This window comes from Aerococcus viridans (genome assembly GCF_001543285.1).
Classification (GTDB): domain Bacteria; phylum Bacillota; class Bacilli; order Lactobacillales; family Aerococcaceae; genus Aerococcus; species Aerococcus viridans.
The window spans coordinates 1153429-1211099 of record NZ_CP014164.1; the positions used below are offsets into that span (position 1 = coordinate 1153429).

Annotated in this window: 53 protein-coding genes, 2 pseudogenes and 1 riboswitch (2 of these 56 only partly in view); of the genes and pseudogenes, 12 read left to right on the forward strand and 43 right to left on the reverse strand. The window is 39.1% G+C overall.

All coding sequences use genetic code 11. The features are described 5' to 3' along the window. On the reverse strand, window positions 1-543 hold the 5' portion of the coding sequence (locus tag AWM76_RS05545) for a thymidylate synthase (protein ID WP_003140872.1). The gene continues 411 nt to the left of window position 1, outside the view; only the first 543 of its 954 coding nucleotides appear in the window; its start codon is at window positions 541-543; its stop codon lies off the left edge, out of view. A 61-nt stretch (window positions 544-604) separates the two neighbouring features. Continuing rightward, window positions 605-2518 (reverse strand): ABC-F family ATP-binding cassette domain-containing protein, encoded by a 1914-nt coding sequence (locus AWM76_RS05550; protein ID WP_003140874.1) that lies wholly within the window; start codon window positions 2516-2518, stop codon window positions 605-607. Window positions 2519-2690: 172 nt separating this feature from the next. Here AWM76_RS05550 and AWM76_RS05555 point away from each other — a divergent pair, with 172 nt between their 5' ends. Further along, a complete protein-coding gene (locus AWM76_RS05555; protein ID WP_003140876.1) occupies window positions 2691-3050 on the forward strand; it encodes a hypothetical protein in 360 nt (119 codons plus the stop codon). Between the two features lie 107 nt (window positions 3051-3157). Beyond that, window positions 3158-3328 (forward strand): hypothetical protein, encoded by a 171-nt coding sequence (locus tag AWM76_RS10825; protein WP_003140877.1) that lies wholly within the window; start codon window positions 3158-3160, stop codon window positions 3326-3328. 761 nt (window positions 3329-4089) lie between these two features. On the opposite strand, the gene AWM76_RS05565 is transcribed toward AWM76_RS10825, so the two are convergent. From AWM76_RS05565 to AWM76_RS05580, 4 genes are all read right to left on the reverse strand, one after another. Then, the gene (locus tag AWM76_RS05565; protein ID WP_003140880.1) at window positions 4090-4311 is read right to left on the reverse strand and encodes a hypothetical protein; all 222 of its coding nucleotides are present in this window, start codon (window positions 4309-4311) and stop codon (window positions 4090-4092) included. Between the two features lie 78 nt (window positions 4312-4389). Next, a riboswitch (SAM riboswitch) is annotated at window positions 4390-4493 on the reverse strand. A 134-nt stretch (window positions 4494-4627) separates the two neighbouring features. After that, on the reverse strand, window positions 4628-4912 hold the full coding sequence (locus AWM76_RS05570) for a hypothetical protein (RefSeq protein WP_003140883.1): 285 nt from the start codon (window positions 4910-4912) through the stop codon (window positions 4628-4630). A 138-nt stretch (window positions 4913-5050) separates the two neighbouring features. After that, window positions 5051-5440, reverse strand: coding sequence for a type II toxin-antitoxin system death-on-curing family toxin (locus AWM76_RS05575; RefSeq protein WP_003140885.1), 390 nt, complete (start codon window positions 5438-5440; stop codon window positions 5051-5053). After that, window positions 5437-5670 (reverse strand): AbrB/MazE/SpoVT family DNA-binding domain-containing protein, encoded by a 234-nt coding sequence (locus AWM76_RS05580; protein ID WP_039934567.1) that lies wholly within the window; start codon window positions 5668-5670, stop codon window positions 5437-5439. The genes AWM76_RS05575 and AWM76_RS05580 overlap by 4 nt, the downstream gene beginning before the upstream one ends. A 233-nt stretch (window positions 5671-5903) precedes the next feature. Between AWM76_RS05580 and AWM76_RS05585 the strand changes: the two genes are divergently transcribed. Continuing rightward, window positions 5904-6551: an IS6 family transposase gene (locus tag AWM76_RS05585; protein WP_235585475.1), complete on the forward strand. Its 648-nt coding sequence runs from the start codon at window positions 5904-5906 to the stop codon at window positions 6549-6551. A 117-nt stretch (window positions 6552-6668) separates the two neighbouring features. Here AWM76_RS05585 and AWM76_RS05590 read toward each other — a convergent pair whose 3' ends face one another. Next, a complete protein-coding gene (locus AWM76_RS05590) occupies window positions 6669-7631 on the reverse strand; it encodes an NADP-dependent oxidoreductase (RefSeq protein ID WP_003143880.1) in 963 nt (320 codons plus the stop codon). A 24-nt stretch (window positions 7632-7655) separates the two neighbouring features. Further along, entirely contained in the window at window positions 7656-8069 is a 414-nt protein-coding gene (locus AWM76_RS05595; protein ID WP_039936072.1) for an Ohr family peroxiredoxin, read from the reverse strand. 120 nt (window positions 8070-8189) lie between these two features. Here AWM76_RS05595 and AWM76_RS05600 point away from each other — a divergent pair, with 120 nt between their 5' ends. Then, window positions 8190-8624 carry a MarR family winged helix-turn-helix transcriptional regulator gene (locus AWM76_RS05600; protein WP_003143882.1) on the forward strand — a complete coding sequence of 145 codons (435 nt, stop codon included), beginning with the start codon at window positions 8190-8192 and terminating at the stop codon, window positions 8622-8624. 235 nt (window positions 8625-8859) lie between these two features. On the opposite strand, the gene AWM76_RS10410 is transcribed toward AWM76_RS05600, so the two are convergent. From AWM76_RS10410 to lepA, 7 genes and pseudogenes are all read right to left on the reverse strand, one after another. Continuing rightward, window positions 8860-10304 (reverse strand): IS3 family transposase gene (locus tag AWM76_RS10410; RefSeq protein ID WP_420869276.1). Its coding sequence is split into 2 segments (ribosomal slippage): window positions 8860-9759 and window positions 9762-10304, totalling 1443 coding nucleotides; the frame shifts between segments, so codons are not numbered across the junction. A 130-nt stretch (window positions 10305-10434) separates the two neighbouring features. After that, window positions 10435-12321 (reverse strand): ATP-dependent zinc metalloprotease FtsH, encoded by a 1887-nt coding sequence (gene ftsH / locus AWM76_RS05615; RefSeq protein ID WP_106427269.1) that lies wholly within the window; start codon window positions 12319-12321, stop codon window positions 10435-10437. 195 nt (window positions 12322-12516) lie between these two features. Further along, window positions 12517-13038, reverse strand: a complete 522-nt coding sequence (dcd, locus tag AWM76_RS05620) for a dCTP deaminase (protein WP_003141559.1) — start codon at window positions 13036-13038, stop codon at window positions 12517-12519. A 200-nt stretch (window positions 13039-13238) separates the two neighbouring features. Continuing rightward, the gene (locus tag AWM76_RS05625; RefSeq protein ID WP_039934948.1) at window positions 13239-13442 is read right to left on the reverse strand and encodes a hypothetical protein; all 204 of its coding nucleotides are present in this window, start codon (window positions 13440-13442) and stop codon (window positions 13239-13241) included. Window positions 13443-13550: 108 nt separating this feature from the next. Further along, window positions 13551-14585 (reverse strand): zinc-binding dehydrogenase, encoded by a 1035-nt coding sequence (locus AWM76_RS05630; protein WP_003141562.1) that lies wholly within the window; start codon window positions 14583-14585, stop codon window positions 13551-13553. A gap of 67 nt (window positions 14586-14652) precedes the next feature. After that, window positions 14653-15468 (reverse strand): annotated as a pseudogene (locus AWM76_RS05635) (SDR family oxidoreductase). Window positions 15469-15736: 268 nt separating this feature from the next. Then, window positions 15737-17560 (reverse strand): translation elongation factor 4, encoded by a 1824-nt coding sequence (lepA, locus tag AWM76_RS05640; RefSeq protein ID WP_003141566.1) that lies wholly within the window; start codon window positions 17558-17560, stop codon window positions 15737-15739. A gap of 826 nt (window positions 17561-18386) precedes the next feature. On the opposite strand from lepA, the gene AWM76_RS10965 reads away from it, so the two are divergent. Together AWM76_RS10965 and AWM76_RS05650 are read left to right on the forward strand one after the other, a co-directional pair. Next, window positions 18387-18770 carry a helix-turn-helix domain-containing protein gene (locus AWM76_RS10965; RefSeq protein ID WP_172545084.1) on the forward strand — a complete coding sequence of 128 codons (384 nt, stop codon included), beginning with the start codon at window positions 18387-18389 and terminating at the stop codon, window positions 18768-18770. Further along, window positions 18728-19561, forward strand: a pseudogene (locus AWM76_RS05650) (IS3 family transposase); the annotation flags it as partial. The gene AWM76_RS10965 and the pseudogene AWM76_RS05650, both read left to right, overlap by 43 nt. A 108-nt stretch (window positions 19562-19669) precedes the next feature. Here AWM76_RS05650 and dnaJ read toward each other — a convergent pair. From dnaJ to AWM76_RS05720, 15 genes are all read right to left on the reverse strand, one after another. Next, window positions 19670-20848 (reverse strand): molecular chaperone DnaJ, encoded by a 1179-nt coding sequence (gene dnaJ, locus AWM76_RS05655; RefSeq protein ID WP_003141313.1) that lies wholly within the window; start codon window positions 20846-20848, stop codon window positions 19670-19672. A 90-nt stretch (window positions 20849-20938) separates the two neighbouring features. Further along, window positions 20939-22765 (reverse strand): molecular chaperone DnaK, encoded by a 1827-nt coding sequence (gene dnaK, locus AWM76_RS05660; protein ID WP_003141312.1) that lies wholly within the window; start codon window positions 22763-22765, stop codon window positions 20939-20941. Between the two features lie 78 nt (window positions 22766-22843). Then, window positions 22844-23431, reverse strand: coding sequence for a nucleotide exchange factor GrpE (gene grpE, locus AWM76_RS05665; RefSeq protein WP_003141311.1), 588 nt, complete (start codon window positions 23429-23431; stop codon window positions 22844-22846). A gap of 12 nt (window positions 23432-23443) precedes the next feature. Further along, window positions 23444-24496, reverse strand: coding sequence for a heat-inducible transcriptional repressor HrcA (gene hrcA / locus AWM76_RS05670; RefSeq protein WP_003141310.1), 1053 nt, complete (start codon window positions 24494-24496; stop codon window positions 23444-23446). 248 nt (window positions 24497-24744) lie between these two features. Next, window positions 24745-25932, reverse strand: a complete 1188-nt coding sequence (locus AWM76_RS05675; RefSeq protein WP_003141309.1) for a M20 metallopeptidase family protein — start codon at window positions 25930-25932, stop codon at window positions 24745-24747. A 216-nt stretch (window positions 25933-26148) separates the two neighbouring features. Beyond that, window positions 26149-27096: a riboflavin biosynthesis protein RibF gene (gene ribF, locus AWM76_RS05680; RefSeq protein WP_003141308.1), complete on the reverse strand. Its 948-nt coding sequence runs from the start codon at window positions 27094-27096 to the stop codon at window positions 26149-26151. 17 nt (window positions 27097-27113) lie between these two features. After that, the gene (gene truB, locus AWM76_RS05685) at window positions 27114-28025 is read right to left on the reverse strand and encodes a tRNA pseudouridine(55) synthase TruB (RefSeq protein ID WP_003141307.1); all 912 of its coding nucleotides are present in this window, start codon (window positions 28023-28025) and stop codon (window positions 27114-27116) included. A gap of 250 nt (window positions 28026-28275) precedes the next feature. After that, window positions 28276-28467: a DNA-directed RNA polymerase subunit beta gene (locus tag AWM76_RS10415; protein WP_003141306.1), complete on the reverse strand. Its 192-nt coding sequence runs from the start codon at window positions 28465-28467 to the stop codon at window positions 28276-28278. A 15-nt stretch (window positions 28468-28482) separates the two neighbouring features. Next, the gene (gene murA, locus AWM76_RS05690; RefSeq protein ID WP_003141305.1) at window positions 28483-29787 is read right to left on the reverse strand and encodes a UDP-N-acetylglucosamine 1-carboxyvinyltransferase; all 1305 of its coding nucleotides are present in this window, start codon (window positions 29785-29787) and stop codon (window positions 28483-28485) included. Window positions 29788-29883: 96 nt separating this feature from the next. Then, window positions 29884-30519: a uracil phosphoribosyltransferase gene (gene upp, locus AWM76_RS05695; RefSeq protein ID WP_003141304.1), complete on the reverse strand. Its 636-nt coding sequence runs from the start codon at window positions 30517-30519 to the stop codon at window positions 29884-29886. 120 nt (window positions 30520-30639) lie between these two features. Beyond that, complete coding sequence (gene glyA / locus AWM76_RS05700) at window positions 30640-31860, reverse strand: serine hydroxymethyltransferase (RefSeq protein ID WP_003141303.1); 1221 nt, start codon at window positions 31858-31860, stop codon at window positions 30640-30642. A 71-nt stretch (window positions 31861-31931) separates the two neighbouring features. Beyond that, complete coding sequence (locus AWM76_RS05705; protein ID WP_003141302.1) at window positions 31932-32957, reverse strand: L-threonylcarbamoyladenylate synthase; 1026 nt, start codon at window positions 32955-32957, stop codon at window positions 31932-31934. A gap of 36 nt (window positions 32958-32993) precedes the next feature. Next, window positions 32994-33872, reverse strand: a complete 879-nt coding sequence (prmC, locus tag AWM76_RS05710; RefSeq protein WP_003141301.1) for a peptide chain release factor N(5)-glutamine methyltransferase — start codon at window positions 33870-33872, stop codon at window positions 32994-32996. Further along, the gene (prfA, locus tag AWM76_RS05715; protein WP_003141300.1) at window positions 33865-34938 is read right to left on the reverse strand and encodes a peptide chain release factor 1; all 1074 of its coding nucleotides are present in this window, start codon (window positions 34936-34938) and stop codon (window positions 33865-33867) included. The genes prmC and prfA overlap by 8 nt, the downstream gene beginning before the upstream one ends. A 100-nt stretch (window positions 34939-35038) precedes the next feature. Beyond that, window positions 35039-35659, reverse strand: coding sequence for a thymidine kinase (locus AWM76_RS05720; RefSeq protein WP_003141298.1), 621 nt, complete (start codon window positions 35657-35659; stop codon window positions 35039-35041). Window positions 35660-35887: 228 nt separating this feature from the next. Here AWM76_RS05720 and AWM76_RS05725 point away from each other — a divergent pair, with 228 nt between their 5' ends. Genes AWM76_RS05725 through AWM76_RS05735 form a run of 3 tightly spaced genes read left to right on the forward strand, consistent with a single transcriptional unit; the run spans window position 35888 to window position 38551 of the window. Next, entirely contained in the window at window positions 35888-37240 is a 1353-nt protein-coding gene (locus tag AWM76_RS05725; protein ID WP_050774098.1) for a Mur ligase family protein, read from the forward strand. Then, window positions 37240-37923 (forward strand): type 1 glutamine amidotransferase, encoded by a 684-nt coding sequence (locus AWM76_RS05730; RefSeq protein WP_003141296.1) that lies wholly within the window; start codon window positions 37240-37242, stop codon window positions 37921-37923. The genes AWM76_RS05725 and AWM76_RS05730 overlap by 1 nt, the downstream gene beginning before the upstream one ends. A gap of 40 nt (window positions 37924-37963) precedes the next feature. Continuing rightward, complete coding sequence (locus AWM76_RS05735; RefSeq protein WP_003141295.1) at window positions 37964-38551, forward strand: SOS response-associated peptidase family protein; 588 nt, start codon at window positions 37964-37966, stop codon at window positions 38549-38551. Between the two features lie 75 nt (window positions 38552-38626). On the opposite strand, the gene AWM76_RS05740 is transcribed toward AWM76_RS05735, so the two are convergent. From AWM76_RS05740 to AWM76_RS05750, 3 genes are all read right to left on the reverse strand, one after another. Next, the gene (locus AWM76_RS05740) at window positions 38627-40468 is read right to left on the reverse strand and encodes an ABC transporter ATP-binding protein (RefSeq protein WP_003141294.1); all 1842 of its coding nucleotides are present in this window, start codon (window positions 40466-40468) and stop codon (window positions 38627-38629) included. Continuing rightward, the gene (locus AWM76_RS05745; protein ID WP_003141293.1) at window positions 40468-42183 is read right to left on the reverse strand and encodes an ABC transporter ATP-binding protein; all 1716 of its coding nucleotides are present in this window, start codon (window positions 42181-42183) and stop codon (window positions 40468-40470) included. The genes AWM76_RS05740 and AWM76_RS05745 overlap by 1 nt, the downstream gene beginning before the upstream one ends. A 94-nt stretch (window positions 42184-42277) precedes the next feature. Next, a complete protein-coding gene (locus AWM76_RS05750) occupies window positions 42278-43513 on the reverse strand; it encodes an AI-2E family transporter (protein WP_106427264.1) in 1236 nt (411 codons plus the stop codon). Between the two features lie 149 nt (window positions 43514-43662). On the opposite strand from AWM76_RS05750, the gene AWM76_RS05755 reads away from it, so the two are divergent. Both AWM76_RS05755 and AWM76_RS05760 read left to right on the forward strand, forming a co-directional pair. Next, the gene (locus AWM76_RS05755) at window positions 43663-44685 is read left to right on the forward strand and encodes a lactonase family protein (protein ID WP_106427263.1); all 1023 of its coding nucleotides are present in this window, start codon (window positions 43663-43665) and stop codon (window positions 44683-44685) included. A gap of 16 nt (window positions 44686-44701) precedes the next feature. Continuing rightward, complete coding sequence (locus tag AWM76_RS05760; RefSeq protein WP_003141288.1) at window positions 44702-45325, forward strand: flavin reductase family protein; 624 nt, start codon at window positions 44702-44704, stop codon at window positions 45323-45325. 76 nt (window positions 45326-45401) lie between these two features. Here AWM76_RS05760 and AWM76_RS05765 read toward each other — a convergent pair whose 3' ends face one another. From AWM76_RS05765 to AWM76_RS05785, 5 genes are all read right to left on the reverse strand, one after another. Next, window positions 45402-46358, reverse strand: coding sequence for an ABC transporter permease (locus AWM76_RS05765; RefSeq protein WP_003141287.1), 957 nt, complete (start codon window positions 46356-46358; stop codon window positions 45402-45404). After that, complete coding sequence (locus AWM76_RS05770; RefSeq protein ID WP_003141285.1) at window positions 46358-47437, reverse strand: ABC transporter permease; 1080 nt, start codon at window positions 47435-47437, stop codon at window positions 46358-46360. Before AWM76_RS05770 ends, AWM76_RS05765 begins: the two co-directional genes overlap by 1 nt. Further along, complete coding sequence (locus AWM76_RS05775; protein WP_003141284.1) at window positions 47424-49019, reverse strand: ABC transporter ATP-binding protein; 1596 nt, start codon at window positions 49017-49019, stop codon at window positions 47424-47426. The genes AWM76_RS05770 and AWM76_RS05775 overlap by 14 nt, the downstream gene beginning before the upstream one ends. A gap of 89 nt (window positions 49020-49108) precedes the next feature. Continuing rightward, window positions 49109-50170, reverse strand: coding sequence for a BMP family lipoprotein (locus AWM76_RS05780; protein ID WP_003141283.1), 1062 nt, complete (start codon window positions 50168-50170; stop codon window positions 49109-49111). Window positions 50171-50482: 312 nt separating this feature from the next. After that, entirely contained in the window at window positions 50483-51007 is a 525-nt protein-coding gene (locus tag AWM76_RS05785; protein ID WP_003141281.1) for a PTS sugar transporter subunit IIA, read from the reverse strand. Window positions 51008-51212: 205 nt separating this feature from the next. Between AWM76_RS05785 and AWM76_RS05790 the strand changes: the two genes are divergently transcribed. Then, on the forward strand, window positions 51213-52043 hold the full coding sequence (locus tag AWM76_RS05790; RefSeq protein ID WP_003141280.1) for an undecaprenyl-diphosphate phosphatase: 831 nt from the start codon (window positions 51213-51215) through the stop codon (window positions 52041-52043). A 65-nt stretch (window positions 52044-52108) separates the two neighbouring features. Here the strand turns inward: AWM76_RS05790 and AWM76_RS05795 are convergent, their stop codons facing one another. From AWM76_RS05795 to glgB, 5 genes are all read right to left on the reverse strand, one after another. Next, window positions 52109-53464 (reverse strand): aspartate kinase, encoded by a 1356-nt coding sequence (locus AWM76_RS05795; protein ID WP_003141278.1) that lies wholly within the window; start codon window positions 53462-53464, stop codon window positions 52109-52111. Between the two features lie 183 nt (window positions 53465-53647). Then, window positions 53648-55084 (reverse strand): glycogen synthase GlgA, encoded by a 1437-nt coding sequence (gene glgA / locus AWM76_RS05800; RefSeq protein ID WP_003141277.1) that lies wholly within the window; start codon window positions 55082-55084, stop codon window positions 53648-53650. Between the two features lie 34 nt (window positions 55085-55118). After that, entirely contained in the window at window positions 55119-56318 is a 1200-nt protein-coding gene (gene glgD, locus AWM76_RS05805; RefSeq protein ID WP_003141275.1) for a glucose-1-phosphate adenylyltransferase subunit GlgD, read from the reverse strand. A gap of 1 nt (window position 56319) precedes the next feature. Then, the gene (locus AWM76_RS05810; RefSeq protein WP_039934740.1) at window positions 56320-57447 is read right to left on the reverse strand and encodes a glucose-1-phosphate adenylyltransferase; all 1128 of its coding nucleotides are present in this window, start codon (window positions 57445-57447) and stop codon (window positions 56320-56322) included. A gap of 104 nt (window positions 57448-57551) precedes the next feature. Next, window positions 57552-57671 carry the final stretch of a 1,4-alpha-glucan branching protein GlgB gene (glgB, locus tag AWM76_RS05815; RefSeq protein WP_050774099.1) on the reverse strand. 1776 nt of this gene lie beyond the right edge of the window, so the window shows 120 of its 1896 coding nt (coding positions 1777-1896); its start codon lies off the right edge, out of view; it ends in the stop codon at window positions 57552-57554.

The window sequence follows — 57671 nt, forward strand, 5'->3', positions numbered from 1 at the left end:
TATCCGCCGTGAATCTGGGTTATGTTTCAATTGGTCGATAATATTAGCGATTTGATCAATGGAATCACCCTCACGTGTCTCCCAATGACGCCATTGTTTACCATAAACATTCCCTAATTCACCAAACTCTCTAGCGAAATCATCATCTTCTAAGACGCGTTGGCAAAATGCTTGTTTAACTTCTTGGTAGACCTTTTTAAATTCTGGGTCGGCGTCAGCTCGTAAACCGAAATCCGTCATATCTGGTCCTTGATAAGCATCTGATTCAACCCAGCGTTTAAAGGCCCATTCATCCCAGATATGGTTGTTATTTTCTAATAAATAGCGGATATTGGTATCCCCTTTTAAAAACCATAACAGTTCACTCTTGATTAAACCAAAAGGGACTTTTTTAGTCGTTAATAAGGGAAATCCTTCGCTTAAATCAAAACGCATTTGGTAACCAAAAACTGATCTGGTTCCTACACCCGTACGGTCGCTTTTATCTTGTCCGTTATCTAAAATGTGTTGTAAAAAATCTAAGTATTGCTTTGCCAAAATCATTGCCCCCTAATTTAATTTGCATCGACTTCTTGCTTTTTATGTCATCATAAAAAATCTCATACTAATTCTCTAATGTAGATAGGTGCTCCCAGTAAGTCATTTTTTCAAGCAAATCATTTTCTTTGCTATCTTTCTCTAATTGCAATTCAGAAAGTTTGCCGTAATCATTTCCGTTTTCGTTCATTGCCTGGTCAATAGCCTCAATAGCCATTTCCAATTGCTCAATTTCACTCTCAATAACGGCCCAATCCTTCTTCTCTTGCCATGACATCCGCTTAGCTTTTGGCACCTCTTCTGTCACTGGCTCAGCAGCTTGCTTATTTTGTTCATTTTGACTAACCACTTTATGCGATTGACTGGATTGATTTTTCGCTTCTTTCATTGCGTCTCTATAGTCATGGTAGTTGCCGTAGAATAATTGTACTGTATTATCCAAGCTATCCACAATAATAAGTTTCTCAACCACCTTGTCTAGGAAATACCGATCATGAGAAACGGTAATCACAGTTCCATGGAAGGTCTCTAGGTAGTCTTCTAAGACAGATAAGGTATCAATATCTAAATCGTTTGTCGGTTCGTCCAAAAGTAAGACATTGGGTCTAGTCATCAATATCTTCAATAGGTACAGTCGTTTTCTTTCCCCACCTGATAGCGTGCCAATTAACATGCCATGCGATTCACGGGGGAACAAGAATTGCTCTAGCATTTGTGCGGCAGATGCTTGGGTCCCGTCATCATAAACGTACTCAGAAGCGATTTCCTGCACGTAGTTGATCACCCGCTTGTCTTCTGGTAGGTCAGTAGGGATTTGTTGGAAGTAGGCGATACGGACCGTTTCACCCGTTTTTACTTCACCTGAAAGTGGTGCCTGAATGCCAGCAATCGTATTTAGGAATGTCGTTTTACCAGCCCCGTTATCCCCAATTATCCCGACACGTTCTTTATTCTGTAATAATAGATTGATATTGGTAATTAAAGGCTTATTTGGGTAACCTACCGTTAGGTTATCGAATTCAAGGACTTTATTACCCAATCGTTGAGTATCCAAGTCCACTGTTAATTCGCTATCGTCTGTTGTTTGACTGACTTTTTCTTTCAGGTTTTCAAAACGGTGAATACGGGCTTGTTGTTTCGTAGTTCTAGCTTTTGCTCCTTTACGCATCCAAGCCAATTCACTCTTATACAATTTCTTCTGTTTCGCCATGGTTGCTGCTTCTATTTCATGCTCAGACTGCAATTTTTCCAAATAAATTTGGTAATTACCCTCGTATTGCTTCAAGTCACCCCGGTCCAAAGCAAAGATATGTGTCGTGATTTGGTCTAAGAAGTACCGGTCATGGGTTACAACTAGGACTGATTTCTTGTAATTAGCAATGTAGTTTTCTAACCATTCCACCATGTCAAAATCCAAGTGGTTGGTAGGCTCGTCCATCAGTAACAAATCCGGTTCTTCAATCAAAACTTTAGCCAAACCGACCCGTTTCCGTTGGCCCCCAGACAAGACTTTCACTTCTTGGGTTAGGTCATGAATACCTAATTTAGATAAGATCGTTTGGATTGTCGTATCCAAAGTCCAAGCGTTTTGCGCATTCATTTCTTGCTCAATCTGCTGAAATTTCTTTTGTAATTGGCTATTTTCTGGATCTAATTGCAAGTCCAAGGTAATTTCTTCATACCGACCAACTAATTGGACGATGGGACTTTCAGAGTGATAAACGGCCTCAAAAATCGTTTGGCTTTCATCTAGCTCTGGATCTTGAGTGACAATGCCCACTGTAAAATCTTTTGGATGTTCGATCTGCCCTTGATCTAGGCTAGATTTCCCCGCAATAATATTTAATAAGGTGGTCTTACCTGAACCATTGGCCCCAACCAAACCAACGTGCTGCCCTTCTCTAATTAAAAAGGAAACATCATTCAATAGTTGTTTCATACCATATGTTTTCGACCAATTTAACGCTTTATAATCTTTCATATATAACCTAGTCCTCTCCGTTCATTCTGTTTTATTTTACCATATAACAGAGGCTATTCAGAATGCTTTAGCAATTCTTATCTTTAAGGCTGACAAATAATGACTATCATTTTCCAAAATTACAATAATCCGGTATAATAAACCAACTAATTCCTATTGGAGGTGACCACTCATGAATAACAAACGTCGTGTCTATGTATACAACGGGTCCTCAGGTTTAGGCTGTCTCGGTCTGATTCTGGTCTTAGCCCTACTCATTTTCCTATTCATATTCTTCACGAAATTATTTATCCAACTCTTCCCGACATTATTATTGATTCTGTCAATCATCTTACTAGTCAGCAGTATCTATAACTTATGGCAATGGCGGAAAAAGGACAAGCATGCACAAGCTGGCGGCTTTATCGAAGTTGATGGCGTCATCGAACCCATCGAAGCGCCAGATAATCAAGCAAAAGACTACCATATACAAAGAATTTTCACATCAATTGCCGGTATCATCCTAGCCCTATTACTGATGAAATACCTATAGTATGGAGGCATTAGAATGCAAAATAAAGATATATCCACTAACACTGAAGAATACCAGTCCCAAATACAAGCGTAAAATTTAAAGAAACCATCCGAAAGATTACTTATGTGGTCGTTGCCCTGCTAGCCCTTGTTTTATTCGCTGGCTACTGGCTAGTCTGGTTTGGTTCTGCCGAATCACTTAAAAACTTCGCCCTCAATATGGGCTGGACCGGATTCTGTGTAAATAACATTGTCGCTGTTATTCAATGTAACTTACCCGGTTTAGTCATGTTCTAGCCTACGGACCCGTTGCTGACTTTGCCGCATTCGTGACCTTTCTTATCATCGGGTCCTTCCTATGCTTTTTGATCTTTAGGCATTACGGCGACCTATTCCTCCAAGCTTTTATTCCTGAGCGAGTTTACCAAAAATCTGTTCTGTCCTTCTCTAAACCACTACCTACATTCATCTATTTTGCAGGTGCTACAGGTTTGGGAAATGTCTTGATTAATTGGCTACCTACTATAATGTAGTTGAAATCTTTCAAAATAAACCTTAAAAAGGGGCTGGGACAAAAGGTCTCTCAAAAAAATACACTCCCAAAACTATGAACTTTTTCGTTCAGTAGTGGGAGTGTATTTTTCTATATCTTTATAAAAATAAACGAAAGTTGGACTACTTTTTTCGCAAAAGTAGTTTTGTCCCAGCCTCTAAATAGTTTTATTAGGAGGAAAACATGTCTACAGAAGAATTAAATAAACAACCTGATGGTGTCATTGTAAATAATCAATTAATTACAACTGATGAGATCATTGAGAGAACTAAAGTTTTTTTAGAGATAGAATAGCTGCAAACCATGTACTCTATCTTTCTCTGTTAACATTTCTTCAGACACTGGTAGCATAAATATATCTTCAATAGTTCTTATTAACTCATTATATTTATGGTAATCCTTATAAGCGTGGTACCCTACGAATACAAGCGCCAATTGTAAAATTAAGCTAGACAAATAAAAAAGAGAAACTGTTGTAAATAAGTACACTAGTTTCTCTTCGGTTTTATTCAATATAATTTCTTTTATCCTTAATATCTTCTAACATTTCAATAGTTTCTTCAATTTTAGGAAGAATTTCTTCGTACCAAGACAATCTTTTCCTACGGATTAAAACACCTACAGCGTGTGGCCTTGGATCAATTTCTTCCCAATAGGATTGTCGTTCCAATACGACTTTTTTAAGATCCACAAAATACTCTTTAACTTCAACTGCACTTACTTCCATTACAACAAAATCTCCTTTTATTATTTTGCAATAAAAAAAGCGCCACTTAGTAATTAAGAAGTGTTCGCCTGAATGTTTTACTTATTTTTCAAGTTTACACTTGTTGGATTTAGCACCGTTCCCTTAAGGTCGGTTGCTGAAGCATCATCGGGCCAATTCCCTCCACTTTCTCTTAATAAGTTTTGCTATTCTATTGTCAATATAAAATAGCAAAATTTCTTTAAAATGTCAATACTATGGTCGCTAAACTCGTAGTTACAGATTTCCTATTAAATTTCGTAGTTAGCTTATTTACCCTGTACAGCTATTTTATAACTCAAAGATAAAAAATTAATACTTTTCCAACTATAGGAGTTAAATTTATAATATTTGAATCTACCATAATTAAATTCTCCTTAAATCCGACAGTATTATAAAAAATGACAGGTATCTCAACTTTAATGACCGGTTGAATTGCTCTGTATAACGGATAGAGAGCGTATCCTTCTGAAATATCATAACGACTGTAAACTTTGCGATACTCATTCCCAGCTAACAAACAATCATCGAATAAGCCGTGGTTTATTTTTCGTCTTAAACCACGGTTAAAAATCTTTTTCATGTGGCTTCTGTTGTACTTATTTCTAGGAAATTTACGAAAACTCCTACTCCCATTAAGTCCCCCTTTCAAAGGTGCCTAATGGAGCTTCATTAGCCAGAACATAACAGTTCGCTCCTTTTTAATTGCTGTAATATTAATCTATTTTGAATGCACTTCGAGCCATGAAGAAATAGCTTCCCATGTAAGGTCTTTATCTGTAGCAATCGCTACCGTATAGTCTTCTATTTCTTTATTGCTAACGTTTAACGTCACACCGTTTAAACGTAAAAATGTATGAACCGCAACCAATGCGGTCCGCTTATTGGCATTGTAAAGACAGTGTTTCTGAACTAGTTTTTGGTACAATATGGCTGCTTTATCAAACAGAGTCGGATAAAGTTCTTTATCAAATACAGCCTGTTTCGGTAAAGCGACACACATATTCAAAGCGGTTGGCTCCTTTACGCCGATCTGCTCCTCAGGGCTGTAGCGTTGAATCTGCAGCGTATTAATCATAACTAATTCCCGTTCAGTTAAATAACGGATCATCGGCTAACGAGTCCTTCAAGTGCAACAGTGTAGTCATCCATCACTGCGTTAACCGTTGCTAAAAAATCGTCTTCTTTTTCGGCAGCTTTACGGATTTCAACGCGACCACCTTTGATAACATATTCAATGGGATCACCCACGTTTAAGTTGAGTTGCTGTAAGACATCGGGTGGGAGTGTCGTAATCACGCTGTGTCCCGATTTACGTGTACTTCTTTGAATCATTTTCATATTTATCACCTCATACATATAGTATATACGTATGTATTAAATGATCCAAGTATATACGTATGTATTTTAATAGCTTAATTCTGTTTGACTGGTTCTCTCACGCGTCTCTTTCATAAAATGATTTGTTCTGTTGCAAAGTTTTAAATCTACTATCAAATAAGGTAGCATAATAGAAAAAGATAGCAGGAGGAATGACGATGAATCATTTTAAAGGAAAGCAATTTCAGTAGGATGTGATTATTGTAGCCGTGGGCTACTATCTTCGTTATAACCTTAGCTATCGTGAAGTTCAAGAAATCTTATATGATTGTGGCATTAACGTTTCTCATACGACGATTTATCGTTGGGTGCAAGAATATGGCAAACTACTCTATCAAATTTGGAAAAAGAAAAATAAAAAATCCTTTTATTCATGGAAAATGGATGAAACGTACATCAAAATTAAAGGAAAATGGCATTATTTGTATCGAGCCATCGATGCAGATGGTTTAACCTTGGATATTTGGTTACGTAAAAAACGGGACACACAAGCAGCCTATGCTTTTCTTAAGCGGTTAGTGAAGCAGTTTGATGAACCGAAGGTTGTAGTCACAGATAAAGCCCCCTCTATTACAAGTGCCTTTAAGAAACTAAAAGAATACGGTGGCTTTTATCAAGGGACAGAACATCGTACCATTAAATACCTGAATAATTTGATTGAACAAGACCATCGTCCAGTAAAGAGACGCAATAAATTCTATCGAAGTTTACGCACTGCCTCTACCACGATTAAAGGCATGGAAGCCATTCGAGGATTATATAAGAAAACCCGAAAAGAAGGCACTCTCTTCGGGTTTTCGGTCTGTACTGAAATCAAGATATTATTGGGAATCCCAGCTTAAATCATAGATACCGTAAGGGATTTTATTCTTTATTTAAAACTTTGCAACAGAACCAAAAAAAGCAAGTAACATAGCAAGGAATTACTATGATACTTGCTATTCGTGATCATTTTTGACCTAATATGCATTTGATTCAGTTTCAGCAACTAGCACGATTTTTCCTACTGCATGGTGCGTTTCACTGAGTTCATGTGCAGCATAAATCCCCGCTTGGTTCAGCGGAAATTCAGCGCCAATCACGCTTTTTAGTTTCTTTTCAGCCATCAGCTTAACTAAGGATGCTAATTCTTCGCCATTTGGTTTCAGCCAGATAGCCTCAGCATGATTCCCTTTTTTTTGAATCCGTGGATCTTCGTCTATCGAAAGAATACTGATTAAACGTCCTTCAGGCTTCAGTACAGTGATGCTTTTTCGTTGTACCTCTCCTGCCATTGTGTCAAGAACCAAATCAATCTCACTTAAAGTAGTCTCAAAATCAGTCGTATGATAATCAATCACTTCATCAGCACCTAATTCTTTTAATAGCTGATGATTTTTCGGACTAGCCGTAGTAATTACATACGCGCCAGCTTCTTTCGCTAATTGAATCGCATATGTTCCCACGCCACCAGCTCCAGCATGAATGAGCACCTTTTGTCCTGCTTGAAGTTTCCCATGGGTAAATAGTGCTTGATAAGCGGTCAAACCAGCTAAAGGTAGTGCACCTGCATCTTTAAATGATACTTCTTCCGGTAATTTTGCTAGAAGATGATCATCAACAATTGTGTGCTCTGCATACGTACCAAACCGAGTCGTATCTGGTCTAGCGGCAACCCTATCACCAACTTTCCAGTCAGAAACCTGTGAACCTACCTCTTCAATGATACCTGCAACATCCCAGCCTAAAATAATCGGGAATTCCCATGGCATCATTTGTTGCAAATATCCTTCACGTAACTTCCAATCAAGTGGATTTACCGAAGTTGCTTTTACTTTAACCAACACTTGATGAGCGGATAACTCAGGTAACGTCACAGTTGCATCTGTCAGTTGTTCTTTCCCGCCGTATTGATTAATTACGACTGCTTTTGTCGTTGTCATCTTGCTTCATCCTTTCAAATAAAATTAGATTGCTTTTACTGATACTTCAATATTTCCACGAGTTGCACGAGAATAAGGGCATGTTTGGTGTGCGATTTCTAATAATTCTTGGCTTTTTTCTAAAGTAATTCCTTCAATGCGGCCTTCGATTTCAACACCTAATTGAACATCAGGTAATGCAGTTTGGCTCAAATTGTATAGTGAAACAGTTACTTCAATAGTTGATTCACCATCTACTTGTGCTTGTTTTTTCACATAATCCAAAGCACTGTTAAAACAAGCACTATATCCAGCTGCAAATAATTGTTCTGGGTTTGTCGCACCTGCTACTTTGTGTCCTGGAGCAACGATTGTCATTTCAAAAGAATTATCAGGAGAATGAACCTCACCGTTACGTCCGCCTGTATTAATCATTTTTGTTGAAAAAACTTTTTTCATATCTATTCCTACTTTCTGACATTTGTTTGGTTTTACCTTACTGAATACATTGTACACAATTTAATTGTATTTGAGAAATAATTTGTTTCTGTTAAAATAAAAAGAAAGGAGTTGCTTCAAATGAACGCAAATGACAATCCATTACAAAATGAATTATGTTTTCAACTTTATGTTGCTTCAAAAGAAAGCATTCGCATGTACAAACCTTTCTTAGATGAAGTCGACTTGACCTACACAGGCTTTATTACCTTAATGGCTATCGAGGACAACTTATCTGTAAAACAAATCGGTGAGCGGCTATTTCTAGACTCGGGCACGCTAAGCCCTTTATTAAAAAAGATGGAAAAACAAGGACTATTGCATCGCATACGAGCTAGCACCGACGAACGGCAATTGGTTATTCAGCTGACCGAGAAAGGAAAATCACTGCAAGAAAAACTTCCGTGCATTTCACGTGATGTCTACCAATCAATAACCAAATCAAGTGAATCTGGTGTATATGGCAATCTGATTTCACAATTAATTCAGCTAAACCAAAGCTTCCGTGAGGTTTAATCTACAAAAATGAAACTGAATTTGCTAGAATAAAAAATCCATAAACTCCATTAGTTTGCGATATAGTGGACCCAAAAAGTTAGACTAAATTTTATGAGAGTTGACCGATTGGTCAGCTCTTTCTTAATACATGCAATTTGGCTTAATTCCTGTTGTCGACAATACTTCTCATAAATTTCAATCTGTCAAGAGTAGTAGCGGAGCGACTCTTGATAGATTGAAACTTTGTGTGAAACTATGAAAAGACAATGGAATTAGTATATTGGCTGCGATACTGGACGGGGCTTAGCCATTCTAGTTTCTCTTTAATTCGTTCTTCATTATAATAGTTAATATAGTTGGTAATTGATTCGGCCAATTCTTCAAAACTATGATAAGTTTGACCATAATACATTTCTTGTTTGAGTATACTAAAGAAATTTTCCATTGGTGAATTGTCATAACAATTCCCTTTTCTAGACATACTTTGGAAGATATCATTATCTTTTAAAGTTTTTGAATACCGTTTCATTTGATAAGCCCAGCCTTGGTCTGAATGAAAAGTTCTTCTGAATATGCAATCATTTGTACGTTCTATAGCTGCCTTCAAAGCTTCCATCATACTTTCACCGTTAGGCCGTTTTGTTATTTGAAAACTGATGATTTCGCTATTGAATAAATCCATATAAGGATCTAAATAAAGTCTGCCTGTCTGAGTGTTGCCTAACTGGTCCATATAATAGTATTTGAATTCAGTTGTATCAGTCGTAATTTTTTGATGTGGAACTGATGTGTTAAAACGTCGTTTTAAACGATTTGATGCTACTTTCCCTACAGTTCCCTTATAAGACTTATACTTTCTGCTTTTGTGTGAGAAGGTAGTTACAAGAATGCCTAATTCACGCATTAAGCGTAATACTTTCTTCCGATTTATATGATAACCTAATTTTTTTAACTCGGGAGTCAGTCTTTTATACCCATAATCTTTATTTTTCTCTCTTAGTTTTAGTAATGCGTCTTTGTAAACCTTATCCTTGTCTGGGCGTTTAGATTGCTTCCTAATATAGTGATAAGTTGCCTTTGGAAAGCCAGTTACTCTCAAAATATCAACTAATTTGAATTTACTAATAGTATGGAGATTGTAGATTGCTGGAACTATTTGTTTCTTTGTTGCTGTTTCTCTGCTTCCTGCAATCTCCCTAATTCCTTTAAAAATTCATTCTCGATTCTCAAATCACGATTTTCGTTTTCAAGTTGTCTCAGACACTCAACGTTTACATCTTCTCTAGTTATATTCTTTGGATCCTGAAATACTTTCTTATCAGCTTTCTTCCGTTTACCCATTTTCGGTGGCCTACCTCTCTGTTCTGATAAGCCATCGGCGCCTTTCTTGAGGATAGTAGTACGCCAATTACAAATTAAACTAGGGTTATTCATCCCTAATGAATTGGCTACTTCTCGATAACTCATCTCTGTTGTTTCATATAATTTTACAGCACTAAGCTTAAAATCAACAGCGTAATGAGTTTGATTCTTACTACGTTTTAGTCCTTCGATTCCAAATTGTTGATAGCTATTAACCCATCTTCTTACAATAGAATCTTGTATATTATATTTCTTTGCTACCGCTAGGTAGCCACCATAGTTCCCCAGATAATGTTTTACAATTTCCAATTTAAATTCTAGTGAATATTTTGCCATAAAAATAAACCCCCAAAAGTTAGATTTTTGGTCTAACTTTTGGGGGCCTCTACACTTTATAAAAATAAACGAAAGTGGGACTACTTTTTTCGCAAAAGTAGTTTTGTCCCAGCCTCTTTTTTATTACTTGTTATTTATTTAAAATTTGCATGAATTGTTGACCGGTAATGGTTTCTTCTTGAATTAAGTATTCAGACAGCTCATCCAATTTTTCGCGGTTATTCATCAAGATTTCGCCGGCTTCTTGATGGGCACGTTTGATCAATTCAATGACTTCTTGATCTGCTTTTTCAGCGGTACCACCGGATACCTGACTCTGTGTATTGTCAGACAAGTAACGATTAGTGCGACTTTCTAATTGCATCATGCCGAAAGTATCCGACATCCCGTATTGAGTGACCATAGAACGGGCAATTTTCGTCATTTTTTCAATATCATTTGAAGCTCCGGTAGTGATTTCACCAAAGACCACTTCTTCAGCGGCACGTCCACCTGCAAGGGTCATCAATTGATTGTACAACTCTTGTTTGGTGTAAAGTGATTTCTCACCAGTTTCAACCTGCATGGTATACCCAAGGGCACCTGACGTACGCGGTATAATCGTAATCTTCTCAACTGGCGCTGAACCAGATTGTTGGGCCGCAACAAGGGCGTGACCAATTTCGTGGTAAGAAACGACGCGACGTTCTTCTGGTGATAAGATATCGTTCTTCTTGATTTGACCAGCCAAGACAACATCTACCGATTCATCTAAGTCAATTTGGCTAATTTCCTTGTGTTTGTTGCGAACGGCACGTAGCCCCGCTTCGTTAATGATGTTGGCAAGGTCGGCACCGGATGCCCCAGCAGTTGCACGTGCAATGTAACGGTAATCGATATTTTGACCCATCTTATATTCTTTAGCGTGGACACGAAGAATTTCTTCACGGCCTTTTAAGTCAGGCAATTCCATAGACACTTGACGGTCAAAACGGCCAGGACGTAACAAGGCTTTATCTAATGATTCAGGGCGGTTAGTTGCAGCTAGGATGATAACACCCTTGTCGCCTTCGAACCCATCCATTTCAGTAAGCAACTGGTTTAAAGTCTGCTCACGTTCGTCATTGGTTGAATAAGAATTGTCACGAGATTTACCAATAGTATCAATCTCATCAATGAATACGATACATGGCGCTTTATCGTTGGCTTGTTTAAAGAGGTCACGCACTTTAGCTGCCCCTCGTCCAACAAACATCTCAACAAATTCAGAACCTGCGATAGAGAAGAATGGGACACCAGCTTCACCAGCAACGGCTTTGGCCATCAAAGTTTTACCTGTCCCTGGAGGTCCTACTAGTAAGACACCACGCGGTGCTTGGGCACCAATTTCTTGGTATTTCTTCGGTTCCTTCAAGTAATCTACCACTTCAACTAAAGACTCTTTGGCTTCATCTTGACCAGCCACATCTTTAAAGTTTCGTGAATTATCTGATTTTACATACATTTTGGCATCTGACTTACCAAAGTTCATACCACCAAATCCACCACCAGATAGGTCGATTTTAGAATCGGAACCACCTGTCATCTTCCGCATTAATTTACCCATTAACCAGTAGATAACGGCAAATGGTAAAATAAAGGTTAATAAGAATGAGATGATCGGCGAAGTTGGTTGGTAGATTTCCGTTTGGTAGGTCACATTGTTCGATTCCAAACGGTTAACTAAATCAGGATCATCCACCTTACCAGTTGTATATACTTGCGTTTCGCCGTCCGTTTCAGCGGTCCAAGTTAAATCATATTGATTAATTTCAACACTTTCTACCTGGCCAGCATCTACTTGGCTCACAAATGAAGAATACGGCACTTCTTCCACCTGCATCCCAGTAATGGCTGGGAATAATAAATTCAAACCAAGGATTACCAATATAATCCACCAGAAGGCATTCATAAAGTTGAAATAACCACCACCATTAGGTGAGTTCCCAAAATTAAACCCTTTCTTCCGATTTTTATTCTGTTTTTTATTTTTGCTCATATATTCACTCCTACTCATTTTGTCAAAAATATATAAGTTATTTAGACCTGACATCCTTGTCAGATTCTACACTCCTTAACTACAAATATATTATAACGCATACAAAGTCAGGTTTGGTCAAAGCACACTTGCTTTCACAAAAAAAGCCATATTCATGGCTTTTCTTCATAGAATATTCATAATTACCTTAATATCTTATTGGATGAAATCTTGGTACAAGCGTGATTCTTGAATCCCTTGGTTGTTGGCATATTTTCCAGAAGAATATAAATTATATTCACCGTTAATTGTATGATAGTAAATCTGGCAAATTTCAACATTTGGATAGATGCGGATTGGCTGTAAACAGTGCATTTCTAAGGTCCAGTAACCAGAGAAACCAACATCCCCAAACCCAGCCGTCACATGGATATACAAACCTAAACGACCAATTGATGAACGGCCTTCAAGCATGGGTACATATTTATCCGTTTCAGTATATTCCACTGTACGGCCTAAATACAATTTGCCTGGTTCTAATAAATAACCTTCTTCAGGAATTTGAATCGATTTCAAGGTTGGTTTTTTCTTCATATCCAACACATCATCTTCGTAATAGGCCAATTCATTTGAAAGTCTCAAGTTATAAGAATTGGGATTAACCTGACTTTCATTAAATGGCGTTATTTTAATGCCAATTCCTTGCTCTTCAGCAATTTTCTTACCTGATAAAATCATATACTCACCCTTTGTTCACTATTTTATTTCATTATACCTTTAATTTGGCAAAAAGAAAGATGGTTTCGAGCTAGTGATTTTTGGAAATAGGACACATGCAAGTAAAAACCGGAAGCTATTCACTTCCGGCTAACAACATTTATTATTTTAAATAGGCTTTGATAGCATCTTTGAATAAAACGATTTTTCCTAAATAGTCTTCAACACATACATATTCGTTTAATTGATGGGTAATTTTTCTTCACCAACTGTACCAAGGACTCGGATGCTACAATTTGTTGGGTTTCAATATCATATCTTGCAAACAGGTCAGCTAGGTAATTAGCCACTTCTTTCTCATTGGCATTGACCAATTTAATTTTCACAATATCTTGCAAGAGTTGAATTCGTTGTTCTTTTTCCAAAATCAAACTCCCTAAGTTTTTATCACATCTATCATATGAATCTAATCCTTGTCAAAGACTATTCAGACCGTATACAGGTGAATCATTTAGGGGGAAATGGTAATTTAGTTATTCAGAAATAACGAGTAAAGATTTAATGGCACGGCGTTCGTCCATTGCTGCATAAGCTTCTTGCACGTCATCTAAATCAAAGGACATGTTGAATACCTTACCTGGATTGATGCGCCCATCAAGAACGGCATCTAATAAGACTGCACGGTCATGGGTTGTCACAGCTGCACGGCCACCACGAAGGCCGATGTTTTTCCAGAATAATTTATTGGTATCTAATTCATCGATATGTGGCACACCAACCCGGCCAACGACGGCACCTGGACGCGCCAATTGGACGGCAGTTTCAACGGCTAATTGTGAACCGACACACTCTAAAACAGCGTCAGCACCTTCGCCAGTCAATTCCATGATTCGGTTGATCCCTTCGTCTCCACGCTCAGAAACAATGTCAGTTGCCCCAAATTCAAGGGCTAAATCTTGGCGATCTTTGTGACGACTCATGATAATGATGCGTTCAGCTCCTAATAATTTAGCCCCGATAACACCACACAAACCAACTGCCCCGTCACCCACAACGACTACTGTATCGCCAGCTTTCACTTCAGCAGTGACAGCGGCATGATAACCGGTAGCCATAACGTCTGCCAAGGTGGTAAATGACTTCAACATATCTGCAGAATAGTCACTAGGTTGGCCAGGAATTTTCACAAGCCCCCAGTCTCCTGATACATAACGTAGGTATTCAGCTTGGAAACCTAAGGCGCCACCTGTAAAAGTCGTGCAATCGCCGTCAAATCCTGCCTTACATGCAGCGCAGTGTCCGCAACCATTGGTAAATGGTACGATAACAAAGTCACCTACTTGGACATTTTTAACTGCTGCCCCAACTTCTTCGACAATTCCAATCGCTTCGTGGCCTGTTTGCGAGCCTGAAGCCTTGTCATTAATACCTCGGTACCACCATAAGTCGGATCCACAAACACATGCACGCACAACGCGGATAATGGCATCGTGTGGTGCTTGAATTTGCGGTCGGTCCATGTTAGTGACGCTCATATTTCCTGGTTCATTAAAAATTGCTGCTTTCATATTATTACGCCCTTTCTGATTTTAAAATATTCTTTATCAAAATGATTTCGTTTGGTTATTCGCTAAATCAACCGCCATAATAAAAAGTTGCTGTTACCCCGCCGTCAATCAAGAAATCTGATCCGGTAATAAAGGCACCATCACTGCTCATTAAGGTTGACGCTAGATTAGCCACTTCATCCGCCGTTCCTGGACGACCTGCTGGATTCTTCGCGAACATATCTTTATAGAAATCGCCGCGTGGGTCGTTAAATTAGTCAAGTGCTAAGGGTGTGACAATAATACCAGGTGAAATCTCATTAATACGGGCACCCTTTTTAACCCATTTAAGGGATTCAGCTATGACCCGTTTCTCATTTCCTCGTTTAGCCAATTGGTAGGCGTGTAGCGAGTCCTTGACTTTGTCAGTTTGCAACAAGTCTAAAGTCAACAATTGGTCTATTGGTGTTGTCGCTAGTAACCGGTCCTCTTCGGCGGTTAAGGCTGGCATCCTGTAGCCTGACTGACTAGAAATAGTGACGCCACTACCACCTGCTTTGATGACTTTACCCACTTCTTCTAACAACACAGCCGTCCCATACAAATCTACCTTGAGGATAGGTTCAATGGATGCTTGACTTGGGGACACCCCTGCTGCGTTAATCAACAGGTCAATTTCCCCGTAGGATTGCCCTTTTTCAATAAAAGTGACGATTGAATTCTTATCAGCAATATCAATTTCAGTGGCTACAGTATCAAATCCAGCCCCCTTCAAATTATCCGCAATCACGATGGCATTGTCAAAGTTTTTGTCACCAATTAGAATCTTATGGTTAATGCCGACACGACGGGCAATGGCCATCCCTATCTGACCAGCACCTACTAACAATAGTACATCTTTCACTTTAACCCTCCTAGCAAAACCGTGATCATTGCAATACGAGATGAGGAACTTTGATTCTTTCCTCATGTCTAGGACAACTATACACCTTAGAGTGCACTCTAAGGCAAGAGGTTATTAAAGTGATTTGAAAATAAAAAAGCATGCTAGCTAGCCAACACCCCTTCAACAAATGATACTTTAAAAATCAAAAATGATAAAAAAGAGACTAATGACATTTATCGTCATTAGTCCCAAAGTGATTGGTATCATAAATATACCATTTTAAATTTTATTCTTCGCCCATATCTAAGATGGCTAAGAAGGCTTCTTGCGGTACTTCGACTGAACCTATAGCCTTCATACGTTTCTTACCTTCTTTTTGTTTCTTCAATAGTTTTTGACGACGGGTAACGTCACCACCATACAACTTAGCCGTAACGTCTTTACGTAAGGCTTTAATATTTGTACGGGCAATAATTTTATGGCCAATTGCTGCTTGAATTGGTACCTCAAATTGTTGCCTTGGGATAACGTCTTTCAACTTGCTAACTAAAGTACGACCGCGGCTTTCAGCGAAATCTCTATGTACAATAATTGACAAGGCATCGACAACGTCACCGTTTAATAAGACATCTAATTTCACTAAGTTAGATTTTTGGTAGCCACCTAATTCATAATCTAAAGAAGCGTAACCTTTAGTATTTGATTTCAATTGGTCAAAGAAGTCAAATACAATCTCAGATAATGGCAATTCATATTTAACATCAACACGAATATCATCCAAATAGTCCATAGTGATAAAGTTTCCACGTTTACGTTGGGCTAATTCCATTACGGCACCAACATATTCTTGCGGAACCATGATATTAGCTTTTACAATAGGTTCTTCAATAGATTCAACATAAGTCGGATCTGGCATTTCAGATGGGTTAGCCACCTCAACCATTGTGCCGTCTGTTTTATGAACATGGTAAATTACCGATGGTGTTGTCGCAATCAAGTCAATATTGAATTCACGTTCAATACGCTCTTGGATAACGTCCATATGTAACATACCTAAGAAACCACAGCGGTAACCAAAACCTAAAGCTTGAGAAGATTCCGCTTCGAATTCTAATGAAGCATCGTTTAATTGTAATTTTTCCAAGGCTTCACGCAAGTCAACATAGTCTGAAGAATCCACTGGATATAAACCACAATAGACCATTGGGTTCATTTGTTTGTATTCAGCTAATGGTTGGGTTGCAGGATTGGTCGCTAAAGTGATCGTATCCCCAACCCGTGTATCTTGGATAGTCTTAATAGAGGCAGTAATATAACCAACGTCCCCGGCCATCAAGTAGTCACGCGGAATTGGTTTTGGTGACATAATCCCAACTTCAGTAACATCAAACGTTTTCCCATTTGACATGATTTGAATTCGGTCACCATTACGGATAACACCATTTTCCACACGGACACTCAAAACAACCCCACGGTAGGCATCGTATACAGAATCAAAAATCAAAGCTTGTACAGGTGCTTCAATTTCACCAGTTGGTGCAGGTACTTTCTCAACGATTTGTTCTAATAACTCATTGATACCGATGTTGGCTTTAGCTGAAGCTAATACAGCATCAGAAGCGTCTAAACCAATCACGTCTTCAATTTCTTGTTTCACTTTTTCTGGATCAGCTGCCGGTAAGTCAATCTTATTGATGACTGGTACAATTTCTAAATCATTTTCAACAGCTAGGTATACGTTAGCAAGTGTTTGGGCTTCAATCCCTTGTGCTGCATCCACAACTAATACGGCCCCTTCACAGGCTGCCAAAGAACGTGAAACTTCGTATGAAAAGTCTACGTGTCCTGGTGTATCAATTAAATGGAAAATATAAGTTTCCCCATCGTTCGCTTTATATTCTAACTCGATGGCATTCAACTTAATCGTGATACCACGTTCTTGTTCAAGATCCATAGAATCTAACATTTGGTCATGCATCTCGCGATCAGAAACCGTCCCTGTATTTTGTAGGATGCGGTCCGCTAAAGTAGATTTACCATGATCAATGTGCGCGATGATGGAAAAATTTCTGATTTTTTCTTGTCTGTCTTTCATTTCTTGGATATTCATTTTCCATCCCCCTCTTATTTTCAGCAATTATCATTATAGCAAAATTACCCCACTACCACAACATTTTGCCCGCTTTAAGATCAACAAGTCCATCTGTAGTAATAAGTAAATGCTAGATTGAATTTTTCAGCTATTTTTCGAATAAAAATCAGTTGAAAAGTATGGCATCCTAGCCTTAATAAAGTTTCTGTACCAATTAATATAGTGAATGAATTCAAATTCATTTAAATGATGTTGATGAATTTCCGATGACCAATTGAAAGTAGCTAAGAAAGCCCTCACTATTAGCGACGATAGATTCTATCCACTGGCAATAGGAGGCCTCCTTCAGATTTTAAGCCCCAAAACTAAGCCCTCCTAAACGAATAACGAAAAAAAAGTAGCACCAGTCAGATTGATATGCTCCCCCTAAAGTAGACACTTAAAAAAGAAAAATTACTTTAGGGGGATTTTTATGCGTTCAAACAGTAAACATACAACTGAAGAAATCGAAAGATATATTTTGATGTATCTGAATGAAGGAATCAGTTTCAAAGAATTAAAAGAAGCCTATGGTTTATTAATTAATTGGACGTCCTTTTGGGATAAAGTCTTAAGATACCAAGAGCATGGAATTAGTGGGATTCAAGTTAAATCTAAGTACAATAAATATAGCAAAGAATTTAAGGACTTAGTTGTGAAAGAATATTTAGAAGATAGATTACCTATAGGTCAGCTAGCTGTTAAATATAATATCCCAAAAGTTGATACTGTCAGGAGCTGGATAAACAAGTATACTAAAGGGGAAGAAATGAGGAGCTATTCTCCAAAATCCGAGGTGTATACGATGACAGATAAAAAATCAACACAAGAAGAAAAAATCAAAATAGTCCAAGACTGCCTAGCTAATAGTTTATCTTATAAAAAAACTGCTGAGAAGTATCAGGTATCCTACAATAACGTGTATTCATGGGTTCAAAAATATAAGAAGCATGGTCCTGACGGACTAGTAGATGGACGAGGTCGCGGCAAACCAAACTCTGTTCAAACGGAAGAAGAAAGAATCCGGGCTGAAAATGCAGCTTTAAGAGCACGAAATGAGTATCTAGAAACGGAGAACGTAGCGTTAAAAAAGTTAGAAGAAGTGGAAAGAGAGTTGATGTCACGCAAACGAGGTATGAAGCGGAATACCAAACGATCAAGAAACTACAAAAAGAAGGATACAAAGTAATCCATCTCTGTGATGCTTTGGGTGTGAGCAGAGCGGGTTATTATAAGTGGTTGAAACGCAAGCCGACTGCGTCGGAAAAACGGCTTCGAAAGCTTGTTGAATTAATCCTTCAAGTCTATGAAAAGCATAAAGGTATTTATGGCTATCGTCGAATAACTATCTATCTGAACTACTTCATGAACGCTAAAGTAAACCATAAGTGTGTCTATCGTTTGATGAAATTACTGAACTTGAAAGCTGTTATCCGTCGGAAACGATATCGTTACAAGCCCCACAATCCTGCACATATCGCCGATAATGTCCTCAATAGAGAATTCCGAAAGGACTATCAATCGATGGAAGTCTTATTAACCGATGTGACTGAATTTAAGTATGGAGAGAACGCCAAAGCTTATCTTAGTGCCATATTGGATTATGGCGAAAATAAGATCGTAGCCTTTAAACTATCGAAACGTAATGATAATGCCTTAGTTCGTGATACAGTTCGCCAAATTGAAGACAAGATTATATCAACCCAAACGCTTATTCATAGCGATCGGGGATATCAATACACGTCATACGACTTTAATAATTTTGTGAAGAAACATCAACTCACCCACAGTATGTCTCGTGTGGGGAAATGCATTGATAACGGTCCAATGGAGAACTTTTGGGGAATTATTAAAGAAGAAATGTATCGGCTGAAGACTTATGTGAGCTTTGAAGAATTAGAGAATGATATTAAACAATATATTGGGTTTTATAACACTCAACGGGTGACGTTAAAAATGGGCTTAAGCATTCCGGCATAAAAAAAGCCATGGATGAAAAGTATCATACATGGCACAAAAATTTTGTTTATTTACCTGTCTACTTGACAGGGTGCAGTTCAGATCGACTAGTGCTACTTTTTTCATTTATTAAGAAAATGCGTCTTTCAATTTATCAAAGAAACCTCTGTCTTCTTCACTTACTTCGTCTTTTGAAGCTTTAGCGAAAGCTCTCAATGAAGCTTTTTGTTCTTCATTTAGATTCTTAGGTGTAACCACTTTAACAGTTACTATTTGGTCACCATTTGAATTACCATTTAATTTAGGTGCACCCTTACCGCGTAGACGGAATTTCGTACCTGTTTGTGTACCAGCTGGCACTTTCATCGATACTTTACCGTGAACAGTTGGGACTTGAATTTCAGCACCTAAAGCCGCTTGGGCGAAGTTAATTGGTAAGACATAGCGGATTTCTGCCCCTTCACGCTCGAATATTTCAGAAGGTTTCACATGGAAAACGATATACAAGCTTCCTGCTGGTCCATTATTTTTACCAGCATTTCCTTGCCCGCTTAGACGCATGCTTTGACCATCTTCAACACCGGCTGGTACGTTAACTTTCACTTTATGTGTTACAGTTTCACGTCCAGCACCGTGGCAGTGGTGGCAAGCTTGGTCGAATACTTTCCCTTTACCTGAACATTCATGACATACAGATTGAGAAACCACACGACCTAATGGTGTTTGTTGGTAAACTTTTTCAACACCAGAACCAGAACATGTTGGACAGGTATGCACTGCTGTACCTGGTTCAGCACCAGATCCTTCACATACTGTACAGTCTACTTCACGACGGTAAGAAATCGTTTCTTCCGTCCCGAAAATAGCTTCTTCAAATTCTAGGTCCATATTGTATTGTAAGTCATCACCTTGTTGCGGTGCATTAGGGTTAACCGTACGGCCGCCTCCACCGAAGCCACCACCGAAACCGCTGAAGCCTCCGCCGCCTCCACCAAAGAATTGCTCAAAGATGTCTTCAAAGCCAGAGCCGCCGTAAGATTGGTAACTACCACCACCAAATCCGCCGCCTCCACCGAAGCCACCGTCAGTAGCTGCGTGACCGTATTGGTCATAGGCTGCACGTTTTTGGTCATCACTTAAGACTTCGTATGCGTCAGAAATTTCTTTAAATTTGTCTTCCGCATCCGCTTCTTTGTTGATATCTGGATGATATTTTTTTGATAATTTTCGATAGGCTTTCTTTATTTCATCCTTACTTGCGGTCTTTGACACGCCAAGGACTTCATAGTAGTCTCTTTTTTCAGCCACACTGTACTCCCCCTTGAATCATGCGTTATGCAGTCCATCATAACATAAGAAACCCCGCCCTCATAGAAGACAGGGTTTGAAACTTATGGATTATTTATCGTCGTTAACTTCCTCGAAGTCAGCGTCTACATCGCCATCATTGTCTGAAGAGTCGTCTGCGCCTTCTTGACCTTCAGCTTCTTGCGCTGCTTGTTCGTACAATTTGACAGTTAAAGCTTGAATTTTTTCATTTAATTCATCTTTCTTAGCTGTCATTGCTTCAACATCGTCAGCTTCTTGCGCTGCTTTCAATTCATCTTTAAGCGCGTTAGCTTCGTCAAGTTCAGCTTGATCAACTTTACCTTCTAATTCACCAGTTGTTTTTTCAACTTGGAAGATTAATTGGTCAACTTCGTTTTTAAGATCTGCTGCTTCTTTACGTTTTTTATCTTCTTCAGCATTCGCTTCAGCATCTTTCATCATACGATCGATTTCTTCGTCTGTTAAACCTGAGTTAGATTGGATGGTAATTTGTTGTTCTTTACCAGTACCTTTGTCAGTCGCTTTAACATTTACGATACCGTTTTTATCGATATCAAATGTTACTTCGATTTGAGGCACACCACGTGGTGCTGCAGGAATATCTGTTAATTGGAAACGACCTAATGTCTTGTTATCTGCGGCCATTGGACGTTCACCTTGCAATACGTGTACATCTACAGCAGGTTGGTTATCAGCTGCAGTTGAGAATACTTGTGATTTAGATGTTGGGATTGTTGTGTTACGGTCGATTAATTTAGTGAACACGCCACCCATTGTTTCGATACCTAATGATAATGGTGTTACATCAAGTAATACCACGTCTGTAACGTCACCTGAGATAACCCCACCTTGGATTGCAGCACCCATAGCTACTACTTCGTCAGGGTTAACTGAACGGTTAGGCTCTTTACCAGTTTCAGCTTTAACCATGTCGATAACAGCTGGGATACGAGTAGAACCACCAACTAAGATAACTTGGTCAATATCTGATTTAGATAAACCAGCATCAGATAAGGCGTTTTTAACTGGTTGTTTTGTACGTTGTACTAAGTCGTAAGTTAATTCGTCAAATTTCGCGCGAGATAAAGTAACTTCCAAGTGAAGTGGACCTTCAGCACCAGCCGTAATGAATGGTAATGAAATTTGTGTTGACGTTACACCAGATAAGTCTTTTTTCGCTTTTTCAGCAGCATCTTTTAGACGTTGCATAGCCATTTTGTCAGAAGAAAGGTCAATACCGTTTTCTGATTTAAATTCAGCGATTAAGTAGTTTACGATGGCGTTATCAAAGTCGTCCCCACCTAAGTTGTTGTCACCAGAAGTAGATAATACTTCAAAGACACCGTCACCTAATTCAAGGATTGAAACGTCGAAAGTACCACCACCAAGGTCAAATACTAAGACTTTTTCGTCTGCGTCAACTTTGTCTAAACCGTAAGCTAGTGCGGCTGCCGTTGGTTCGTTAACGATACGGTCAACTTCTAAACCAGCGATTTTACCTGCATCTTTAGTTGCTTGACGTTGTGCATCGTTGAAGTAAGCAGGAACAGTAATAACTGCGTTTGTTACTGTTTCTCCTAAGTAGTCTTCAGCGTAACCTTTTAAGTATTGTAAGATCATTGCTGAAACTTCTTGAGGTGTATATTTTTTGCCTTCAACTTCTACAGTGTAGTTGTCTTCACCAATGTGGCGTTTAATTGAAGCAATCGCGTTAGGGTTTGTTACCATTGAACGTTTTGCTACCTCACCAACTTGGCGTTCGCCATTCTTGAATGAAACAACTGAAGGTGTTGTACGGTTACCTTCTGGGTTAGGGATAATTTTAGGTTCGCCACCTTCTAATACAGAAACTGCAGAGTTAGTAGTACCTAAGTCAATTCCGATAATTTTTGCCATAATAAAACACGTCTCCTTTTTTAATTAATCTATCAATTTAAATGAATTTATCTGTGGTTATAATATATGTTAAATGAATTATTGTGCAATAGAAACCATCGCAGGTCTTAGTACACGATCTTTTAATACATACCCTTTTTGGAAAACAGCCACTACTTCTTCAGCTTGCTGTCCTTCTTCAGCCGGTACCGCACTCACAGATTGGTGGAAGTTTGGATCGAAGATTTCACCTTTAGGGTCAATGACTTCAACACCTTCCTCTGATAAAGCTTGTAATAAGCTTGCGTGTACCATTTCGATACCTTTCACTAATTGCTGAGATGACTCATCATCCTTAGCTAATTCTAAAGCGCGTTCCAAGTTATCGATAGCTGGTAAAATACTCTTAGCTAAATTCTGAGATCGATACTTTGAAGCAGCTTCACGTTCATTTTGGTTACGACGGTGCATGTTTTGAATTTCAGCAGATAGACGCATAATTTGGTCATCTTTAGCCGCTAATTCAGCTTGAAGAGAGGCTAATTCGCTATCTTCTTCAGTTACTGTTTCAACTTGCTCGTCTTGAACGTCAGTTTCATTGACTTCTTCATTGATTTCTTCATTGATTTCTTCATTGATTTCTTCATCAACATTTAAATCTTGTTGTTTGTCGTCCATTTTTGTCAATTGATAGACCTCCTAAGATTTATAATAATTGTCCAGGTATCTAACCATTTCTTTTGAAATACTTTGGAAAAGCTGCGCCATACGAATGTAGGACATACTTTCCGGACCGAGTACCGCAAAAGTGATTAACTTACCTGATTTTACAGTACCCATGCTAGTAGACATTAAACTCATATTCTCCAATGTCGGATCTTTAAGTTCCTTACCCACCCTCACTTGGATACCTTGGTCTGTGGTATTAATCAGTGAAGTAATCACTGATTGGTCCTCTAGTAATTGACTTAATTGTGCAATACTAGTCCCATTAGCTGAATCAGCTAATGAAGAAAATAAATAATTTTGACCATTTACCCTCATGCTATCACTATTGAATTGATTCATAAACCGGTGAATCAAAAGATTACTGTCTTCATCAGACCGGTTCATTTGCTCAATATCTTTTAAATAGTGTGTTTGCAGCCTTTCAATCACCGTTGCAAGCTCAAGGCCCACAAGTTCTTGATTCATAATCACTGCAATACCCTCAATCAATTCCGGTGTAACCACCTCGTTGAATGTCACAATTTGATTGCGAATGACACCTTTATCCGTCACCAATATGACCATTGCTTGGTCAGCGGTTAAAGACAATACTTGAAAATTGGCCAATCGTTGCCTTGTAATATCTGGCCCCATCGAAATAACGGCGCTTTCTGAAAGCGAGGCTAAAGTCGCAGCCGTTTTTCGAATCACTTGACTCAAATCGTTATAAGGATCGTGGAATATCTCTCTAAGTAAAGCATCTTCCTCTTCCTCGAGCTCTAAATCAATCAATCCGCCATAATATGGCATGATGTGATTAATATAGTAACGATAACCCGCCTCAGCTGGCACTCGTCCAGATGATGAATGGGTTTTGGAAATCAAGGATAAATCTTCAAGTCTGGCTAATTCATTACGTATTGTAGCAGAACTTGCGTTTATTTCTTGATGTTGAGATAAAGTTTTCGAACCGACTGGTAATTGATGTTTTGAATAATGATCAATTACCGCCTGTAAAATTAAACTTTGTCGTTTTGTTAACATCTTATCACCTCATTAGCACTTAACAACTCTGACTGCTAACATGTCTATAATATAGCACCTATCATTTCTTTTGTCAAGAATAGTCAAACTTTTTTTTGACTTTTTTTGACTTTTGAATCTTCATTCAAGATTTCAAGCTTTTGGAACTGGTTAGGTTGGCTATTTTACACAATAATTCTATAAAAAAAGACACCAAACTATTTGTAATAGTGCGGTGCCCTTTCGATTGGCATAATTTTTCGATACCCTTATTTGTTGTCACGTAACCAGTTAGTTGCTGATGTTGCTAAGGTAGCAGATCCAACAATTAATGCTTCTTCGTTGAATTGTACTAATGGGTGGTGAACAGGGTATACTTCGCCATTGTCATCTGGTAATGGACAACCAATGAAGAAGTATGTTGATTCTGGCAATTTGCTAGCAATGTGTGCGTAGTCTTCAGAAGCTAAGTATGGTGGTACGTTCACCACGTCATATTTATCATCTAAAGCTTCTTTAGCAGAAGCCATCACTTGTTCAGCCATTTCTTCAGAGTTGATTAATGACGGACAGTCAGCCAATACTTCATATTCAGTTTCAGCACGGAATGCTTTACCAATATGTTCAACGATTTCTGGTAAACGTTTTGAAACGTGTTCTGCTGATTCTGGGAATAATGAACGAGAAGTTCCTTCTAAGACTACTTTATCAGGAATCACGTTGATGGCACCACCTGGCGCATTGATGTAACCCATAGATAATGACGCACCCTTGTTAGATGGTAATTCTCGAGCTAAAATGCCATTCGCACCATTAATGATTTGGCTAGCCACAAAGACTGGATCGATACCGTTGTTTGGCATTGCACCATGAGCACCTACACCTTTAATAGTGATACGAAAGTTTAAAGCAGATGCTAAAGCCTCTTTTTTGTGGATCTCAACGTCCACTTTGTCACCATTTGGCCACATATGCAATGCCATACCAGCGTCTGGTACTGGGCTTTCTAAAATACCTTCTTCAACCATTACACGTCCACCATTTAAAGTTTCTTCTGCTGGTTGGAATAAGAATTTGATTTGACCTTCTAATTGGTTTTCGTTTTCTTTCAACATTTTTAAAACCATTAGTAAAATAGTGGTGTGCATGTCATGACCACATAAGTGTCCATTTTCATTTTTAGATGTACATGCTGATTGAGATTTTTCGGTAATGGCTAAAGCATCCATGTCTGCACGTAACAATAAAGTTTTACCCTTAGCAGAATCACCCAATGTACCTGTAATTCCGTATGTATCACCTACGTTTTCGTATGCAATTCCAAACTCATCAAGTTTTGATTTCACAAGTTTAGTTGTTTTTGGTAATTCGAAACCAACTTCAGGGTTTTCGTGTAAATGACGACGAACCTTTACTGCATCATCAAAAATTTCTTTAGCACGATCCAAATATGCCATTTTGACATTCCTCCAATATTTTTTATTTCCTATTCCATTCTACTACTATTCTAAAAATTGTCTGATCGAATCTATAAAAACGATTAACTAAAAACCTTTTATATCAACGCTTCCCATTTTCTTGATTGTACTTGCACACTTTTTGTCAAAAAAAACGCCAAAGACAAATCCCTAGCGCTCATTTCAAAGTCATATTTTACATATTTTGCAAAAATACTATTTTTGCAAACTTTCTAAATAATTTTCAGCATCAACCGCATCCTGATCCATTTGTTTAATCAACCCTTCAATTCCATCAAATTTAAGTTCAGGTCTAAGGTATTTATGCCAATAAACCGTTACGTATTCACCGTAGATTTCCCCTTTAAAATCTAAAAGATGGATTTCTACTGTACGCTTGCGGTTTTCCCCGAAGGTAATATTAGTCCCAATTGAAGCAACACCTGGGTAGACTTGCCCATTCAACAACATCTCAACCACGTAGACACCCTCAACTGGAATCAATGATTCTGCTGCAACCATTAAATTAGCTGTTGGATACCCTAGCTCACGGCCGCGTTTTTCTCCATGAACAACGATCCCGTCGATTGAATAGATATAGCCCAGTTGTTGGTTAGCTTTGTCAATTTGACCAGTATTCAAGTCATGGCGAATTTCAGTTGACCCCACCTTGCTGGTATCTTCCGATAATTTATTCACTTCAATAATGTTAAAACGACCAGCTGCATGGCTAGCTAAGGTCCGCATGTTGGCGATGTCCTTTTTGCCGTAGGTATAGTCAAAACCCGCTACAACCGATTTGGCATGCAAACCTACCATATATTGGTCCACAAATTCTTGCGGTTTCAAGGCTGCGAATGATGACGTTAATTGCGTGACATAAAGGTAATCCACCCCAAGTTGTGTCATTAATCGTTCTTTCTCGGCTAAAGTAGTTAAATAAGTCACCCCTTCAGGATGGATTTGTTGGTACATGATCCTTGGTGCCATATTGAAAGTCATCACAGCTAGTGGTAATTGCAAACGGTCAGCCTCATCACGAGCAGCTTGAATAACCGCCTGGTGACCTCTATGGACCCCATCAAAAAAACCCAAGGCTAGGACAACATCGCCCCCATAGATCGTTGATTGTTCAAAAGGATGGTGTAAATTTATTGTTTTCATTTAGTATCGTCCAATCTTTAAAACATTTTACTTGGTTTTATTTTACCATCTTTATTTGGATGGACATCATAAAGCGCCTTTAACTTGCTGTCGATATAAGCCGTCACCGGTAATTGACCTCTTAAATCAGCCGGTAACGTCGCTAATTCTAGGACTGACCCATTTTCCACCAATTTCACTAAGTGGCTGTCCTCAGCCGGAACCTGCCAAACTGGATAGGCTGTTAAGGCCGATTCAACTGGCACCAACCAAGTATAATCCTCAGCTTCAACTGCCTCTGCTAATTGTGATAGGGTCAGACAATCTTCCCTTGAAAAAGGGGTTGATCCGTCCCGAGTTAGGCTAGTCATCGTCGCTGGTACCCCTAGTTTTCGCCCTAAGTCGCTGGCTAAAGTGCGGACATAGGTCCCTTTGCCACAAACCACCTCAAAAGCAAAAACTTGCTTGCCGTCCTCAAAACGAGATGGACCCACTAACTTGAAGTCGTGGACAAATACCGGGTGTTCAGGTCGTTCAACCTCAAGGCCTTCACGGGCATACTCATACAGGCGTTTCCCTTTGACTTTAATCGCCGAATACATGGGCGGTATTTGGATGATATGACCTGTTAATTCATGCATCAATGCTTGAATCTGGTCATCTTTAAAAGGATTGGCTAAAGATTCTTCAGCAATCACTTCACCGTCTAAATCTTCAGTTGTCGTTGCAAATCCTAGTGTAATTTCGCCAGTATAAACTTTGGTTTTGTCCATCAACAATTCAACCAATTTGGTCCCCTTACCTAAACAAATCGGTAAAACCCCATCAACATTAGGGTCTAAAGTCCCTGTATGGCCAACTTTCTTCATTTTTAAAATCTTTCTTACTTTAAATACACAGTCGTGACTCGTCATGCCACGTTCTTTCCATAAAGGCAAAATGCCATCCATAAACTCACCTCATATCTAGCATATTGTAACATATGACCCACTAAAAAACTGATTCAAATTGTGGCGAATCATTATTTGAACCTGAAAAATCCTAGTCCAAAAATAAGGCGATCTTAAAAAAGACCTCGTCAACCAGTAGTTGGCTACGAAAGTAAACACCTGTTGCTAGTTAGCTTGACTATCCACTTGTCATTTTCATATAAAAAAAGAGGTGATAACAGAATCACCCCTCAAATTGCTTATAGTCATGTTAACGTATAAATGAGAAGACATGGTTCCAGCTAGCCGGGTTTAAGAAATTGAAGGCTGATTGGTCAGACGATATGCTGTATCCAATCAAACCACCGATAATGAATAGTAGGAAGCCCACAATCACTAACAGTAATCCCCAAAATAAAATCTTCTTCCATGGGTGGTTGATATATTGATGATAATATTTCATAAAGTCACGACCATTCTAATCTAGTAAACTAGCAAGCTCTGCGTCTGTTTTACCATCCACATCCACGCGAAGTACATTTGCGCCTAAGGCTTGTAATTTCTTGTCGAATGAGTGGTAACCACGGTCTAAGTATTTCAATTCAGACACTTTGGTCATCCCTTCAGCCTTCAAACCAGCCAAAATTAAGGCTGCTGCTGAACGTAAATCAGAAGCAGCTACTGCTGCCCCTTGCAACTTAGCAGGACCGTTCATAATAGCTGTATTGCCGTTAATATTAAAGTTAGCGTTCATTCTACGCAATTCTTCTAAGTGCATAAAGCGATTTTCAAAAACAGTTTCTTCCATTTCTGAAGTACCTTCTGCTAAAACTTGGGCAACTGTAAATGGTGATTGAATATCAGTCGGGAAACCAGGATATGGCAAAGTTCTTGCTTTTGTTTGATGCAAAACGGTAGAACCTTGCACACGGACACCAGACACGTCTTCAGTAATTGTCGCACCTAATTCTTTTAATTTAGAAATCAATGGTTGGTTGTGTTCTGAAATCGCGTCTTCAATGTAGACATCACCTTCAGTAATGGCTGCAGCTACCATAAATGTTCCTGCTTCAATACGGTCAGGGATGACAGAATGTTCAGTTCCTTCAAGGCTTTCAACCCCACGGATTTTAATCGTATCTGTGCCGGCACCTTGAACGCGACCACCCATTTTATTGATAAAGTTGGCTAAATCAACGATTTCAGGTTCGCGAGCAACGTTCTCAATGATTGTTGTCCCTTCAGCTAATGCAGCAGCCATCATAATATTTTGTGTTGCCCCAACACTTGGGAAGTCTAAATAAATGTTGGCACCCACTAATTTATCAGCGCTTGCTTCAACATAACCTGCTGTAGTTGTTACTTTGGCACCTAAAGCTTCAAATCCTTTAACATGTAAGTCAATTGGACGCGAACCAATAGCGCAACCACCTGGCATAGCAAATTTAGCGTGACCATAACGAGACAATAATGGCCCCATTACAACAATCGAAGCACGCATCTTGCTAACAAGTTCAAATGGTGCTTCAGTGGTTAGACCACTAGAAGCGTCAACGATAATTTCGTTGTTTTCTTCATCGAAATCAACTTGCGCATTTAAGTTACGCAATACATCGTTCATTACATATACATCTGATAGTAATGATGCGTTGGTAATGCGACTCTTCCCTTGTTCTGCTAATAAAGTGGCTGCTAATAAAGGTAAGACAGCGTTTTTTGCACCATCAACCCTTACATGCCCTTTTAATTTACGACCACCCTTAACAATCATGTTTTCCGTCATTTTTATTATCACCTATCTAATATTAATTTATTTGTTTTAAATGTTTATGCTTTGTTTTGTATATCAAGAGTAGCATATACATGTAATTGATGACAATTATAAGGTACCAAACAGACGGTCACCAGCGTCACCAAGACCTGGTAAGATGTAGCCATCTTCGTTTAACTTCTCATCTAATGCACCGGCAAAAATATCAACTTCTGGGTAAGCATCTTGTAAAGCTTTCACACCTTCTGGCGCTGCAACTAAACATACAAATTTGATGTTTTCTGCTTTAACATTACGTTTCACTAGTGAATCAATAGCCATGATGGCAGATCCACCAGTCGCTAACATTGGATCTACTACGATTACTTCACGTTCTTCAATGTCTTGAGGCATTTTGAAGAAGTACTCTTGTGGTTGTAAAGTTTCTTCGTCACGGAACATACCAATGTGACCTACTTTTGCTGCTGGCATCAATAACAGCATCCCATCAACCATTCCTAATCCAGCACGTAAAATTGGCGCAATCGCTAATTTTTTACCAGCAATAACATTTTGAGTTGTTTTAACTAAAGGTGTTTCAATTTCAATTTCTTCCATTGGTAAATCACGCGTTACCTCGTAACCAAGAAACATTGTAATTTCATTTACCAATTCACGGAAACCTTTAGTCCCTAAATCTTTATCACGTAACATAGCCATCTTGTGTTGCACTAAGGGGTGATCAATTACAACTAATTTACTCATGAATATTTACCTCACTTTTAAATTTTATGCAGCCAATTAATTTTGCTCAAACTCTAGATATTATATAGGACTTGAAAGTCTAGCGCAAGTAAGCTAGGCCTTCAAGTCCTTTAAATGAGATTATTTTAATGGAATTGCTTCAGTTAAGGCTTTAACAGATGCACGAACATCAGCTCGAACAGCCTCATCTTGAGGATTTTTGATGATTTTAGCAATCAATCGAGCTACTTGTTCAGACTCCGCTTCTTTAAAGCCACGAGTGGTAATGGCAGGCGTCCCAATACGGATACCGCTTGTCTTAAATGGACTTAAAGTTTCATTTGGAATAGTATTTTTATTTACAGTAATCCCAACTTCATCTAAGATAGTTTCAATTTCAGCACCTGTCACGTCAAAACCGATGACTTTTAGTAATAACAAGTGGTTGTCTGTTCCACCAGATACCATTGGAATACCTTCTTCATTGAAGACTTTTTCAAAGGCTTTGGCATTTTTGATGATTTGTGCTTGGTAGTCTTTAAAGTCGTCTTGTAAGGCTTCGCCGAAGGCAACAGCTTTGGCAGCAATCACGTGCTCTAAAGGTCCGCCTTGAATGCCAGGGAAAATAGCAGAGTTTAATTTCTTACCGTAATCTGCGTTAGCAGTTAAAATCAAACCACCGCGAGGGCCACGTAAAGTTTTATGCGTTGTAGAAGTAACAACGTCTGCATAAGGAATTGGATTTGGGTGTAGACCCGCTGCAACTAAACCAGCAATGTGAGCCATATCAACCATAAAGTATGCACCAACTGCTTTAGCAGTTTCAGCGATTTTTTCAAAATCAATCGTGCGCGCATAAGCTGAAGCACCGGCAACGATTAATTTAGGTTGGTGCGCTTTGGCTAAGCGGTCGATTTCAGCATAATCAATATATTCTTCATCATTTGTGACATTGTAAGCAATAAAGTTATATTTCTTACCAGAGAAATTTACTTTTGACCCATGAGTCAAATGCCCACCATCAGTTAAATTCATCCCTAAGACCAAATCGCCCGGCTCTAAGAAAGCGTCATATACGGCCATATTGGCTTGTGAACCTGAATGTGGTTGAACATTTGCGTATGCTGCACCAAATAATTCTTTAGCGCGGTCAATCGCCAATGTTTCAATTTTATCTACGACTTCACAGCCACCGTAGTAGCGTTTACCCGGATACCCTTCTGCGTATTTATTGGTTGCAATTGATCCCTGCGCACGTCGTACATCCTCCGATACCCAGTTCTCGCTTGCGATTAACTCAATCCCATGTTGTTGGCGGTCCATTTCCTCATCTAATAAATCAAAAATAATGTCGTTACTCATGCATCTGCCTCCAGCTTTATTTTTTGATAATATTCCTTGGGGTCTACCTTATCCAATTTATTTATCTAGGTCTATTCTACCACGGTTGAACTCGCTTTGATCAATCGATTGCGATATGCCCCATTTTTTTCTGTATCAGGATACAATTCTACGACAATTTGTTGAATATTTTCTTGGTCATCAAACGTTCTTAAAGCTGCGAAAAGTTGTTGTGTAGCGGTTTCTATTGTCGGTCCCAGTGATACAATCGAGGCAACTGACGTTTTGTACTTTTCAAAATTATTTTCACTAGTTGCTAATGCCACCTTGATCGATTGACTAGATAGATTAGCTAGCACATTCGACATTTTGTCAGACGAAACGGCCATCACAGGTTGGTTAGGACTGTAGTGAACATATTTCATACCTGGTGCTTTTGGCGCCTCATCCGCGTTATTGGCAATGGTCCCGCCAATATATATCGGCATGCCTGTCACCACTTCAGCTAGCATGGTCTTGGTGATGTATCCAGGTCGCAAAATGATTAACCCTCTTGAATCTGTCAGGTCTAAGACCGTAGATTCAACCCCAATGCGAGTTGGTTCAGCATTCACAACGCCACCAATGACCCCATCAAAGTCATGCATCACATGAGCAACTTGGGTTGGACTCGGTTTACCCGAAATGTTAGCTGATGGGCCAACGATTGGAAAGCCAGTTGCGCGAATTAAATCACGCGTCGTTTCGTGATCAGGTAAGCGAATCCCTACTGTATCCATGCCACCAGTTACGACACTTGGGAAGGTATCTGGTTTAACAGGTACAACCAAGGTCAAAGGACCTGGCCAAAATTGTGTTGTTAATTTTTCAATTAAGTCATGTCTCTCCGGGTCATTATCAATCATATAGTCAAAAATATCTTCTGGATCAGCGATATGGACAATCAAAGGATTATCGCTTGGACGGCCCTTTACTGTATAGACTGATTTAACAGCATCCGCATTATTGGCGATAGCCCCTAGACCAAAGACTGTTTCAGTTGGAAAAGCTACTAATTGGCCATCTTGCAGTAAGGCTGCGCCTTCATCAATTTCACTTGCTTGAATGATTTTTGTCATTATTGGTTGAACTCCTTTCTTATTTCTATGGATTTGTTAGATTGTTGTATTATATGGATTTTGGATGACTAAAATTCGATCATTGCCCGCATAATCTTGGATAATGTTTACCTCGGCGTCCGTCATTCGCAGGCGATCTTTAGCACCAGCAAGTAAGGATTGCCCTTGTTGATAACCAAATTCCCCAATAAAGTAACCCGGCTTAGCCAAATAATCATGGATTTGGTCGAATAAGCGCCAATAAATTTGATAGCCATTTTCCTCTGCAAAAAGGGCTAAATCTGGTTCATATAGGACCGTTGATTTGGACATCACATCCGTTTCATCTGAGCCGATATAAGGTGGGTTTGAAATGATTAAATCAAATTCTTGGCCAAGAACTGGTTTAAATAAATCACCAAGTTGAAAATCAATAACAACTTTTTTATCCGCAGCATTTTCACGGGCAATATTTAAGGCATCCGGTGAAATATCTGTCGCCGTGACTTGCAGGTTTGGGAACAGTTGTTTTAAGGTAACCGCAATAATCCCCGTACCAGTTCCAATATCAAGTACCCTTGCATCTTTGGCGATATGTTCTTTTTTGATTAAATCGGCCACATAAGACACCAAATCTTCCGTTTCCTGTCTTGGGATTAAGGTAGCTGGTGAAACCTTGAAAGTTTCACCGTAAAACCAAGCTTTCCCGACAATATACTGCCAAGGATAGTTTTCTTTAGCCACCTTCTCAATAGCCGCTTGATAGGCTTCTTTCAGGTAAATGGGCATGATGTCCTTACGTTTAAGGGCCCAATCTGATACTGAAAAATCGGCTAAATCAAGCAAGAGATGATAAGCAATTTCAGCGTCTTGGTTATTTTCTTCTAAAAAAGAAGAGGCCCAAACCTGGACCTCTAGATACGTTTGATTAATCATTTAACTCCTCTAACTTATTGGCTTGATCGGCTAATAATAAAGCGTCAACGATTTCATCCAATTCGCCGGTCATGATACGGTCTAATTTTTGAATAGTTAAACCAATTCGGTGATCAGTCACACGATTTTGAGGATAGTTGTAAGTACGGATACGTTCTGAACGGTCACCAGTACCTACTAAGTTCTTACGTTGTGAATCATATTCATTTTGTTGCTCTGAAGCAATTTTTTCGTATACGCGCGAACGTAAGATCATCATTGCTTTATCTTTATTTTGTTGTTGTGAACGTTGGTCTTGCATAGCCACTTGAATACCTGTTGGTTCATGGGTTAAACGAACGGCAGAAGAGGTCTTGTTAACGTGCTGACCACCGGCACCAGAGGCACGGTAAATATCAATACGGATATCACCCTCATCTAAGTCAAAGTCAATATCTTCAAGTTCAGGCATGACACCCACTGTAGCAGTAGAAGTATGCACACGACCTTGAGACTCAGTATCTGGTACACGTTGGACACGGTGAGCGCCAGATTCAAATTTTAATTTAGAATATACTTTGTCACCTTGAATTTGTAAGGTAATTTCTTTGAAACCACCGATATCATTACTAGATGATTCAATAACCTCAACGCGCCAACCTTGGCTAGTTGCATAACGGCTATACATTTCATACAAGTCACCAGCGAACAATTGGGCTTCGTCCCCACCTGCTGCACCACGGATTTCCATGATGATGTTTTTATCGTCGTTTGGATCTGAAGGAATCATTAAACGTTTAATTTCTTCTTCAAGACTCTCACGTTCTGCTTTTAATTCTTTCAATTCTTCTTTTGCTAATTCAGTCATTTCATCGTCTGATGACTCTGCTAATAATTCCTCAGTATCTTCAATAGCTTGAATCACATCTTTATAGTGACTAAATGTTTCTACTTTCGGTCTTAAATCAGCTTCTTCTTTAGAGATAGCACGGAACCGTTGATTGTCATTAATCACGTCCGGGTCACTCATTAACTCAGTTACTTCCGCATAGCGGGCAATAAATGAATCTAATTGGTCTGTAAACATGCTCTCAACTCTTTTCTATTTCTTTATGTAAAACTTACAGTTTATTTTCGATATTAAACTGGGTGAGACAATGGTCATTTGACTTATACCTACCTACTTGTTATTCAATAGTGTTGCGCTCAATAAAGATTTTACCATCTTTCAACGGTGGATGGTGATAATGTTTACGACAAACTGGGTAATAGGCTTCATTACCGCCAATTTGCACTTGCTCACCTTCATACACTGGCTTTCCGTCAGCTACACGCATGTTCATAATAGCCTTCTTGGCACAGAACCAACAGATGGTTTTCACTTCTTCAATCTTGTCAGCTAAAAGTAATAGGTATTTAGACCCTTCAAACAAGTTATTTAAGAAGTCATTTTTCAAGCCAAAGGCCATAACTGGGATATCTAATTCGTCAACAATACGTGCCAATTGATAGATGTGGTCTTTTGATAAAAATTGGGCTTCATCAATTAACACACAATAAATTTTTTGGTCGTTCTCTCGCATATAAGTGGTTAAATCCTCATACACATCCGTCTCCGTCGCAATTGCACGTGCTAATCTTTCTTCGCCCACTCGACTAGACACATTCCCTACACCTGCACGGTTATCAACAGCGCTGGTATAAACCAAGACATGTTTGTTTTGTTCTTCATAGTTATGTGCTACCTTTATGATTTCAAAAGACTTACCACTATTCATCGCACCGTAACGGAAAAATAACTGAGCCATCTAAACACTCCCATACTTTTTAATATCGATTTACTCAGCTATTCATTTTACTTTTATTCCCGTCACTAGTCAATTTTATTTCCTGCTAGCAAGTCGAATTCCCAGTAAAAGTTTAAAGAAATTTTAAATGACAGGAAATTTTATAGAATTTTGCTCACCTATGGTAAAATTATCTCATTAAGAGTTCGCCTAAGTAGCGGATAGCAAATGATTAGAGGAGTGCCAAAAATGAAATTTAAGAGTCAACTAGCAACAGTAGCCGGCCGTACAAGCCAACAATTATTAAAGAGATTTACAAGCGGTGGTACTTCTCTACCCGGTAAAATTGCACAGAAAATTGATCCCGAGATTTTAAAAGCCTTAGGAGAAAATTACCGTGTAGTCATCATTACGGGTACCAACGGAAAAACAGTAACCACTGCTCTGACTGTCAATATTTTGAAACAAAAATTTGATCATGTCATGACCAACAATTCAGGGTCGAACATGCTACAAGGGATTACATCTTCATTCATCGAAGACTCTGGTACAAAAACCAAAGACAAAGTAGCTGTTCTTGAAGTGGACGAAGCATCTTTACGTCATATCACTGAACATATTAAACCAGAAGTGATTTTAACCACCAACATCTTCCGCGACCAAATGGACCGCTATGGTGAGATCTACACCACTTATGACTTTATCCTACAAGGTGCAGCAAAAGCGAAAGACGCTATTCTAATGCAAAACGGTGATGCGCCAATTTTCTCATCACGTAAAGTAGACAACAAGCAAGTTTTTTTCGGTTTCAACACAGAAGACCAGTCAAAAGACTTTCTAGCAGATAACAATACTGATGGTGTTATCTGTCCGAACTGTGAACATGTTTTACATTATCATAGCATTACCTACAGCAACCTTGGTGACTACTTCTGTCCAAACTGTGGCGTGAGTCGTCCAGCATTAACTTACCAAGTAGAAGAAATTAATGAATTAACACCGGAATCAGCTAGCTTTACAATTGATGGCTACCAATACAATATTCCAGTTGCTGGACTATACAATGTCTATAACGCCTTATCAGCCTACTCACTAGGTCGGTATTTTGGTGTCAGCCAAACAGATATCGCGGAAGGATTACAAGGAGCTAAACGTATTTTTGGGCGTCAAGAAGCCATTAACGTGGAAGGTCATGACTTACGGATTAACCTTATCAAAAACCCCGTAGGTCTAAACCAAATCATCGAATTATGTCTTTTAGAAAAAGCACCGTATACTCTCATTTCTGTGTTAAATGACCGCCCCGCTGACGGCCAAGATGTATCATGGATTTGGGATGGCAACTTTGAAAAATTAGCAGAAATGGACAATATTGAAGCTTCTTATGTGGCAGGTATTCGTGTAGCCGACTTATCTAAACGTATGGCAGTCGCTGGCTTTAACCAAGACCAATTAATCCAGTTAGAAGATCCTAAAGCTATCATTGAAACAGTAAAAAATGCACCAACTGAAAAAGTCTATATCTTAGCGACTTATACAGCTATGCTTGCGATTAGAAAAGAACTGGCTGAATTAGGTTACGTGAAGGAGCGGATGCGTTAATGGAACAAACTTTAAAAATTGCCCATTTATATGGGAACTTAATGAATACATATGGTGATAACGGTAACTTATTGATGTTACAACATGCAGCGAAAGCACAAAACGTTAATGTTGAAACGCAATTAGTCTCTGTCGGTGATGAATTTGACTCTCGTCAATTTGACCTTGTCTTCTTTGGTGGTGGCCAAGATTATGAACAAAAAATTGTAGCCCGTGACATCCAATTAAAAAAAGAAGCCTTAACCGAGTATATTGAAAATGACGGTGTAACAATCGGTATCTGCGGTGGATTCCAATTACTTGGAAAATACTACATCAATGCTGCCGGTGACCGCTTAGAGGGCATTGGTGCCTTAGACCACTACACATTAAACCAAGACAATAACCGCTTTATCGGGGATATCGTGATTGAAAATGACCGTTTTGGCCAGACTTACTACGGCTATGAAAACCATAACGGCCGGACCTTTTTAGGTGAAAATACACAACCCTTAGGTAAAGTCGTTACTGGTTTTGGTAACAACGGAGAAGACCAAACGGAAGGTGTGATGTACAAAAACACCTTTGGATCATACTTCCACGGCCCTTTACTAGTACGTAACGAACAATTAACCGATGAAATCGATGGCTTAGCCATTAAAAATATGCAAGCCAGATTAGCAAGAGAAAACCAGTCAGCTTAATTTTGAAGACCCTTTTACCTAAAAGTAAGGGAGCTATGCTATGTGTGGTCGCTATTTATATGATAAAAATGAGCAAATCCTCTTCGACTATTACGAAGAAATTACCAGTCGGGGCGTTGATGTATCTGACTTAAAGGATGGGACCATCTATCCTTCTAACCAGGTGGTGACACTTGGCGCTAATCCTGAAGGCAAAATCGTTCCTGGCATTACGAGATGGGGGTTTACAGGATTCAAACCCAGCCAATTGATGATTAACGCCCGGGTTGAAACGGTCCGCGAGAAGAAGACTTTTCAAGGACCATTTGAAGATCAACGGATTGTCTTCCCTATGTCAGCCTTCTTTGAATTTTCTGAAGATAAGGAAGCTTACACCTTTTCGGACTCCGGTCGGGTCATTTATGTGGGTGGTTTTTACCGGATTTATCCCGACAAAAAAACTGGGCAAAAACAAGCTGAGTCTATTATCCTCACTACGGAACCTGATGAAGTTGTTCGTCCTATCCACAACCGGATGCCACTTTTGATTCCACAAGCAGATATTGCCAAATGGATTTTAGATGATGGCTTTGCCTTTAATTATCAAAAGCCTACACACCAACAATTGGAACCAACAAAAATGTCATGACATTTGAATAAGATGCACTCAAAAAGCGAGCCGTTTAGATTAAAACGACTCGCTTTTTTTGATGCACATACGTGCTTATTCAAATTCACCTTTCACGAATTGAGAATTATAAAGGTTATAATAGAAGCCTTCTTGAGCTAATAATTCCTCGTGGTTACCTGTTTCAATGACGTCACCATGGTTCAATACAATAATGTTATCTGCATCTTGAATGGTTGATAAACGGTGGGCAACAACAAATGAAGTCCTTCCTTCAAGTAATTGATTCATGGCTTTTTGAATGAGTTTCTCTGTACGGGTATCAATTGATGATGTCGCTTCATCCAAGATTAAAATCTCTGGATCAGACATAAAGGCCCGAGCAATCGTCACTAATTGACGTTGACCTTGAGAAATATTAGACCCATTTTGGTTGATGATGGTGTCATATCCATCTGGCAAGGTTCGCACAAAGTCATCTACATGGGCAGCTTTTGCGGCACGAACCACTTCATCACGTGTCACATTTGGATTGTTTGACCCGTAAGCAATGTTGTCTGCAATCGACCCATTAAATAGCCAAGTATCTTGTAATACCATACCCATTCGTGAACGTAATTCTTCTTGGTCAATATCTCTTGTATCTACACCATCATATTTAATAGACCCACCAGAAATATTATAGAACCGTTCAATTAAGTTGATAATGGTTGATTTACCGGCTCCAGTAGGTCCTACAATCGCCACCATTTGACCTGGCTCAACGGTTAGGTTGAAATCAGTCATTAGTAGGTTCTCTTCGCCTGGTTGATAACCAAATTGGACGTGGTCGAAGATCATCTTATAGTCTGTTTCAATAGCTGGTTGACCAGAAGCCACTTCTTCCATTTCTTCAACGTCAAGGAATTCAAAAATACGTTCGATAGACGCTACCATACGTTGTAATTGGTTAATCATGTTAGCCGTTTGCTTTAGGGGCTCTGATAGGATTCCCGCGTACTGTAACATGGCTTGTACGTCCCCAATTACCATAGTACCGTTAGCCACTGAGAAACCACCGACGATAGCTACTGCTACGTAACCAAAGTTTTTCGCCAAATTCATCAACGGCATCAAGATACCCGAAATGAATTGTGCTTTCCACGAAACCGCATAGTATTCAGCTGATTTCTCTTCAAACTGAGCAATTTTTCCTTCATTTTGGTTGAAAGCATTATTTTCAATCTGACCAGAATAGTTTTCTTCTATATAAGCATTCATATTCCCTTGCACCCTTTGTTGGGCGGCGAATAGTCTTTGCGATACCGGTGTAATAGACAGCATAACAATTGTGGATAGCAAAATAGTTCCTGCTGCAATTAAGGTCATTTTTGAACTGATTAAGGTCATCATCACGATAGTTAAGACAAATTGCGTACTAGATATTAAGACCTGTTGCAAGGTTTGTTGTAGGGACATCGCAATTGCTTCAACGTCATTGATGGCGCGTGACATGATCTCACCATTTGGCGTTGAATCTAAGAACGAAATCGGCAGACGGTTTAATTTCGCACGCATATCATTTCTTAAGTCTTCAATTACGCGTTGGGCAGTACGACTTAACAAAGCCCCTTGTAAAAAGTTGAATAAGGCACTAATTAAGTAGAATGTGACTACTTGAGTTAAGATTTTTACTAAACCTGCATAATCAATGACGTACATTTGCTGTCCATCCACGTTTTGCAAGCCATTACTCACCCCATCTGTAATCAGCGTAGTTGCTTGACCTAAAATGCGTGGTGACACAATTTGGAATGTGGTTGCTAGGATAATTAGGACAATAATCAATAAGAATGTCCATTTACGACTAGCCATATACTTGATGAAGCGACCTAGGGTTGACCAAAAGTTTTTCGGTTTATGACGGCGGCCTTCTAGTTTTTTTCTGTTATTCGCCATTAGTTCGCCCCCTTAATTTGTGATTCGACAATTTCACGGTAAATATCATTTGCCATTAATTCATCATGGCTACCAATACCAGAAATTTTACCCTTGTCAAGGACTATAATCGTATCTGCATCACGAATAGTTGAAACACGCTGCGCAATAATGATTGTTGCCGCATTTTCAGTCACTTCTTTTAAAGCCCCACGTAAATTACGGTCAGTGGTGTAATCTAAGGCCGAGAATGAGTCATCGAAAAGATAAATGTTTGCTTGTTTAACGATGGCACGGGCAATACAAAGTCTTTGCTTTTGTCCACCTGAGAAGTTGTTCCCACCTTGGGCCACGTGGGCATCTAAACCATCCGGCAATTCGCGAACGAATGATTCGGATTGGGCAATGCGTAAGGCATACCAAAGTTCTTCATCGGTAGCGTCACTGTTACCATACTTCAAGTTTTCACGAATGGTACCTGAGAATAAGTTGGCTTTTTGCGGTACATAGCCGACCAGATCACGCAAATTATTCAATGATAAGTCGCGCACATCTGTATCGTTGACTTTAACAGCACCTTTCGTTACGTCTGAAAAACGTAAGAGTAAGTTGGCAATCGTCGTTTTCCCAGAACCAGTACCCCCAATAATGGCTAAAGTTTGTCCTGGTTTCACTTGGAAGTTGATGTCGTCCACTACATTATGCTCTGCGTTACCAAATTTAAAGGCAACGTTTTCGAATGTTACTTCACCTGGTGCTTGACGGTCAATCGATACTGGGTTTTCAGGTGAGTGAATAGTAATTTCAGTATCCAAAATTTCGTTGATCCGTTGAGCAGACACTTGAGCACGCGGTAAGATCACGAAAATCATCCCTAACATCATGAACGAAAACATGATAATGAATGAATAGTTGACGAATGAAAGGATGACACCAACACTTAGGTTTTGAGCGGCTACTAAATGGGCACCGCGCCATGATAAAGTAATGTTTGTTAGTGATAGAATTGTTGTCATGATAGGCATTAAAAAAGACATCCGGAACATCGCTTTAATCGCTGTATCCGCATAATCTTTATTGGCTTTAGCAAATCGTGCTACTTCAAAATCTGATTTGTTAAAGGCTCTTACAACACGTACACCTGTTAATCCTTCCCGGAAAATAAGGTTCAAATCATCAACCTTACGTTGCATGGATTTGAAATACGGTGACACAATGCGTAAAATAATAAAAATTAATAAGGCTAATACTGGACCTGAAACGGCATAAACTAAACTCAATTCTGGACTAGCTAATACGGCCATCACGACAGCTGCTAGCAGCATGGCTGGTGAAAGTAATACCATACGCATAATCATCATAACAGTCACTTCAACCTGTTGAATATCGTTTGAAGAACGCGTAATCAATGAGGCCTCACCATAGGTCCCCATATCTTCTTTTGAAAACTGCAAAACTTTTGTATAAATTTCATTACGCAATTTTCTACCCAAGTTTTGGCTAGTACGAGCAGAAATATATACTGAAATCCCTGCAGAAATAATGACTAAGATGGTAATCAAGATCATCTGAACACCAATGCTGTAGATAGCCTGCATGTCTCCTGCCGCAACACCCTCGTCGATAATGCGAGCGGTCTGCGTTGGCAATAGTAATTCCCCAATAGCCTGTGTTAAGGCAAAGACAATTGCTCCGAACATAGCCCAAAAGGGAATTCGTTTAATTAGACGCCACATCTAATTCCTCCTTTTATATTTTATAATGTAAAAAATGCGAATGTTGCTTCAAGAGGGCATTATACGCCCTTTTATCTCATTAAACAAATAAAAATTACTTGCCGGTTGTATCCTCTGAAATGAAGTCCTCTAAGATGCTTTCATCTTCTGAATATAAGCCGGAAACGTTTTTATACCAAACAAAGAAGTGGTTAAATATGACCTTGATGACGGCATAAATTGGAATGACCAATACAACCCCCGCAATTCCGAAAATTGATCCTGCTGAGATTAATAAAAGCATGATGGTGACTGGGTGAATGGCCATATTGGACCCCAAAACTTGTGGTGAAATCACACGACTTTCAATCGTCTGCTCAATAGCGAATACAATCAAGACTTTTACAATCATCATTGGCCCAACTACAATCGCGACAATAATGGCTGGCACCATAGCTAAGAATGATCCAATATAAGGAATGATATTTAAGAAACCTGCAGCAACCCCAATAATTACCCCATAAGGTAGGCCAACAATTGAGTAACCCACAACAAACATAATGGCTACCCCAATCGCGACAATAATTTGTCCACGGATATATTGGCTAATTTGTAAATTCATATCGCTTAATAGGCGTAAAGTCGCCTTACGAATTTTAATAGGCAGAAATTGTGCGACATATGTGGGCAATTTGTGGCCGTCACGTAACATATAGAACAAGATAATCGGTGCGGTAAAAATAGCTACTGCTACCTTGGTCACTGTCCCTACGATAGACGAGACACTTGTGATTGCTGAATTAGCAATGCTCTCCCAATTAAATGATGACAGGTCTAATACATTATTCATGGCTGATTGGAACACCATATTCACTTGGTCGTACCAATCACCGCGAATGAAGCTTTGTAAGCGACTTTGATAGTCTGACCAAATAGTATCCCAGTTATTGATCAAATTACGCCCTTCATCCGCTACTGTTGGGATTAAAGCAATAAGGCCAGTAACCACCACCGCAATCAGTAGTAAAACGATTGCTGACCCCCAGGTTCGGTTGAGTCCCTTTTTTTCGATTCGATTCACTAAAGGCACTGTCAAATAGTAGAAAATAGCTGCCACGATAATAGGTAGTGAAACATATTGGATGAAGGAAACTGCGGGGTCTAATAGGTATGAGAGTCGGGTAAATAGGCTCATGAAAATGACAATTAAAATACCGACCATCAAGGCGCTAGTATATCGATTATTTAAAATATATTTGAAAAACCAGGATTTTGAAAAAGTTATCTGGTCTTTCGATGATGATGAATCTTTCGTTGATAATGTTTCTTCTGGTTTGATTTTATCGTTCATGACGTCGCCTCCTATAATGCATACGTCTATTATAGCAAACATGTCTTCCTATATATGTGCCTAAACAATTAAAGTATAGCCGTTTTTGGTGTTAATAAGAGCGTTTTCTTGTATAATGAAATTATCTTATGAAAGAAGGGATTTTTATTATGGAAACGATTTATGTATCTGGTTATACACGTGAAGACAATAAGGGGATCCATACCTTAACCTTAAATGCTGATAAGAAAGCTTTTGAAGCAAGTGAATTGATTATTGAAGAAAACAACCCTACTTACATTACTTTATCTAAAGACGGCAAACATCTATTCACTTTAAGTGACGGTGATGAGCCTGGTGTTGCCCATTACGAAAATAATGATGGTCAATTTGCCTTTAAATACCGTGTGAAAGTATTTAACGAAAATGGCTGTTACCTAACGTATGATGAAGAAGCAAAAGTTCTTTATGATGCTAACTACAAAAAAGGTGAATTGGCAGTGATTAAAGTCAACGAAGATGGTACATTGACTGTAACGGATGTCATCCAACATACTTCACCAATTGGCCCGCATGAAAACCAAGACTTTGCCCATGCCCACTTTATCCATCCAACAAATGACCACAAATACATTCTTTCTTGTGATTTAGGCACTGATGAAGTGCACACTTATACACTTACCGATGATAACAAATTAGCTGAAGTGAGTGTCTACAAAGCAGCGCCTGGTACTGGGCCACGTCACCTTGCCTTCCACCATTCAGAACCAATCGTTTACCTTTTAGGGGAATTGGACTACACAGTTGAAGTGTTAAACATTCAAGAAGATGGTTCTTTAGTTGCTGGTAACCGTTATGACACGATTCCAAGCGATTGGACTGAATTCAACTCATCAGCAGCGATTCGCTTATCAAGTGACAACAAGTTCTTATACGTCTCAAACCGTGGTCACAACTCAATTACTGTTTTTGAAGTTTCAGCAGATGGGCAAAGTTTAACTGAAATTCAAAACATTTCAACTGAAGGTGATTTCCCGCGTGACTTCAACTTCAATGCAGATGAATCATTTGTCATTGTTGGTCACCAATTCCAACCACAAATTTCATTATTTACACGTGACCAAGCAAGTGGTTTATTAACCTACGTTGATCATACAAATATTAATGAAATCGTTTGTGTCACACCAGTTTAAAGGAGTTTAACCATTCATGTATCATTTAGCCGCCAGTCAAATGGACGAAAAGCTACAATATAAATTGCTATCTGGTGCCATTGTACCCCGACCAATTGGTTGGATTACTAGTGAAAACAAGAAAACTGGTGTCATCAATTTGGCACCCTTTTCTTTTACTAGTGGTGCCGGGCAAAAGTTGCCCTTAATTTCAATGGCTATTCTTCGAAAAGAAGATTTTTCCATTAAAGATACCGCCCGCAATTTATTAGACCATCCTGAAGGTGTGGTGAATATTGTCAGCAAGTCTTTCATTGATAAAATGAACGCTACCGCTGCCAAAGTTTCAGCAAACGTCAGTGAATTGACCCTAGCTGACATTCAAACAGTTAATTCTAAGACCGTGAGCCCGCCAGGTGTGGCAGATGCTTTAATTCGCCTTGAGGTAAAAGTCTACCAGTATATCCCAATCCGTGACCGTAAGGACCGTATCATCACTGATATGTTCATACTTGAAATTACCGACTATCATTTAGATGCATCGGTATATGACGAGGAAAAAGGCTACGTCTTGTATGAAGCCTTAGACCCTGTTGCCAGATTAGCAGGCAACTTGTATACGGATATCACAAAACCTTATGTATTAGAACGACCGGAATAAACAAAAAAAGGATTTAGCAGCGGCCAAACCCTTTTTTGTTTATTCTGAAATTTGAATGGATGCTTGAAAACTTTTCCTATTTCGATTGAACAAAGGTTTTCCCCAAAGCTTTTGGCGCTTGAGCTTTACCAATGAATACAACTAATACGATGATCGTCAATATGTAAGGCGCAATATCTAAGTAAACTGATGGTACATCTTGAATAATGGGGATGTAGTTTGCTGTTACCGATAAGCTTTGCGCGAAGCCAAAGAATATTGCAGCAAGTAGTGCACCGACTGGATGCCATTTTCCAAAAACCATTGCCGCCATGGCCATGAATCCTTGTCCTGCTACGGTGATTACAGAAAATTCATTCTGTACAGCCTGTGCTTGAACCGCCCCACCGATACCACCAAGGAGTCCAGAAATCAAAACGCCAGCGTATTTCATTGCGTTTACGTTAATACCAAGTGTCTCAGCTGCCTCTGGGTGCTCGCCGACTGAACGCAAGCGTAAACCAAAACGGGTTTTGAATAAGACAAACCAAGCGATTACGGCGAATAGGATACCTAGATAAGCTGGGCCAGAAGTATTTTGGAAGAAAATTGGTCCAATAACTGGGATATTATTCAAACCTAAAATATTATAAGTTACAAAAGGTTTCGCTAATGGACCTGTTTGCGCTGCTCCATAAATCGCTCGCACTAAGAAAACAGATAATCCAGGAGCTGCTAAGTTCAATACGGTACCGGAAATGGTTTGATTGGCGCGGAAGTTGATAGATGATACGGCATGAATTCCTGAATAGATCAAGCCCACTAGTCCACCTACTAATAGACCAACCCAAGGCGTCATGGCCCCGAAAGTGCTTGACATGGTGATATTGAAAACCGCTGAAGCAAAGGCGCCCATTACCATAATCCCTTCCAAACCAATGTTCACCACACCTGACCGTTCAGAGAAGCTACCACCGATTGCAGTAAACATAAGGGGTGCTGCGTACATTAATGTCGAAGACACAATTAATTGTAAGATAGTAGAAAAGTCCATTATTGGTCCCCCTTAACTGTTGATTTTTTACCCTTACCGAATTTATCTATTACATATGAAATGATGTAAGATGAACCGATAAAGAAAATGATAGCAGCTGTAATAACACTCGCCAATTCATCCGGTACACCGGCACGGTTTGGCATAAATGAAGCCCCAATATTCAAGATACCGAATAAGATAGAAGCTAGAAAAGTCCCAACTGGCGTCCCCATTCCAAGCAAGCCAACGGCAATTCCGTTAAAACCTTCAGATGGTAGGGAAGTTAGTGTATACAAGTTACCAAAAGTACCGATACCATGGATGACGCCGGCTAAACCAGCCAAACCACCAGACAGGAAGATGGCTAAGACGATATTTTTCTCCACGTGAATACCTGCATATTCCGCTGCATCTTTATTTAACCCAACGGCCTTTAATTCAAAGCCCATAGTTGTATGTTTCATCACAAATCCGTATAGGATAACCATGATGATCGCGATGAAGATCCCCATATTTAAGCGAGACCCACCTGTTAATGTTGAGATAAAAGCTATAGCTAAGGAAGCATTCTCGCCTACTTTATCCGTCATATTCCCTGACCCCAGCACCTCACGAATAAGGTAATTGGTAGTATACAAGATGATATAGTTTAACATAATCGTCACAACAACTTCATTTGTCCCTAAGTAGGCACGCAGAACACCAGCAATGGAGGCGTATAAGGCACCAGATAAAGTCCCAATAAGGAGAATTGCAGGTACCATGATCATTTGCGGTAAATCTGGAAAGGCCAAGGCGAAAGCTACTGATGATAACCAGCCGGCTAATAATTGACCTGATAAACCAATATTAAAGAAGCCTGATTGGTAAGCCACATTAAAAGCTAAACCAGTTAACGTTAATACTGTTGCTTGTCTTAAAACTTCACCAATGAAGTATGGACTAGATAAAACTGTCATGATCATAGCATCGTAGGCAGCAATTGGATTGTAGCCGAAGAATAACATGATGAAGGCGCCTAGAATAAAGCCACTTAAAATAGAAATCACTGGTATAGCTAATTTTTCAACAAGCGTATTTGTCTTAAATGCTTTCAACTGGTTCAACCCCTTCCGCTATTGTATCTTGACCGACTGGATGTAGGACACTTTGAATGCGTGCTTCTTCTAAGCTTACACCCGCCATTAATAGACCCAATTCAGTTTCATTCGTATCGTCAGCATCGACGATGGCATTTATTTTGCCGTCATGCATTACTGCAATCCGATCAGCAACACCCATAATTTCGTCCAATTCAAAACTCATTAACAATACACTCTTCCCTGCGTCTCTATGTTGTACTAACCGGTCATGCACAAATTCAATCGCCCCTACATCTAACCCACGAGTTGGCTGAGCAGCGATTAATAAGTCCGGATTCCGGTCTAATTCCCGCGCTATAATAACCTTCTGTTGGTTACCACCAGATAAAGCGCCCGCTAGCGTTGCTTCACTTTCAGTTCTCACGTCAAATTCATCGATTAAAATTTTGGCATGATCGTTGATGAAGTTATGGTTTAAGAGCCCATTTTTTGAGAAAGGTTTTTGATAATATGACTGCATAGCCATATTCTCTGCAATCGATAACTCAAGGAATAGACCGTGTTTTTGTCGGTCTTCAGGTATATGTCCTAATCCAGCTTCCGTAATTTTACGTGTACGCTTGTTGGTTACATCTTTACCAGCTAAGGTAACTTTTCCTGAAACCACTTTTCTCAAACCGGAAATTGCTTGGATTAATTCAGTTTGTCCGTTACCATCGATTCCAGCAATCCCTAAAACTTCTCCTGCCCGCACCTCAAAATCTACAGATTTCACTGCCTGCAAGCCCCGAGATTCATTGACCACTAAATCATTAACCTGCAAAATAACTTCGCCTGTCTCAGCTGGCTTTTTCTCAACTTTAAAATTCACATGACGGCCAACCATCATGTCCGCCAACTCTTGCTTGTTGGTGTTTGCGACATCAACCGTATCAATACTTTGACCGCGACGAATTACTGTACAACGATCAGCAACCGAGGTGATTTCATCCAATTTATGGGTAATCAAAATAATGGATTTACCTTCAAGTGTCATAGCTTTCATAATGTGCATCAATTCTTCAATTTCTTGAGGGGTCAATACAGCAGTCGGTTCATCGAAAATTAAAATATCAGCGCCACGGTACAGCGCCTTAATGATCTCAACTCTTTGTTGTTGACCAACAGAAATATCCTGCACGTAAGCATCTGGATCAACGGCCAAATGATACTGGGTAGATAGCTCTTTGATTTTTGAATAAGCTGCTTTCTCATCAAGATAACCAAATTTTGTAGACTCTTTACCCAGCACAATATTTTCGGCTACTGTAAATTTATCAATCAACATAAAATGTTGGTGGACCATACCGATACCTAATTTATTGGCATGGTCGGGTGAACTGATGACTGCCGCTTGACCGTTCACCAAAATCTCACCTGATGTTGGTGCTAGTAAACCGGATAAAATATTCATCAAGGTCGATTTTCCGGCCCCGTTTTCCCCTAGTAAAGCATGAACTTCACCTTTTTTTAGATTGAAATTGATATTATCATTGGCTTTGTATGTACCAAATATTTTTGTAATATCACGCATTTCGATGACATTTTCATTTTGCATGTCTATATTCCTCTTTTCTAACTTAGACGCCTATACAAATTAAAAGCGTCAGCCAATTTGACTGACGCAATTTACTTTTCTATACTCGCTTACTCTGCTGAATAAGAGAATTCTGGAACGTCAATTTCACCATCAATGATTTGTTGTTTCGCATCTTCAATTGTTGCCCAAGTTTCATCATCAAGGTTACCTCTTGTGATATCAACCGTTTCATCTGCTAAACCGTATTCTACCAACTCGCCACCTGGGAATTCAGTATCCATTGTTTGCTCAGTAATGGCAACGATAGCAGAACCAGTATCTTTGATTGTAGAAGTTAAGGTAAAGTTACCACCTGACCATTCACCTTCTTCAGTTTGGTCACGGTCAACACCAATTACCCAGATATTTGCTTCGCTATCTGCTTCAAGACGGTTACGTGCTTCAGTAAATACACCGTTACCTGAACCACCAGCAGCCGTATAGATGACATCTGCGCCACTTGTATACATTGCATTGGCAATTTGTTGACCTGTTGCAGCATCACCGAATGATTCAACATATTGTGCATCTACTTCGATTGATTCGTCTACATGAGCTACCCCAGCTCTAAAACCAGTTTCAAAACGGTCAATACCCGGTGTTTTCATTCCACCTACAAAGCCGACTTTTCCAGTTTCAGACGTTGTTGCTGCTGCGATACCTGCTAGGAATGCAGATTCTTGGTCTTTAAAAGTCATTGATACAACGTTTGGTTGGTCTACTTGTCCATCAATAAAGGCAAATTGTTGGTCTGGATTAGCAGGAGCTACTTCATTAAAAGTATCTTCTAACATAAAGCCCATACCGAAGATGATGTCATAACCATCTGCAATCGCAGTATTAAAGTTTGGTACGAAATCAGATGAATCTGTTGATTCGTAATATTGTACTTTATTGCCAGTTTCTTCTGACCAAGCTTGCATACCTTCCCAAGCTGATTGGTTAAATGAACGGTCATCAACCCCACCTTCATCTGTGATCATACTAATAGCGTAATCACCAGTAGCTTCAGATGTTGCTTGAGAATCTGATTCACTAGATGTATCAGTTCCAGCATTTTGCCCTTGACATGCTGCTAAAGCAAAAACAGAACCAGCTAATAAAACGATATTTTTAAATTTTGTAGACATGTTTCTCCTCCAATAGACGAATGTTATGTTTTTAAAGGTTTCTAATGTTCGTTTCTTACAAGAGTTATTTTACGTTATAAATCCGAAAAAGTAAAGTTTTTTACAAAAATAGTTCGTATTTTTATTCACTTTTCTCACTTAACACTTTTATCATAGGTTTATGATCATTTTAAAGACGAACGTCTATTTGGCTAACCGACAGCTACTTGTGTAAACAGTACTATTACAATACTTTCTCCATTTTTAGATAACAAAAAAGTCGAGACATATAGCCCCGACCTTGATTAGAATATATATATACGCGTATTAATCTTAGCTATTTGTTGTTACTGAACCTACTTCTGCACTATGTGTAACTTGGCCAGATGCAGTTAATTGTAAGCTAGAAAAGTCTTCTAAATTCGTGAATACGACAACGATTGATTTTCCTTTACCTGCAGATGTTAATTGGTCTAAATCAACTGTGGCGACTTGGGTACCAGCACTAACTTGGTCTCCCTCAGCTACCGTGACATTGAATGGTGCACCATCTAATTCAACAGTATCAATACCCATATGCACTAAAACTTCTACATCATCATCTGTTTTGATATAGATAGCATGTTTAGTTGGAAAAATACTCATTACAGTACCTGCAACTGGTGCATAAACGTCACCTGCTTCAGGTTCTACGGCATAACCGTCACCCATCATTTTTTGTGAAAATACAGGATCATCTACTTGATCGATAGAGCTAAATTCGCCCGTTGCTGGAGCAAATAAAGTTTCTGCTACTTGAGAACTATTCGGTTGTTTTGTAGTTTCCTTCTTCTTATCTTTTTTAAAAAAATCAAACATATCGCTCGCTCCTTAAGTATTCATTTTATTGACTACTTTAATCATATCACATTCGTAAAAATAATGACAATCTATCCCAGAAGCGATTTCACAGATTTCAAATATAAAGACTTTTTAAAGTTATGATGGTTTTTTGTTTTCTTTCTTGTTTTCATTTATAATGAAATGAGAAATTATTTTATTTTGAATGAAGGGAAATTGATAAATGTTAGATACATTAAAGGTCATTTTATTAGGTATAGTTCAGGGGATTACCGAATGGTTACCGATTTCATCGACTGGACACATGATTCTTCTTGAAGAATTCATTACATTAAATGCACGTCGAGAATTTTGGGATATCTTCTTGGTTGTTATCCAGCTAGGCGCAATTTTAGCCGTTGTATGGATTAACTTCAACCAATTAAATCCATTCGCACCAAGCAAATCCAAAGCAGAAAAAGAGGAAACTTGGATGACTTGGTTTAAAGTAGTCGTTGGGTGTCTTCCAGCTGCTATTGCCGGTCTAATATTAGACTCATGGATAGAAGCAAACTTAATGAATTGGTTTGTTGTTGCAGTTATGTTAATTGTCTACGGTATTTGGTTTATCTGGATTGAAAATCGTAACACAAACAGACAAGCAAAAATCAACTCTATGGCAGAAATGACATATATGGACGCCTTCAAAATTGGTTTGTTCCAAGTATTGGCACTAGTTCCTGGTACATCTCGTTCAGGTTCAACCATCTTGGGAGCAACAATCGTTGGTACGTCTAGACCATTAGCAGCCAACTTCTCATTCTTTATGAGTATTCCAATTATGTTCGGTGCTTCAGCACTAAAATTAGTCAAAGCTTTCTTAAGCGGTTTCGTGTTCACAGGTACAGAAATCTGGCTATTACTAGTTGGTATGGTTGTAGCATATGTCATTTCAGTCTTAACTATTAAACTATTCTTGAAATACATTAAAGCTAATGACTTCAAAGTATTCGGTTGGTACCGTATTGTCCTTGGTATTGTGGTTATCTTGTACTTCTTACTATTTAAATCATAATATTCGGATTTTTATCCAAATGAAAAGGAGTGGCCTGGCCACTCCTTTTTCGTACGTATTGGGTTTTAGTTGAAAAATTCACTGTAGATGGCGCGAACAGCGTCATCTTCTCTTTCTTCAATTATGCCAAACATAATAGAAATCTCAGATGAGCCTTGGTTGATCATTTCCAAGTTGATCCCTGCTTCTGACAAGGCCTTTGTTGCTCGGGCAGTATTACCAATATTTTCAATCATACCTTCCCCTACTAACATCACTAAGCTTAGGTTGTCGCGTTTTTCAATCGAATCCGCTGCTGTTTCAGCTTTGATTTCAGCTACCATTTCTTCGAATTCTTTTTTCGATAAGGCATCTTCTTTAAAAATAACATCGATATCATCGATACCAGATACGATATGTTCGAATGAAACGTCATATTTTTCAAGGACAGATAAGACGCGACGAACAAAGCCAACCTCTCTATTCATCATATATTTTTTTATGTAAACAGAGGCAAATCCACTTGTTGATGCAATACCTGAAATCGCTAGGTTATTTTTTGGACGTGTTCGGGTAATCAAAGTGCCTGGTGCCTGTGGTTCATTAGTATTTTTTACCGCTACAGGAATATCAGCGATGAATGCTGGTTGCAGCGCTTCATCATGGAAAACGGAGAATCCAGCGTAAGATAATTCACGCATTTCTGAATATGTCAGCTGCTCAATCGCGACAGGATTATGGACTACTCCAGGATTTGCGGCATAAATAGACGAAACGTCGGTAAAGTTTTCATACATTGAAGCTTTGACACCGTTTGCGACAATCGCACCAGTAATATCAGACCCCCCGCGAGAGAATGTCACTAATTTGCCGTCTTTCGTGTAACCGAAGAAACCAGGGATGACGATGATACCATCACGTTCGCGTAATTTATATAAATTTTGGTAAGACTCTGGTAAGACCCGCGCTTGACCAGGATTATCTGATAAGAACAAGCCTGCATCTTGAGGATTTAAGTAAGAGGCCTCATAACCTAATCCAGAGAAATAAGCGGCGATTAATTGCGCATTTGCGTCTTCACCAAAGGCTTTAATCGCATCCACAAAATAAGCTGGCTGGTCTGTGATATCCGAACTAATTAATTCATTTAATTGGTTGGAAATGTCATCAATAATGGCTAGATCCATTTCTAACCCTTCAGCTGTATCTCTAAAGCGTTCTACGATTTTATTAAAAGTAGCTGATGCATTTTCACTATCGTGCAAGATTTCAGCAGCCAAGTCGATTAACAAATCGGTCACCTTGATGTCATCCTTATCCCGTTTACCAGGTGCGGAAACAATCACCACTTTACGGTTAGCGTCACCAATTACAATATCTTTCACTTTCACCAGTTGCTCAGCTGATGCAACTGATGAACCTCCAAATTTTACTACTTTCATCTTTTCATTTCATTCCAATCCAATTTTAATGTATTATGAGCTATCTTATCATAAAAATGAGACTCTATACAATAGGAAAAGAGGTTGAAACCTATGTGTCTCAACCTGAGTAATCATCTTATGTAAAGAAGATATTCAATTTACCAAAATAATTGGCTAGCAAGCTTAAATCATTTTCCGAAATTATAACAAGTCTTCATATAAACGGATATACTCCTTAGCCGGTTCAGTCCAGCTAAAGTCTGTCGCCATGGCTTGGTGAATCAATTGGAACCATACATCCGGTTGGTTTTCGTAAATATCCAAGGCATATTGGATAATATGGGCGAAAACATCCCCAGTAAAGATGTTAAATGAGAAGCCGTTACCTTCACCAGTATATTGATTGTATGGTTGAACGGTATCTGATAAGCCACCAGTTTCGTGGACAATTGGTAAAGTACCGTAACGCATGGCAATCATTTGGGATAAGCCACACGGTTCAAATGCACTAGGCATCAAGAACATATCAGAACCTGCATAAATTTGTTGAGCTAATTCGACATCAAAATCTATATATGCGCAGAATTCCCCGGGATACTTCCATTCAAAATAACGGAATGAGTTCTCAAACGCCTCATCACCGGTACCCAACACAACAATTTGAATATTGAAATTTGTGAGTAGATATTCAGCTTTTTCTTGTAACAACTGCATACCCTTTTGATCAGTTAATCTCGTAACTACCCCAAGTAAAGCAACATCCGGGTCTACACTTAGGCCAACTCGTTCCTGTAAGGCTCGTTTATTGGCTGCTTTACCCGTTTGAACTGTTGATGCATCATAATTTTCAACTAAATTAGGATCCGTCTCTGGATTGTTTTGTTCATAATCTATCCCATTAATGATGCCTGATAACTTCCAAGCATTATAACGTAATTCACCGTCTAGTTTTTCACCAAATTCAGTTGTTTGAATTTCGCGGGCATAATTCGGACTAACTGTTGTTACCTTGTCAGAGAAATTAATACCGCCCTTAAGATAGTTTACTTGGCCTTCCTTTTTAACCCCATTTTCATGGTATAAAGCATAGGTGGTATTAAAGATCTCTTTTAAGGCGGATTCATTTTGCCAACCTTGGAAACGAATGTTATGGATAGTTAACACCTTGCGAATATTTCGGTAGCTGTCTACCCAATGGTATCGATCCACTAATAAGGCAGGAATCATGGCTGTTTGCCAGTCATTTACATGAATGATATCTGGTATAAAATCTACTTTTTCCATCATTTCAATCACTGCGATATCAAAAAATCCAAACCGTTCACCATCGTCATTTTGGCCGTACAATTGGTCTCGGTCAAAATACGCTAAATTATCAATAAAGTAATACTGAACGCCATCGAGTGTTAGCGTCTTTACCCCAACATAGGCTGATTTATAACCTAATTCAACTCTAAAATGGGTGATTTCAATCAGTTGCTCCTTGAATCTTTCAGGCATTTGCGTGTAATATGGCAATACTACTCTGATGTCAACACCTTGTTTGCACAATTCCTTTGGCAAGGCATAGGCAACATCACCAAGTCCACCCGTTTTGAAGAACGGCGCGCCCTCAGCGGCGACAAATAAAACTTTCATATGATCACCCTTCTCTCGTCTCTTTATCTACTATTTAAAATCCTTTGACCTTTTTAGACTTATAGGCTGGATGTTGGAATGTCTCATCTGATGCAGCGACATAGGTCCCTTTTGGAATCACAACAGGTTCCTCCGGTGTTCCAGTGATCACTGCACCTGGTGCTACCTCAACTTTTTTGTCTAAAATAGCATATTTTACGCTTGCACCCTTACCAATCTTCGCATTTTGGAAAATGATAGAATCTTCTACCTTAGCATTTGGCGCCACTTCCACGTTACGGAAGATATGAGAATGTTCCACTTCACCATAAATTTGGCAACCTGTACCGATTTGTGCATTAATGACATCTGCATGGCTACCATAATAAGTTGGCGAACCATTATGTGCTTTTGTAATGATCGGTTGATCACCTTGGAATAGTTGGGTAAAGTATTCACCGTTTAGCATTTGCATGCTGACATCATAGTAAGATTTTACAGAATCTACGTTACCGACGTATCCTTCATAAAGATAACCAACTGTTTTATAGTCGTCCATGTATTCAATGATAACGTCATCTAACTCTTTGTAATAGTTATTATCTTCGGCGCGGTCAATCATTTCAAGCAACTTGTCTGTTCGAACCAGTGTCATGTTCATATCATAATTGATAGTCGCTTGAGAAATTGGTGTAATGCCTTCTTTAGAAAGGCGCTCGACATTTTGGTCGTCATCTAAATGAATAATGTATTCGTTTGGATGGTATTCAATCAATTCACGCGGTACTTCAGCGTAAACACGAACGATATCAGCATCGCAACCATCAAATTTTTCAATGACTTCATCTAGATGGACATTGGCTACTATTTTGGCACCTGAAACAAATACATACTCTGCATTTGAACTTTCAATAAATAAGTGATGGTCATCATAGAATGGACCTTTGCGACTCGCCGCTTCATATAAAGCGCGTTTATGGTTCATTTGTGAGAAGGTAAAAACCCCTCCTGTGTAATTATCAAAGTTCCAGGTTTTACCTGAACGGATATGGTCATATACAGAACGACCAGTTTCAGCCATAAATAAAGCGACAGAACGCACACCAGCGTGCGATAAACTTGATAAATAGAAGTCTAAGATACGGTAACGACAGGCGAATGGTAAGTTTGCAATTGGTCTATTGTCTGTTAAAGGCATTAAATCAGTTGTCGATTCATTCAAATTTAAGATAGCTGTAACTCTATTTTTAACCATATTAATTACCTCCAACTACTTCTTCATATCCAATAACGGCTATATTATCAGGGGTTCCGATGACTTCTGACCCATCAGAAACAACAGCTTCCTCACCTAAAATCGCGTATTCAATTTTGACATTTTCACCTATACTTGATCCCTTCATAATGATTGAGTTGGCAATTGTCGAACCTTTCCCAACTAATACATTTGGAGAAAGGATTGAGTCTTTAATACTGCCCCGGATAATACAACCATCACAAATCATGGCATTTTCAACTACAGATTCTTTCGATAAGAATTGTGGTGTAGTCATGGTATTTCTTGAAAAAATTGGCCAACCCTTGTCGCGGATTTGTAATGGATGTTCTTGATCAAGCACTTCCATATTTGCTTCCCATAATGAGTCGATTGTACCTACGTCTTTCCAGTAACCATCGAATGAATAAGCAAACAGTTTCTCATCATTATTTAAATAAGCAGGAATAACATTTTGTCCAAAGTCTTCCATGCCTTCAGGGTCTTGCATCAAGTACTCACGTAATTTGTCCCATGTAAAAATATAAATCCCCATTGAAGCTAAATTACTCTTTGGGTTTTCTGGTTTTTCTTCAAACTCAACGATTTTTCCTTCGACATCAGTGTTCATGATACCAAAGCGAGAGGCCTCATTCATGGGTACTGGTTTAACGGCAACAGTACAATCGGCGCCATTTGCCTTATGCGCTGCTAACATCGGTGCATAGTCCATTTTATAAATATGGTCTCCTGAAAGAATTAATACATATTCAGGATTTTTACTATCAATAAAAGACACATTTTGATAAATGGCATTCGCAGTACCATTAAACCATTTTTCTCCATCACTTGAAGAATAGGGTTGTAATGCGAAGGCACCACCATCGCGTGTATCTAAGTCCCAAGAATCACCATTCCCAATATGGTCATTCAAAATCATCGGTTCATATTGTGTCATGACACCAACAGTTGTAATCCCAGAGTTCATACAGTTACTCAAGGTAAAATCAATAATTCGATATTTACCACCAAAAGGAACAGCTGGCTTAGCAATACTTTTTGTTAACTTTCCTAAACGAGTACCTTTACCACCGGCAAGAATCATAGCAATCATTTCATTATTTAACATAGTAGCGGAGATAAACTCCCTTCCCCCTTTTTTCATATGGCATCCACCCAAATATGGTGGGAGCATGACATTTCAACGAAAACTGTAGTAACAGATCAACCCCTTTAATGGTTTTTATTTCTTGTTGTTTCAGACGTTGGTTTGATATTTACTGGTTCAAATGCTATTGCTGCTAGAGATGGTAGATTGATTTCTAGTGAATATGGTTGGCCTTTATGTGGGAC

Bases quoted from the DNA above. Each gene is read 5' to 3' on its own strand.
- AWM76_RS05765 (WP_003141287.1), bottom strand. From the start codon at position 46,358: ATGGACTTTTCTACTATCTTACAATTAATTGTGTCTTCGACATTAATG.
- dnaK (WP_003141312.1), bottom strand. From the start codon at position 22,765: ATGGCAAAAATTATCGGAATTGACTTAGGTACTACTAACTCTGCAGTT.
- AWM76_RS05785 (WP_003141281.1), bottom strand. From the start codon at position 51,007: ATGTTTGATTTTTTTAAAAAAGATAAGAAGAAGGAAACTACAAAACAA.
- AWM76_RS05600 (WP_003143882.1), top strand. From the start codon at position 8,190: ATGAACGCAAATGACAATCCATTACAAAATGAATTATGTTTTCAACTT.
- AWM76_RS05790 (WP_003141280.1), top strand. From the start codon at position 51,213: ATGTTAGATACATTAAAGGTCATTTTATTAGGTATAGTTCAGGGGATT.
- hrcA (WP_003141310.1), bottom strand. From the start codon at position 24,496: ATGTTAACAAAACGACAAAGTTTAATTTTACAGGCGGTAATTGATCAT.
- AWM76_RS05775 (WP_003141284.1), bottom strand. From the start codon at position 49,019: ATGCAAAATGAAAATGTCATCGAAATGCGTGATATTACAAAAATATTT.
- AWM76_RS05705 (WP_003141302.1), bottom strand. From the start codon at position 32,957: ATGACAAAAATCATTCAAGCAAGTGAAATTGATGAAGGCGCAGCCTTA.
- lepA (WP_003141566.1), bottom strand. From the start codon at position 17,560: ATGAATATCCAAGAAATGAAAGACAGACAAGAAAAAATCAGAAATTTT.
- AWM76_RS05745 (WP_003141293.1), bottom strand. From the start codon at position 42,183: ATGTGGCGTCTAATTAAACGAATTCCCTTTTGGGCTATGTTCGGAGCA.
- AWM76_RS05595 (WP_039936072.1), bottom strand. From the start codon at position 8,069: ATGAAAAAAGTTTTTTCAACAAAAATGATTAATACAGGCGGACGTAAC.
- AWM76_RS05780 (WP_003141283.1), bottom strand. From the start codon at position 50,170: ATGTCTACAAAATTTAAAAATATCGTTTTATTAGCTGGTTCTGTTTTT.
- AWM76_RS05590 (WP_003143880.1), bottom strand. From the start codon at position 7,631: ATGACAACGACAAAAGCAGTCGTAATTAATCAATACGGCGGGAAAGAA.
- AWM76_RS05580 (WP_039934567.1), bottom strand. From the start codon at position 5,670: ATGAAAATGATTCAAAGAAGTACACGTAAATCGGGACACAGCGTGATT.
- upp (WP_003141304.1), bottom strand. From the start codon at position 30,519: ATGAGTAAATTAGTTGTAATTGATCACCCCTTAGTGCAACACAAGATG.
- prmC (WP_003141301.1), bottom strand. From the start codon at position 33,872: ATGATTAATCAAACGTATCTAGAGGTCCAGGTTTGGGCCTCTTCTTTT.
- AWM76_RS05555 (WP_003140876.1), top strand. From the start codon at position 2,691: ATGAATAACAAACGTCGTGTCTATGTATACAACGGGTCCTCAGGTTTA.
- ftsH (WP_106427269.1), bottom strand. From the start codon at position 12,321: ATGAGCAAAAATAAAAAACAGAATAAAAATCGGAAGAAAGGGTTTAAT.
- AWM76_RS05725 (WP_050774098.1), top strand. From the start codon at position 35,888: ATGAAATTTAAGAGTCAACTAGCAACAGTAGCCGGCCGTACAAGCCAA.
- AWM76_RS05550 (WP_003140874.1), bottom strand. From the start codon at position 2,518: ATGAAAGATTATAAAGCGTTAAATTGGTCGAAAACATATGGTATGAAA.
- truB (WP_003141307.1), bottom strand. From the start codon at position 28,025: ATGGATGGCATTTTGCCTTTATGGAAAGAACGTGGCATGACGAGTCAC.
- AWM76_RS05720 (WP_003141298.1), bottom strand. From the start codon at position 35,659: ATGGCTCAGTTATTTTTCCGTTACGGTGCGATGAATAGTGGTAAGTCT.
- AWM76_RS05795 (WP_003141278.1), bottom strand. From the start codon at position 53,464: ATGAAAGTAGTAAAATTTGGAGGTTCATCAGTTGCATCAGCTGAGCAA.
- murA (WP_003141305.1), bottom strand. From the start codon at position 29,787: ATGACGGAAAACATGATTGTTAAGGGTGGTCGTAAATTAAAAGGGCAT.
- AWM76_RS05735 (WP_003141295.1), top strand. From the start codon at position 37,964: ATGTGTGGTCGCTATTTATATGATAAAAATGAGCAAATCCTCTTCGAC.
- AWM76_RS05760 (WP_003141288.1), top strand. From the start codon at position 44,702: ATGTATCATTTAGCCGCCAGTCAAATGGACGAAAAGCTACAATATAAA.
- AWM76_RS05810 (WP_039934740.1), bottom strand. From the start codon at position 57,447: ATGTTAAATAATGAAATGATTGCTATGATTCTTGCCGGTGGTAAAGGT.
- AWM76_RS05675 (WP_003141309.1), bottom strand. From the start codon at position 25,932: ATGGCATATTTGGATCGTGCTAAAGAAATTTTTGATGATGCAGTAAAG.
- AWM76_RS05755 (WP_106427263.1), top strand. From the start codon at position 43,663: ATGGAAACGATTTATGTATCTGGTTATACACGTGAAGACAATAAGGGG.
- AWM76_RS05565 (WP_003140880.1), bottom strand. From the start codon at position 4,311: ATGGAAGTAAGTGCAGTTGAAGTTAAAGAGTATTTTGTGGATCTTAAA.
- AWM76_RS05740 (WP_003141294.1), bottom strand. From the start codon at position 40,468: ATGGCGAATAACAGAAAAAAACTAGAAGGCCGCCGTCATAAACCGAAA.
- AWM76_RS05630 (WP_003141562.1), bottom strand. From the start codon at position 14,585: ATGAAAGCAGCAATTTTTAATGAACCAGGAAATATGAGCGTCACTAAC.
- AWM76_RS10415 (WP_003141306.1), bottom strand. From the start codon at position 28,467: ATGAAATATTATCATCAATATATCAACCACCCATGGAAGAAGATTTTA.
- dcd (WP_003141559.1), bottom strand. From the start codon at position 13,038: ATGATTTTATCAGGTAAGAAAATTGCTGAAGAGCAAGGAATTGGCATT.
- AWM76_RS05750 (WP_106427264.1), bottom strand. From the start codon at position 43,513: ATGAACGATAAAATCAAACCAGAAGAAACATTATCAACGAAAGATTCA.
- AWM76_RS05570 (WP_003140883.1), bottom strand. From the start codon at position 4,912: ATGAAAAAGATTTTTAACCGTGGTTTAAGACGAAAAATAAACCACGGC.
- ribF (WP_003141308.1), bottom strand. From the start codon at position 27,096: ATGAAAACAATAAATTTACACCATCCTTTTGAACAATCAACGATCTAT.
- AWM76_RS05575 (WP_003140885.1), bottom strand. From the start codon at position 5,440: ATGATCCGTTATTTAACTGAACGGGAATTAGTTATGATTAATACGCTG.
- glgA (WP_003141277.1), bottom strand. From the start codon at position 55,084: ATGAAAGTTTTATTTGTCGCCGCTGAGGGCGCGCCGTTCTTCAAAACG.
- glyA (WP_003141303.1), bottom strand. From the start codon at position 31,860: ATGAGTAACGACATTATTTTTGATTTATTAGATGAGGAAATGGACCGC.
- AWM76_RS05730 (WP_003141296.1), top strand. From the start codon at position 37,240: ATGGAACAAACTTTAAAAATTGCCCATTTATATGGGAACTTAATGAAT.
- prfA (WP_003141300.1), bottom strand. From the start codon at position 34,938: ATGTTTACAGACCAATTAGATTCATTTATTGCCCGCTATGCGGAAGTA.
- AWM76_RS10965 (WP_172545084.1), top strand. From the start codon at position 18,387: ATGACAGATAAAAAATCAACACAAGAAGAAAAAATCAAAATAGTCCAA.
- glgD (WP_003141275.1), bottom strand. From the start codon at position 56,318: ATGGTTAAAAATAGAGTTACAGCTATCTTAAATTTGAATGAATCGACA.